54 protein-coding genes and 2 tRNA genes (2 of these 56 cut by a window edge) are annotated in these 56,180 nt (G+C 72.0%); 13 read left to right on the top strand and 43 right to left on the bottom strand.

Features of this window, described 5'->3' with window-relative positions; genetic code table 11:
• From aroB to AB0M16_RS14520, 10 genes are all read right to left on the bottom strand, one after another.
• Positions 1-887, bottom strand: the 5' portion of a protein-coding gene (gene aroB / locus AB0M16_RS14565) for a 3-dehydroquinate synthase (protein WP_365342560.1). Its footprint begins 208 nt before the window's first position; only the first 887 of its 1,095 coding nucleotides appear in the window; the start codon lies at positions 885-887; its stop codon lies beyond the left edge, outside the window.
• On the bottom strand, positions 884-1,402 hold the full coding sequence (locus AB0M16_RS14560; RefSeq protein WP_365342558.1) for a shikimate kinase: 519 nt from the start codon (positions 1,400-1,402) through the stop codon (positions 884-886). Before AB0M16_RS14560 ends, aroB begins: the two co-directional genes overlap by 4 nt.
• Complete coding sequence (aroC, locus tag AB0M16_RS14555) at positions 1,399-2,583, bottom strand: chorismate synthase (RefSeq protein WP_365342556.1); 1,185 nt, start codon at positions 2,581-2,583, stop codon at positions 1,399-1,401. The genes AB0M16_RS14560 and aroC overlap by 4 nt, the downstream gene beginning before the upstream one ends.
• A gap of 131 nt (positions 2,584-2,714) precedes the next feature.
• Complete coding sequence (locus tag AB0M16_RS14550; protein WP_365342554.1) at positions 2,715-2,945, bottom strand: hypothetical protein; 231 nt, start codon at positions 2,943-2,945, stop codon at positions 2,715-2,717.
• 28 nt (positions 2,946-2,973) lie between these two features.
• Positions 2,974-3,801 carry a shikimate dehydrogenase gene (locus tag AB0M16_RS14545; RefSeq protein ID WP_365342552.1) on the bottom strand — a complete coding sequence of 276 codons (828 nt, stop codon included), beginning with the start codon at positions 3,799-3,801 and terminating at the stop codon, positions 2,974-2,976.
• Positions 3,798-5,570 (bottom strand): endolytic transglycosylase MltG, encoded by a 1,773-nt coding sequence (gene mltG, locus AB0M16_RS14540; RefSeq protein WP_365342550.1) that lies wholly within the window; start codon positions 5,568-5,570, stop codon positions 3,798-3,800. Before mltG ends, AB0M16_RS14545 begins: the two co-directional genes overlap by 4 nt.
• A 101-nt stretch (positions 5,571-5,671) precedes the next feature.
• Positions 5,672-6,136, bottom strand: a complete 465-nt coding sequence (gene ruvX / locus AB0M16_RS14535; protein WP_365342788.1) for a Holliday junction resolvase RuvX — start codon at positions 6,134-6,136, stop codon at positions 5,672-5,674.
• A 2-nt stretch (positions 6,137-6,138) separates the two neighbouring features.
• Positions 6,139-8,808, bottom strand: a complete 2,670-nt coding sequence (alaS, locus tag AB0M16_RS14530; RefSeq protein WP_365342548.1) for an alanine--tRNA ligase — start codon at positions 8,806-8,808, stop codon at positions 6,139-6,141.
• Entirely contained in the window at positions 8,808-9,167 is a 360-nt protein-coding gene (locus tag AB0M16_RS14525; RefSeq protein ID WP_365342546.1) for a hypothetical protein, read from the bottom strand. Before AB0M16_RS14525 ends, alaS begins: the two co-directional genes overlap by 1 nt.
• A 5-nt stretch (positions 9,168-9,172) precedes the next feature.
• Positions 9,173-9,607: a DUF948 domain-containing protein gene (locus AB0M16_RS14520; RefSeq protein ID WP_365342544.1), complete on the bottom strand. Its 435-nt coding sequence runs from the start codon at positions 9,605-9,607 to the stop codon at positions 9,173-9,175.
• A gap of 177 nt (positions 9,608-9,784) precedes the next feature.
• On the opposite strand from AB0M16_RS14520, the gene AB0M16_RS14515 reads away from it, so the two are divergent.
• Positions 9,785-11,962, top strand: coding sequence for an AAA family ATPase (locus AB0M16_RS14515; protein WP_365342542.1), 2,178 nt, complete (start codon positions 9,785-9,787; stop codon positions 11,960-11,962).
• Positions 11,963-11,995: 33 nt separating this feature from the next.
• On the opposite strand, the gene rpsD is transcribed toward AB0M16_RS14515, so the two are convergent.
• Positions 11,996-12,610: a 30S ribosomal protein S4 gene (gene rpsD / locus AB0M16_RS14510; protein WP_365342540.1), complete on the bottom strand. Its 615-nt coding sequence runs from the start codon at positions 12,608-12,610 to the stop codon at positions 11,996-11,998.
• 218 nt (positions 12,611-12,828) lie between these two features.
• On the opposite strand from rpsD, the gene AB0M16_RS14505 reads away from it, so the two are divergent.
• Positions 12,829-13,524: a DUF2470 domain-containing protein gene (locus tag AB0M16_RS14505; protein ID WP_365342785.1), complete on the top strand. Its 696-nt coding sequence runs from the start codon at positions 12,829-12,831 to the stop codon at positions 13,522-13,524.
• A 118-nt stretch (positions 13,525-13,642) separates the two neighbouring features.
• Here AB0M16_RS14505 and AB0M16_RS14500 read toward each other — a convergent pair whose 3' ends face one another.
• Both AB0M16_RS14500 and AB0M16_RS14495 read right to left on the bottom strand, forming a co-directional pair.
• A complete protein-coding gene (locus AB0M16_RS14500) occupies positions 13,643-14,998 on the bottom strand; it encodes a replication-associated recombination protein A (RefSeq protein ID WP_365342783.1) in 1,356 nt (451 codons plus the stop codon).
• Between the two features lie 55 nt (positions 14,999-15,053).
• Positions 15,054-15,680, bottom strand: coding sequence for a vitamin K epoxide reductase family protein (locus AB0M16_RS14495; protein WP_365342538.1), 627 nt, complete (start codon positions 15,678-15,680; stop codon positions 15,054-15,056).
• Positions 15,681-15,853: 173 nt separating this feature from the next.
• Between AB0M16_RS14495 and AB0M16_RS14490 the strand changes: the two genes are divergently transcribed.
• On the top strand, positions 15,854-16,717 hold the full coding sequence (locus tag AB0M16_RS14490; RefSeq protein WP_365342536.1) for a DUF3592 domain-containing protein: 864 nt from the start codon (positions 15,854-15,856) through the stop codon (positions 16,715-16,717).
• Positions 16,718-16,796: 79 nt separating this feature from the next.
• Here the strand turns inward: AB0M16_RS14490 and hisS are convergent, their stop codons facing one another.
• Both hisS and AB0M16_RS14480 read right to left on the bottom strand, forming a co-directional pair.
• Complete coding sequence (gene hisS, locus AB0M16_RS14485; RefSeq protein ID WP_365342534.1) at positions 16,797-18,059, bottom strand: histidine--tRNA ligase; 1,263 nt, start codon at positions 18,057-18,059, stop codon at positions 16,797-16,799.
• Positions 18,060-18,071: 12 nt separating this feature from the next.
• Positions 18,072-18,791, bottom strand: coding sequence for an MBL fold metallo-hydrolase (locus AB0M16_RS14480; RefSeq protein ID WP_365342532.1), 720 nt, complete (start codon positions 18,789-18,791; stop codon positions 18,072-18,074).
• A 153-nt stretch (positions 18,792-18,944) separates the two neighbouring features.
• On the opposite strand from AB0M16_RS14480, the gene AB0M16_RS14475 reads away from it, so the two are divergent.
• Positions 18,945-19,730, top strand: a complete 786-nt coding sequence (locus AB0M16_RS14475) for a peptidylprolyl isomerase (protein ID WP_365342530.1) — start codon at positions 18,945-18,947, stop codon at positions 19,728-19,730.
• 221 nt (positions 19,731-19,951) lie between these two features.
• Positions 19,952-21,181, top strand: coding sequence for a DUF349 domain-containing protein (locus AB0M16_RS14470; protein ID WP_365342528.1), 1,230 nt, complete (start codon positions 19,952-19,954; stop codon positions 21,179-21,181).
• A gap of 127 nt (positions 21,182-21,308) precedes the next feature.
• On the opposite strand, the gene AB0M16_RS14465 is transcribed toward AB0M16_RS14470, so the two are convergent.
• The 16 genes from AB0M16_RS14465 to pgsA form a co-directional block, all read right to left on the bottom strand.
• Positions 21,309-23,774: a bifunctional (p)ppGpp synthetase/guanosine-3',5'-bis(diphosphate) 3'-pyrophosphohydrolase gene (locus AB0M16_RS14465; RefSeq protein ID WP_365342526.1), complete on the bottom strand. Its 2,466-nt coding sequence runs from the start codon at positions 23,772-23,774 to the stop codon at positions 21,309-21,311.
• 237 nt (positions 23,775-24,011) lie between these two features.
• Positions 24,012-24,563 (bottom strand): adenine phosphoribosyltransferase, encoded by a 552-nt coding sequence (locus tag AB0M16_RS14460; protein WP_365342524.1) that lies wholly within the window; start codon positions 24,561-24,563, stop codon positions 24,012-24,014.
• Positions 24,560-25,639, bottom strand: a complete 1,080-nt coding sequence (gene secF / locus AB0M16_RS14455; RefSeq protein WP_365342522.1) for a protein translocase subunit SecF — start codon at positions 25,637-25,639, stop codon at positions 24,560-24,562. Before secF ends, AB0M16_RS14460 begins: the two co-directional genes overlap by 4 nt.
• Before the next feature lies 1 nt (position 25,640).
• On the bottom strand, positions 25,641-27,401 hold the full coding sequence (gene secD, locus AB0M16_RS14450; protein ID WP_365342520.1) for a protein translocase subunit SecD: 1,761 nt from the start codon (positions 27,399-27,401) through the stop codon (positions 25,641-25,643).
• A gap of 145 nt (positions 27,402-27,546) precedes the next feature.
• The gene (gene yajC, locus AB0M16_RS14445) at positions 27,547-28,005 is read right to left on the bottom strand and encodes a preprotein translocase subunit YajC (RefSeq protein WP_365342517.1); all 459 of its coding nucleotides are present in this window, start codon (positions 28,003-28,005) and stop codon (positions 27,547-27,549) included.
• A gap of 187 nt (positions 28,006-28,192) precedes the next feature.
• Positions 28,193-29,269 carry a Holliday junction branch migration DNA helicase RuvB gene (gene ruvB, locus AB0M16_RS14440; protein WP_365342515.1) on the bottom strand — a complete coding sequence of 359 codons (1,077 nt, stop codon included), beginning with the start codon at positions 29,267-29,269 and terminating at the stop codon, positions 28,193-28,195.
• Between the two features lie 32 nt (positions 29,270-29,301).
• Positions 29,302-29,934: a Holliday junction branch migration protein RuvA gene (gene ruvA, locus AB0M16_RS14435; RefSeq protein WP_365342513.1), complete on the bottom strand. Its 633-nt coding sequence runs from the start codon at positions 29,932-29,934 to the stop codon at positions 29,302-29,304.
• Complete coding sequence (gene ruvC / locus AB0M16_RS14430; RefSeq protein WP_365342511.1) at positions 29,931-30,461, bottom strand: crossover junction endodeoxyribonuclease RuvC; 531 nt, start codon at positions 30,459-30,461, stop codon at positions 29,931-29,933. Before ruvC ends, ruvA begins: the two co-directional genes overlap by 4 nt.
• A 110-nt stretch (positions 30,462-30,571) precedes the next feature.
• Positions 30,572-31,324, bottom strand: a complete 753-nt coding sequence (locus tag AB0M16_RS14425; RefSeq protein ID WP_365342509.1) for a YebC/PmpR family DNA-binding transcriptional regulator — start codon at positions 31,322-31,324, stop codon at positions 30,572-30,574.
• Positions 31,325-31,386: 62 nt separating this feature from the next.
• Positions 31,387-31,974 carry a pyridoxal 5'-phosphate synthase glutaminase subunit PdxT gene (pdxT, locus tag AB0M16_RS14420; protein WP_365342507.1) on the bottom strand — a complete coding sequence of 196 codons (588 nt, stop codon included), beginning with the start codon at positions 31,972-31,974 and terminating at the stop codon, positions 31,387-31,389.
• A 6-nt stretch (positions 31,975-31,980) separates the two neighbouring features.
• Positions 31,981-32,895, bottom strand: a complete 915-nt coding sequence (gene pdxS / locus AB0M16_RS14415) for a pyridoxal 5'-phosphate synthase lyase subunit PdxS (protein WP_345282237.1) — start codon at positions 32,893-32,895, stop codon at positions 31,981-31,983.
• Between the two features lie 125 nt (positions 32,896-33,020).
• Positions 33,021-33,563, bottom strand: a complete 543-nt coding sequence (locus AB0M16_RS14410) for a hypothetical protein (RefSeq protein ID WP_365342505.1) — start codon at positions 33,561-33,563, stop codon at positions 33,021-33,023.
• 11 nt (positions 33,564-33,574) lie between these two features.
• Positions 33,575-34,210, bottom strand: coding sequence for an N-acyl homoserine lactonase family protein (locus AB0M16_RS14405; protein WP_365342503.1), 636 nt, complete (start codon positions 34,208-34,210; stop codon positions 33,575-33,577).
• Positions 34,211-34,441: 231 nt separating this feature from the next.
• The gene (locus AB0M16_RS14400) at positions 34,442-35,599 is read right to left on the bottom strand and encodes a glycosyltransferase family 4 protein (protein WP_365342501.1); all 1,158 of its coding nucleotides are present in this window, start codon (positions 35,597-35,599) and stop codon (positions 34,442-34,444) included.
• Positions 35,596-36,540 carry a phosphatidylinositol mannoside acyltransferase gene (locus AB0M16_RS14395; RefSeq protein WP_365342499.1) on the bottom strand — a complete coding sequence of 315 codons (945 nt, stop codon included), beginning with the start codon at positions 36,538-36,540 and terminating at the stop codon, positions 35,596-35,598. The genes AB0M16_RS14400 and AB0M16_RS14395 overlap by 4 nt, the downstream gene beginning before the upstream one ends.
• Entirely contained in the window at positions 36,537-37,196 is a 660-nt protein-coding gene (gene pgsA / locus AB0M16_RS14390; RefSeq protein WP_365342497.1) for a phosphatidylinositol phosphate synthase, read from the bottom strand. Before pgsA ends, AB0M16_RS14395 begins: the two co-directional genes overlap by 4 nt.
• Positions 37,197-37,701: 505 nt before the next feature.
• Between pgsA and AB0M16_RS14385 the strand changes: the two genes are divergently transcribed.
• Both AB0M16_RS14385 and AB0M16_RS14380 read left to right on the top strand, forming a co-directional pair.
• A complete protein-coding gene (locus AB0M16_RS14385; protein WP_365342495.1) occupies positions 37,702-39,903 on the top strand; it encodes an elongation factor G-like protein EF-G2 in 2,202 nt (733 codons plus the stop codon).
• Positions 39,904-40,131: 228 nt separating this feature from the next.
• Complete coding sequence (locus tag AB0M16_RS14380; protein ID WP_365342493.1) at positions 40,132-41,790, top strand: hypothetical protein; 1,659 nt, start codon at positions 40,132-40,134, stop codon at positions 41,788-41,790.
• A gap of 18 nt (positions 41,791-41,808) precedes the next feature.
• Here AB0M16_RS14380 and AB0M16_RS14375 read toward each other — a convergent pair whose 3' ends face one another.
• Complete coding sequence (locus AB0M16_RS14375; protein WP_365342491.1) at positions 41,809-42,372, bottom strand: HIT domain-containing protein; 564 nt, start codon at positions 42,370-42,372, stop codon at positions 41,809-41,811.
• A 65-nt stretch (positions 42,373-42,437) separates the two neighbouring features.
• Here AB0M16_RS14375 and AB0M16_RS14370 point away from each other — a divergent pair, with 65 nt between their 5' ends.
• Complete coding sequence (locus AB0M16_RS14370) at positions 42,438-43,097, top strand: potassium channel family protein (protein ID WP_365342489.1); 660 nt, start codon at positions 42,438-42,440, stop codon at positions 43,095-43,097.
• A 91-nt stretch (positions 43,098-43,188) separates the two neighbouring features.
• Here AB0M16_RS14370 and thrS read toward each other — a convergent pair whose 3' ends face one another.
• The 3 genes from thrS to AB0M16_RS14355 form a co-directional block, all read right to left on the bottom strand.
• Positions 43,189-45,165, bottom strand: a complete 1,977-nt coding sequence (gene thrS / locus AB0M16_RS14365) for a threonine--tRNA ligase (protein ID WP_365342487.1) — start codon at positions 45,163-45,165, stop codon at positions 43,189-43,191.
• A 113-nt stretch (positions 45,166-45,278) separates the two neighbouring features.
• The gene (locus AB0M16_RS14360) at positions 45,279-46,643 is read right to left on the bottom strand and encodes a hypothetical protein (RefSeq protein ID WP_365342484.1); all 1,365 of its coding nucleotides are present in this window, start codon (positions 46,641-46,643) and stop codon (positions 45,279-45,281) included.
• A complete protein-coding gene (locus tag AB0M16_RS14355; protein WP_365342482.1) occupies positions 46,643-47,218 on the bottom strand; it encodes a DUF4365 domain-containing protein in 576 nt (191 codons plus the stop codon). Before AB0M16_RS14355 ends, AB0M16_RS14360 begins: the two co-directional genes overlap by 1 nt.
• Before the next feature lie 120 nt (positions 47,219-47,338).
• On the opposite strand from AB0M16_RS14355, the gene AB0M16_RS14350 reads away from it, so the two are divergent.
• Positions 47,339-48,067, top strand: a complete 729-nt coding sequence (locus tag AB0M16_RS14350) for a 3'-5' exonuclease (RefSeq protein ID WP_365342480.1) — start codon at positions 47,339-47,341, stop codon at positions 48,065-48,067.
• A 70-nt stretch (positions 48,068-48,137) separates the two neighbouring features.
• On the opposite strand, the gene AB0M16_RS14345 is transcribed toward AB0M16_RS14350, so the two are convergent.
• Together AB0M16_RS14345 and AB0M16_RS14340 are read right to left on the bottom strand one after the other, a co-directional pair.
• A tRNA-Val gene (locus AB0M16_RS14345) sits at positions 48,138-48,209 on the bottom strand.
• Between the two features lie 40 nt (positions 48,210-48,249).
• On the bottom strand, positions 48,250-48,714 hold the full coding sequence (locus AB0M16_RS14340; RefSeq protein WP_365342478.1) for an SRPBCC family protein: 465 nt from the start codon (positions 48,712-48,714) through the stop codon (positions 48,250-48,252).
• Positions 48,715-48,795: 81 nt separating this feature from the next.
• Between AB0M16_RS14340 and AB0M16_RS14335 the strand changes: the two genes are divergently transcribed.
• Complete coding sequence (locus AB0M16_RS14335) at positions 48,796-51,270, top strand: hypothetical protein (RefSeq protein WP_365342476.1); 2,475 nt, start codon at positions 48,796-48,798, stop codon at positions 51,268-51,270.
• 49 nt (positions 51,271-51,319) lie between these two features.
• On the opposite strand, the gene AB0M16_RS14330 is transcribed toward AB0M16_RS14335, so the two are convergent.
• Both AB0M16_RS14330 and AB0M16_RS14325 read right to left on the bottom strand, forming a co-directional pair.
• Positions 51,320-51,394 (bottom strand) — tRNA-Val (locus AB0M16_RS14330).
• Between the two features lie 54 nt (positions 51,395-51,448).
• The gene (locus AB0M16_RS14325; protein WP_365342474.1) at positions 51,449-51,895 is read right to left on the bottom strand and encodes a TIGR02611 family protein; all 447 of its coding nucleotides are present in this window, start codon (positions 51,893-51,895) and stop codon (positions 51,449-51,451) included.
• A gap of 189 nt (positions 51,896-52,084) precedes the next feature.
• On the opposite strand from AB0M16_RS14325, the gene AB0M16_RS14320 reads away from it, so the two are divergent.
• On the top strand, positions 52,085-52,498 hold the full coding sequence (locus tag AB0M16_RS14320) for an SsgA family sporulation/cell division regulator (RefSeq protein WP_015032345.1): 414 nt from the start codon (positions 52,085-52,087) through the stop codon (positions 52,496-52,498).
• Between the two features lie 191 nt (positions 52,499-52,689).
• The gene (locus tag AB0M16_RS14315) at positions 52,690-53,247 is read left to right on the top strand and encodes a CGNR zinc finger domain-containing protein (RefSeq protein ID WP_365342472.1); all 558 of its coding nucleotides are present in this window, start codon (positions 52,690-52,692) and stop codon (positions 53,245-53,247) included.
• An 18-nt stretch (positions 53,248-53,265) separates the two neighbouring features.
• On the opposite strand, the gene AB0M16_RS14310 is transcribed toward AB0M16_RS14315, so the two are convergent.
• Together AB0M16_RS14310 and AB0M16_RS14305 are read right to left on the bottom strand one after the other, a co-directional pair.
• Entirely contained in the window at positions 53,266-53,430 is a 165-nt protein-coding gene (locus AB0M16_RS14310) for a hypothetical protein (protein ID WP_365342470.1), read from the bottom strand.
• A gap of 133 nt (positions 53,431-53,563) precedes the next feature.
• Positions 53,564-54,034 carry a hypothetical protein gene (locus AB0M16_RS14305; protein WP_365342468.1) on the bottom strand — a complete coding sequence of 157 codons (471 nt, stop codon included), beginning with the start codon at positions 54,032-54,034 and terminating at the stop codon, positions 53,564-53,566.
• A gap of 161 nt (positions 54,035-54,195) precedes the next feature.
• Between AB0M16_RS14305 and AB0M16_RS14300 the strand changes: the two genes are divergently transcribed.
• Positions 54,196-54,708, top strand: a complete 513-nt coding sequence (locus AB0M16_RS14300; protein WP_365342466.1) for a DsbA family protein — start codon at positions 54,196-54,198, stop codon at positions 54,706-54,708.
• A gap of 5 nt (positions 54,709-54,713) precedes the next feature.
• On the opposite strand, the gene AB0M16_RS14295 is transcribed toward AB0M16_RS14300, so the two are convergent.
• On the bottom strand, positions 54,714-55,553 hold the full coding sequence (locus tag AB0M16_RS14295; RefSeq protein ID WP_365342464.1) for a GNAT family N-acetyltransferase: 840 nt from the start codon (positions 55,551-55,553) through the stop codon (positions 54,714-54,716).
• Positions 55,554-55,595: 42 nt separating this feature from the next.
• Positions 55,596-56,180 carry the 3' portion of an aminodeoxychorismate lyase gene (locus AB0M16_RS14290; RefSeq protein WP_365342462.1) on the bottom strand. It continues 246 nt past the right edge of the window, so 585 of the gene's 831 nt are visible here — the last part of the coding sequence; its start codon lies beyond the right edge, outside the window; the stop codon is at positions 55,596-55,598.

Below are 56,180 nucleotides of genomic sequence, written 5' to 3'. Positions count from 1 at the left end.
CGGTCGGCGGTGGCGTCGTCGAGACGCCCGGCGAGCCGGCCGAGCTCGGCGGCGAAGACCATGCCGACCGAGACGGCTGCGCCGTGGCGCCACTTGTACCGCTCGTTCTTCTCGATGGCATGGGCGAGGGTGTGCCCGTAGTTGAGGATCTCCCGGCGGCCGGACTCCTTGAGGTCGCCGGAGACGACCTCGGCCTTGACCTCGATCGACCGCACGATGAGCTCGGCGGTGTGCGGTCCGGCGGGGGTGCGGGCGGCCTGGGGGTCGGACTCGATCAGGTCGAGGATGACCGGGTCGGCGATGAAGCCGGCCTTGATGATCTCGGCGAGTCCGCTCACGTAGTCGTTCACGGGCAGCGAGTCGAGCGCGGCCAGGTCGCACAGCACGCCGGCGGGCGGATGGAAGGCGCCGACGAGGTTCTTGCCCTCGGCGGTGTTGATGCCGGTCTTTCCGCCGACTGCGGCGTCGACCATGGCGAGGACGGTCGTGGGGACGGCGATCCAGCGCACGCCCCGCAGCCAGCTCGCGGCGACGAAGCCGGCCAGGTCGGTGGTGGCGCCGCCGCCGACGCCGACGATGACGTCGCTGCGGGTGAAGCCGGTCTGGCCGAGCGCCTTCCAGCAGTAGGCGGCGACCTCGACGGTCTTGGCCTCCTCCGCGTTGGGCACCTGGATGGCGACGGCCTCGTAGCCCTGGTCCGCGAGGTCGGCGCGCAGCGCCTCGCCGGTCTCGGCCAGCGCCTCGGGGTGGATCACGGCCACCCGCTTGGCCTGGGGGCCGATCAGGCCGGGGAGCTCACCGAGCAGCTGCCGGCCGACCAGCACCTCGTACGGATCGGTGCCCGCGGAGCCGCCGACCTGGATACGGGTCACTGCCTGGTCCGTCATACGTCCTTCAACTCCAGTGCGTCGAGGATCGCGTCGGCGACCTCTTCGGGCGTGCGGTCGTCGGTGGCGACGACGGCGCTCGCGACTTCTTCGTACAGATGGCGGCGCGCGTCCATCAGCTCGCGCCACTGGCGGCGCGGGTTGACGGCGAGCAGCGGCCGGGCGGCGCCGAGGCCGACGCGGCGCACGGCCGCCTCGACGTCCATCGAGAGGTACGCGACGGGCAGCTCGTGCAGCAGGTCGCGGGTGGCGGCGTCGAGCACGGCGCCGCCGCCGAGCGCGAGGATGCCCTCGTGCTCGGAGACGGCACGGCGCACGGCCTCGCGCTCCAGGGCGCGGAAGTGGTCCTCGCCGTCCTCGACGAAGATGTCCGCGATCTCACGTCCCTCGGCGGCGACGATGTCGGCGTCGGTGTCCCGGTAGGGCGCGCCGAGCCGTTCGGCGAGGAGCGCGCCCACCGTGGACTTGCCGGAGCCCATCGGGCCGACGAGGACGACCAGCGGGCCGCCGGTCACCGGATGTGGAGGTTGTCGAGGTAGGACCGCACGTTGCGGCGGGTCTCCGGGACGCTGTCGCCGCCGAACTTCTCCAGGACGGCGTCCGCCAGGACCAGCGCGACCATCGCCTCGGCGACGATGCCCGCGGCCGGGACGGCGCAGACGTCGGAGCGCTGGTGGTGGGCCGCGGCGACCTCGCCGGTGGCGACGTCGACGGTGGCCAGGGCACGCGGGACGGTGGCGATCGGCTTCATCGCGGCGCGGACGCGCAGCAGTTCGCCGGTGCTGAGGCCGCCCTCGGTGCCACCGGCGCGGCCGGAGCTGCGGGTGATGCCGTCCGGTCCCTTGACGATCTCGTCATGGGCCTGGGAGCCGGGCACCCGGGCGAGCTCGAAGCCGTCACCGACCTCGACGCCCTTGATGGCCTGGATGCCCATGAGCGCGGCGGCGAGCCGGGCGTCGAGGCGCCGGTCCCAGTGCACGTGGGAGCCGAGGCCGACGGGCACGCCGTACGCGAGGACCTCGACGACGCCGCCGAGCGTGTCGCCGTCCTTGTGGGCCTGGTCGATCTCGGCGACCATCGCCTTCGACGCGTCGGCGTCGAGGCAGCGCACCGGGTCGGCGTCGAGCCTCTCGACGTCGGCCGGGGTGGGGTAGACGCCGTACGGGGCCTTGGCGGAGGCCAGCTCCACGACGTGCGAGACGATCTCGATGCCCGCCGACTCCTTCAGGAAGGAGCGGGCCACGGCGCCGAGGGCGACGCGGGCGGCGGTCTCGCGGGCGCTGGCGCGCTCCAGGATCGGCCGGGCCTCGTCGAAGCCGTACTTCTGCATGCCGGCCAGGTCGGCGTGACCGGGGCGGGGGCGGGTCAGCGGCGCGTTGCGGCCGGTCTCCTTGAGCTCGGAGGGGTCGACCGGGTCGGCCGACATGACCTTCTCCCACTTGGGCCACTCGGTGTTGCCGACCATCACGGCGATCGGCGAGCCGAGGGACAGGCCGTGCCGGACGCCACCCAGGAAGGTGACCTCGTCCTGCTCGAACTTCATGCGGGCACCGCGTCCATAGCCGAGACGCCGCCGCGCGAGATGGTCCGCCACCAGCTCCGTGGTGACCGGAACGCCGGCCGGAAGTCCCTCAAGGGTTGCAACCAGCGCGGGTCCGTGGGACTCCCCCGCCGTCAGCCAACGCAACCTGCTCAACGATGCTCCTCATGCTCGCGCCTGGGCACTGCGACGGCGCGACCTGGGTGCGCGGCCCTGGTCCGCCTCCCCCGATCCTCCCACGTCCGCGGACCCGATCGATCTCCGGTCCACGGGTCGGGACACATGTCTCACGGTTCGGGTGAGGCTTCCGCCTCCTCCGGCTCGCTCCCCCGCTGCGACCACCAGTCACGACACCAGGAGCCCACCACGTACAGGACGAGCGCGGCCCCCAGTGCGATGACCGGATAGCGGATCCAGGCCGGCCCGTCCATCAGGACGAAGCGGATCATTCCCCGGACCAGCCAGAGAAGATCGACGGCGATGTCCCATTTCGACGCGAGCAGCACGTCGCCCCCCATGACCTGTCTTTCCCCCTTGATCCACGGATCAGCGCCCGGCGAGCGCCTGCTCCCCCGCCGCCCGCATCGCGGCCAGCGGCCCCGGCGCGCGGCCCGTCATCTGCTCGACCTGGAGCACCGCCTGGTGCACCAGGAGGTCGAGCCCGCCGACGATCCGGCCGCCCCGCGCCGACCAGGCGGCCGCGAGCCGGGTGGGCCACGGGTCGTACAGCACGTCGAACAGCGTGCCGGGCGCGTCGGGCACGGCCTCGGCCAGGGCGTCGGTGGTCCCGGCCGGAGTGGTGGCGATCACGAGCGGCGCCGCGAAGGCCCCGGCCGCGTCGTCCCAGGCGGCGGTGCGCACGTCGACGCCGAGCCGCGCGCCCCAGCCGCGCATCTCGTCGGCGCGGGCCTCGCTGCGTACGTACGCGGTGACCGGACCCGGGCAGATCCGGGCGAGCGCGGCGAGGGCGGAGGAGGCGGTGGCCCCCGCACCGAGGACGGCCGCGGAGTCCACCTTCTCGACGCCCCGCTCACGCAGCGCGGCGACCATGCCGGGGATGTCGGTGTTGTCGCCGACGCGACGCCCGTCCTCGGTGAGGACGACCGTGTTGACGGCCTCGACCGAGGCCGCGGTGTCGGTGATCTCGTCGAGCAGCGGGATGATCGCCCGCTTGAGCGGCATGGTCAGCGAGAGCCCCGCCCACGACGCGTCCAGCTCGCGCACGAAGCCGGGGAGCGCGGCCTCGTCGACCTCGAACCGGCCGTACGACCAGTCGTCGAGACCGAGCTCCCGGTACGCGGTCCGGTGCAGCACCGGGGAGAGCGAGTGGGCGATGGGCGAGCCGAGAACGGCCGCCCGGTGTCGTGTACTCACTGGCCCGACTTCTCCCGCTCCTTCTCGTACTCCGCGACGTTCTTGTTGTGTTCCTGGATCGTCACCGCGAAGACCGTCTTGTTCTCGTTGATCGACACGAAGTAGTACCACGGGCCGGGCGTGGGGTTCATGGCGGAATGCAGGGCGTCCAGGCCCGGGTTGCTGATCGGGCCGGGGATCATGCCCTGGACGCGGTACGTGTTGTACGGGTCCTGGATCTTGCGGAGGTCCTTGACCTGGCCGACGTCGAGCGTGCTCTCGCCCTTGAGGTAGTTGATCGTGGAGTCGAACTCCAGGCGGCCCACGGTCTCCATGTTGCCGGGCTTGAGCCGGTTGTAGACGACCCGCGAGACCTTGTCGAAGTCGTGCTTGTACTTGCCCTCGACCTGCACGAGGCTCGCGACCGTGACCAGCTCCCACGGCCCCTTCAGACCGAGTTCCCGCGCCTTCGCGTCGAGATCGAGCTTCCCGTACTCCGCGTTCGAGCGCGCGACCATCCTGCGCAGCACGTCCTCGGGCTTGGCGCCCTTGGCCACCGGGTAGCTCGCCGGGAAGAGGAAGCCCTCCAGCGGGTCCTTGACCTCGGCGTGGTTCTTCGCCCAGTCGGGCAGGCCCAGGCTGTTCGCCTGCTGGGTGGCGATGCCCTTCGTGGTGCCGGGTTTCAGGTCGAGACGCTTGTCGATCTGCTCGTACACCCAGGCGTTGCGCTTCCCCTCGGGGATGACGAAGTTGGCCTGGCTCGCCGGGTCGAGCAGCAGCGCGACCGCGCTCTCCGCCGACATCTCCTTCTTCAGGGTGTAGACGCCCGCCTGGATGGAGATGCCCTTGGGGTTCTTCTGCTGCGCGGAGACGAAGGCGTCGACGCTCTTCACGACGCCGGCCTTCTTCAGGATGTTGCCGATGTCGTAGCCACCGGCGCCGCGGGGGATCTCGACCTGTACGTCGCCCGAGCCCGTGCCCACGTAGTCCGGCGCCGCGCCGAACTGGCCCTGCCAGAACTGGTAGCCGAAGTAGCCGATTCCGCCCACGCCGCCGACGATGACGGCAGCCACCACCAGGCAGGCCATGCCGTTCTTCGCCTTGCGGCCCTTGTTGCCGCGGCGGTCCCCGCCGGAGCGGGAGCCGCGGCGATCGGCCGGCTCCTCCTCGTACGCGTCCTCGTGGTCGTCCTCGTCGGCGGCGTACTCGTCCTCGCGCTCCTCGCGGCCGCGACGGCGCCGGGTGCCCGTGGCGGGTTCCTCACCGGTGAAGAAGGGATGGTCCTCCTCCTGCGGCTCCGCGTCCCAGTCCGTCGCCGGCTGCGGCGGGACCTGCCGGCGGCCCGGGGGCTGCGGCGGCGGGTAGGCCTCGGGGGTGCCGTAGAAGTCCGGGTTCTGCCCGCCGTACGGATCGGCGGGAGGGGCGTTGTACGGCATGGCAGCCTGGCCGGTCTCCCAGTTGCCGTCGTACTGCTGTGCGGGGTACCCGGGCGTGTCGTGACCGCCCGGGTTGCCGTACTGCTGCCCGTCGTAGTGCTGCCCGCCGTACTGATGTCCGTCGTACTGGTGTCCGCCGTACTGCTGCGCGCCGTACTGCTGCTGCGCGTCATAGGCCTGCGGCTGCTGCTGGTACATGCCGTCGGCGAACGCCTGCTGCTGCCCGTACGGGTCCTGGTGGCCGTACTGCGCCTGCTGCGGGTAGTGCTGCTGACCTTCCCACCCCTGGTCCCCGTACAGGGGGTCCGTGGGGTGCCACGGTTCGGAGCCGGGGCTCCGGCCATAATCAGTCATCGTTCCCCAAACAGCCGCGAGGCTTCCGGACGTTCCGCCTCTACGTTGTGCGGCAGCTGTTCGAACACCGCCGCATCGCGCGGAACGTTACCGTATCGCGATCAGATGACCACTTCGACGCCCTCACCGGGCGGATTACCTGATACCCGTTCGGACTCAAGAGCGTTCTGAAGGATGATCACAGCGGCGGCCTGGTCGATGACCGAACGTCCCTTCTTGGACTTCACGCCCGAGGCCCGCAGCCCCTGGGTCGCCGTGACGGTCGTCATCCGCTCGTCGACGAGCCTGACCGGGATCGGCGCGATGCCCTTGGCCATCTCGCGGGCGAAGGCACGGACCTTGGTCGCGGCCGGGCCCTCCCGCCCGCTGAGCGAGCGGGGCAGACCCACGACGACCTCGATCGGCTCGTACTCCTCGACGATCTGGCGAAGCCGCCGGTGGGCGGCCGGGACGTCACGCCCCGGCACGGTCTCCACCGGCGTGGCGAGGACCCCGTCGGGGTCGCACGAGGCGACCCCGATCCGGGCGTCCCCGACGTCGACCGCGATACGGCGGCCTCGACGCATCGTCACGCGATCTCCAGCACCTGACGCTCGACGGCCTCGATGGCGGCGCCGACGGCCTCCGGGTTCTGGCCGCCGCCCTGGGCGACGTCCGGCTTGCCGCCACCGCCGCCGCCGAGGGTCTTGGCGGCCGTGCGGACCAGCTCGCCGGCCTTGAAGCCGCGCTCGCGGGCGGCCTCGTTGGTGGCGATGACCGTGAGCGGCTTGCCGTTGGCCGTGGTGAAGAGGGCCACGACGGCCGGGCGGTCCGAGGGGATGCGGCCGCGGACGTCGAGGACCAGCTTGCGCAGGTCGTCGGCGCCGGTGCCGTCCGGCACCTGGCCGGTGACCAGGGCCACCCCGCGGACGTCCTGGGCGGAGTCGACCAGACCGGCGGCGGCCTGCAGGACCTTCTCCGCGCGGAACTTCTCGATCTCCTTCTCGGCGTCCTTCAGCTTGCCGAGCATCGAGGAGATCTTCTCCGCCAGCTCCTCCGGGCGGCCCTTGACCAGCTCCTGGAGCTGGGCGACGACCGTGTGCTCACGGGCGAGGAAGTTGTACGCGTCGACGCCGACCAGGGCCTCGATGCGGCGCACGCCGGAGCCGATGGAGGACTCGCCGAGCAGCTTCACCAGACCGAGCTGGGCGGTGTTGTGCACGTGCGTGCCGCCGCACAGCTCCTTGGAGAAGTCGCCGATGGTGACGACGCGGACCTGCTCGCCGTACTTCTCGCCGAACTCGGCGATGGCGCCCTGGCGCTTGGCCTCGTCGATCGGCATGACCTCGGCGTGGACCTCCAGCTCGCGCGCGAGGACCTCGTTGATCTTCTGCTCGACGTCCATGAGGACGGTGCCCGGGACGGCGTTCGGCGAGCCGAAGTCGAAGCGGAAGCGGCCGGGCTGGTTCTCCGAACCGGCCTGGGCGGCGGTCGGACCGAGGGCGTCGCGCAGCGCCTGGTGGGTCAGGTGGGTGGCGCTGTGGGCGCGGGCGATGGCCCGGCGGCGGCGCACGTCGATGGCGGCGTAGGCGGTGGAGCCCACGGTGACCTCGCCGACCTGCACCGAGCCCTTGTGCACGGAGACGCCGGGGACCGGCTGCTGCACGTCGCGGACCTCGATGACGGCGCCGGAGTGCAGCTTGATGCGGCCCTGGTCGGCGATCTGGCCGCCGCCCTCGGCGTAGAACGGGGTGCGGTCGAGGACGACCTCGACCTCGTCGCCCTCGGAGGCGGCGGGCGACGGGAGGCCGTTGACCAGCAGGCCGACGACGGTGGTCTCGCCCTCGGTGTTGGTGTAGCCGGTGAACTGGGTGGCGCCGGCGGCGTCGGCGATCTCCCGGTACGAGGTGACGTCGGCGTGGCCGGTCTTCTTGGCCTGGGCGTCGGCCTTGGCGCGCTCCCGCTGTTCCTTCATCAGACGGCGGAAGCCGTCCTCGTCCACGGAGAGGCCCTGCTCGGCGGCCATCTCCAGGGTGAGGTCGATCGGGAAGCCCCAGGTGTCGTGGAGCAGGAACGCCTTGTCGCCGGCGAGGACCGTGCCGCCGGCGGCCTTGGTCTCGGTGACGGCGGTGTCGAGAATGTTCGTGCCGCCCTTGAGGGCCTTGAGGAACGCGGCCTCCTCGGCGAGGGCGACCGTCTCGATGCGCTTGCGGTCGGTCTCCAGCTCCGGGTACTGCTCGCCCATCGTCCTGATGACCGTGTCGACGAGTTCGCCGACGACCGGGCCGGTGGCGCCGAGCAGGCGCATGTTGCGGACGGCGCGGCGCATGATGCGGCGCAGCACGTAGCCGCGGCCCTCGTTGCCGGGGGTGACGCCGTCGCCGATGAGCATGACGCTGGTGCGCATGTGGTCGGCGACCACGCGCAGCGAGACGTCCGAGTCGTGGGCCTTGCCGTAGGCGACGCCGGTGAGCTCGGTGGCCTTGTCGATGACGACCTTGAGGGTGTCGGTCTCGTACATGTTCTGCACGCCCTGGAGGATCATCGCCAGGCGCTCGAGACCGAGGCCGGTGTCGATGTTCTTGGACGGCAGGTCGCCGAGGATCTCGAAGTCCTCCTTGCCGATGCCCCGACCCCGCTCGTACTGCATGAAGACGAGGTTCCAGATCTCGACGTACCGCTCGTCGTTGACGGCGGGGCCGCCCTCGACGCCGAACTCGGGGCCGCGGTCGTAGTTGATCTCGGAGCAGGGGCCGCAGGGGCCGGGGACGCCCATGGACCAGAAGTTGTCCTTCTTGCCCAGGCGCTGGATGCGCTCGGCGGGCACGCCCACGACGTCGCGCCAGATGGCCTCGGCCTCGTCGTCGTCCTGGTAGACGGTGATCCAGAGCTTCTCCGGCTCCAGCCCGTAGCCGCCGTGCTCCACCGAGGTGGTCAGCAGCTCCCAGGCGAGCTTGATGGCGCCTTCCTTGAAGTAGTCGCCGAAGGAGAAGTTGCCGCACATCTGGAAGAACGTGCCGTGGCGGGTGGTCTTGCCGACCTCTTCGATATCGGGCGTGCGCACGCACTTCTGCACGCTGGAGGCGCGCGTGAAGGGCGGCTTGACCTCACCCAGGAAGTAGGGCTTGAAGGGCACCATGCCGGCCGGGACGAGGAGCAGAGTCGGGTCGTCCGCGATGAGCGACGCCGAAGGGACGACGGTGTGCCCGCGCTCCTCGAAGAAGCTCAGCCAGCGGCGGCGGATTTCAGCCGACTCCATCAGTGGTCCTCATTCCGGTTGTACGAGAGCGAATACGTGGTGGTGGTGGGGGTGGTGTGCGGCCCGAGCGCGGCCCTGCGGCGCGGTGCCGGCAGCGCGCGGTCGTGCTCCGGGTCGACCGGGGCGTCCAGGCCCAGGGCCTCGCCGAGCTCGGCCTCCCGCTGGAGCATGTTCGCCCGCACGTCGAGGGCGAATCCCACGGCGCGGTCCTTCAGCTTGTGGCCTGCCTCGACGGCCTTGTCGGCCGCCTGGGCCGCAAGGCTCTCCGGGGTCAGCTGCCTGATCTTGCGGTTGACCTTGGTGGTGGCCCACACGCCGGCGGCCGCGCCCGCGGTGAACCAGAACGTACGGCGGAACATCGTGCTCAGCCCTTCTGCTTCCGGCGCCTCGCGGACGGCACGGTGCGACCGACGATCACAGTACGCCGCTCGGCGGCGGGCGGCGCGTCCTGCCGCCCGCGGCCGCCGAGGGCCTTGCGCACGCCGTATCCGAAGGCCGCGACCTTGACCAGCGGGCCGCCGAAGGTGGACGCGACGGTGGTGGACAGCGCGGAGGCGTTGGAGGTGACCTCCTGGACGTCCGAGGCGATGGCGTCGACCCGGTCGAGCTGGGTCTGCGCGGAGCGCACGGTCGCCGACGCGTCGGCGAGCAGCGGGACGGCCTGGTCGGTCACGTCCGCCACGAGCTTGGTGGTCGCCTTGAGCGTCTGTGCCAGCCTCACCAGCACCACGGCCAGGAAGGAGACGAGGATCGCCCAGAACACGGCCACCAGGATCCCGGCAACCTCACCACCGGTCACTCCGCACCGCTCTCTGCTGTCGTCGGGCCTCGGACGGTCGTCGGACCCGTGCTGCTAAACGTCCTCCGACCCTATCGCGCCGGAGGTCTCCCGCCGTACCGCATTACCGCTTGTGGGAGGGGAGTTGCGCGGGACCGATTGTACGGAGCGCGCCCGGGTGAGTACGCTCCGTGTCCCATGCGACGGAGCAATCTCCCTGCGGAGCTGAACCGGTTCGTGGGACGGGCCGCGGAACAGGACGAACTGGCCCGGATGCTCGACGAGTTCCGGCTGGTCACGGTCGTCGGGGTGGGTGGTGTCGGCAAGACCCGGCTCGCGCTGCGGACCGCGGCGGCGCTGCAGAAACGCTACGTCGACGGGGTGCGGCTCGCCGAGCTGTCCTCGCTGCGCGACCCGGATCTGGTCGCGCACGCCCTGGTCGAGGCGCTCGGTCTGACCGACCACACGCTGCGCCGGCCGCGCGAGGTGCTCGTGGAGCATCTCGCGGAACTCCGGCTGCTGCTGGTCCTGGACGGCTTCGAGCATCTGGTGGAGGAGTGCGCGGGGCTGCTGCGGCAGCTGCTGTCGCGCTGCCCCGGGCTCACGGTGCTGGCGGCGGGTCGCCGGCCGCTGCGGGTGGACGGCGAGGCGGTGCTGACGCTCGCGCCGATGGACGACGCGGACGCCATGGACCTGCTCTCGGGGCGTGCCGTGGAGGCGGGGGCGGCCGTAGCGCCCGGCGGTCCGGGGAGTCTGCGGGAGCTGTGCCGGCGCCTGGACGGGATTCCGCTGGCGCTGGAGCTGGCGGCGGCGCGGCTGCCGCTGCTCACGGTGGAGGAGATGCTGCGGCGGCTCGACGACCGCTTCCGGCTGCTCGACCGGGGGCGGCGGGGCGCGCTGCCCCGGCACCGGACGCTGCGGACGGCGATCGGCTGGAGCCACGAGCTGTGCACGCCGGAGGAACGGCTGCTGTGGGCGCGGCTGTCGGTGTTCGCCGGTCCCTTCGACCTGGAGGCCGTGGAGTACGTGTGCGGAGGCCCCGGACTGCCCGCGGACCGGGTGCTCGACGTGCTCGGGGAGCTGCTGGCGCAGGCGCTCGTGGCGCGCGAGGACACGGCGGCGGGCCCGCGCTACCGGATGCTCGACACGGTCGGCGCGTACGGGGCGGAGTGGCTGGCGGCGCTGGGCGACACGGAGCGGATGCGGCGTCGTCACCGGGACTGGTACATGGGTCTTGCCACCTGGTGCGAGCTGGAGTGGTTCAGCCCCCGGCAGGCGGAGGTGGCGGCCTGCACGGACGTGGCGCTGCCGAATCTGCGGGCGGCGCTCGAGGTGTGCCTGGAGGTGGCGGAGGACGCGTCCCTGGCCCAGCACCTGGCCGGCACGCTGTGGTTCTACTGGGCGGGCTGCGGACGGCTCTCCGAGGGGCGGCACTGGCTGGACCGGGCGCTCGGCGCGGTCGCGTCCCCGGCGGACTCGGCGCACGAGGACGCCCGGCTGAAGGCGCTGTGGGTGCTCGGCTACGTGGCGATCCTGCAGGGCGACGACACGGCGGCGGTTGCGGCGCTGCACGAGTGCGGGGAGCGGGCCCGGGCCGCGGGGAACGCGGTGGCGGAGGCGTACGCGACGCACCGGATGGGCTGCCTGGCCCTGCTCTCGGACGACATGCCGCGGGCCGAGGAGCTGATCGGGCGGGCGCTCGCCGCGTACCGGGAGCTGGGCGAGCTGAACAGCAACGTGCTGATGGGCCAGGTGGAGCTGGCGATGGCGCGTGCCTTCCAGGGGGATGTGGAGGGGGCGGTGGCGCTGTGCGCGGAGGTGCGGGAGGTCTGCGAGGAGCGGGGCGAGCGCTGGACCCGGGCGTACGCGCTCTACGTACTGGGCTACGCGGCGTTGACCGGCGGCGATCACGCGGCGGCGCGGGAGTTGCTCGCCGAGTGCCTCACGATCAACCACACCTTCCGCGACCTGGTGGGTCTGGTGCTCGCGATCGAGCTGCTGGCGCTGGTGGCGGTGACCGAGGGCGACGCGGCGGAGGCGGCGGTGCTGCAGGGCGCGGCGATGCCGGTGTGGGATGCCGTGGGTCTGCCGTTGTTCGGCTCGGCGCACTTCAACGGCGCGCGGGCCCTGTGCGCGGGGCGGGCGGGCGAGCTGCTCGGCGCCCGGGGCTACGGGGACCGGTACCGCGAGGGCGAGGGGCTCTCGCTGGACGCGGCGGTGGACCGGGCGCTGGCCGAGCGCCGGGATCCGGCCATGATCGGGGGCGGTTCCGGGGTGCGGGCGCAGCGCCCGTTCCGCAGCGGCCGGGCGCCGGTCCCGGGAACGCGGAAGCCCGCCGGCTCCCCCTCCCGAAAGGGCGGGGAAGCGGCGGGCTGAACACCGCGGGGGTGTACTACGTCCGTGGAAGGATCAACGGGCGTAGTACTCGACGACCAGCTGCTCGTCGCAGATGACCGGGATCTCCTTGCGGTTCGGGTCGCGGTCGAGGCGGAAGGCCAGGGCCTTCAGGTTGACCTGCAGGTAGCGCGGGGTCTCACCGTCGGCGGCGAAGCCACCCTCGCGGGCGACCTGGAAGAGGGTCTTCGCGCGGGACTTCTCGCGGACCATCACGACGTCGTCGGGACGGACGCGGAAGGACGGCTTGTCGACCTTCTGGCCGTTGACCTGGATGTGGCCGTGGACGACCATCTGACGGGCCTGGTAGATGGTGCGGGCGATGCCCGAACGCAGGACCAGGGCGTCGAGGCGACGCTCGAGCTCGACGACCAGCGCCTCGCCCGTCTTGCCCTCGGCCTTCTTGGCACGGTCGTAGGCGCGGGCCATCTGGCGCTCGCTGATGTCGTACTGGGCGCGCAGACGCTGCTTCTCGAGCAGACGGACCTTGTAGTCCGAGTTCTGCTTGCGGCCACGGCCGTGCTCGCCCGGCGGGTAGGGGCGGGCCTCGAAGTACTTGACGGCCTTCGGCGTCAGCGCGATACCGAGCGCACGGGACTTCTTGACCTTGGGACGCGACTGGTTAGGCACGTTCTCCAGACCTCCGTTGTAGGTTAGGTTAGGCTCACCTTACTTAAGGAGATCGCATGTCTCGCCCGGGGAACACCACGCGCATCACGGACGGCAACACAAAAAACGATGCTTCTTCGCCCGCGCATCCCGAAGGGGATGCCACGAGCGGCATCGATGTGACGGAGGTCCGATCAGCTCATGGTCAGCCGCGTCCGAACGGGCTTGAAATCGCACGGATGCCGTCAGCAGCCGAGCGCACACGAACTCTCGTACAGAGTACATGCTCCGCGGTGCTGCTGATTCCCGGGGTCGAGGGACACCGGCCCGAGCAGCTCTCCCCCGAGGCCCGCGCGGTCGGCCCCGACGGCGAGATCCTCCTGCTCTACCCGGCCGACGCGCCGCCGGTGCGCGCGGCCACGCACGCCCAGGACGACGAACTGCCGGTCGTGCTCGAACTCACGGACGTCGCCCCCGTCTCGGTCCCCCACCGTATCCGCGGCCGCGCCTGGATCCACGGCTGGCTCACCTGCCTGCCGGGGATCGCCGAACCCGGCCGGATGATGCTGCGCCTGGAGATCGGCGCGGCCGACGTCGACGACCTGTGGGGCAGCGGCACGGTGGACCCGGAGGACTTCGCGGAGGCCGCGCCCGACCCGGTGCACCTCCACGAGACCGAGGTCCTCCAGCACCTGCACGCCGCCCACGGCGACCGGATGCGCGAGCTGACCGCGCTGCTCGGCAGCCACGCCGCCGCGATCGTGCCCACCCGCGACGTCGCCCCCCTGGCCCTCGACCGCTTCGGACTGCGCGTCCGCTTCAGCTCCGGCCCCGACCACTGCTTCGACGCGCGCTTCGACTTCCCCCGGCCGGTGCGCGACGTCACCGGGCTGCGCCGTGAGATGCACCGCCTCTTCGAGGCCGCGCGCGCCTGAGCGCTCACCGGCGGGCGGCGGAACCGGCGCCGGAGCGCAGGGCACCCGCGGTGAGCACGGCGCGGGCGCCGGCGCCCCCGAGCCCCCTGTACGGATCACGAGCAGAGCACGGGACGGCTCAGCCGTCCTCGCCCTTCAGGCGCGCACGGACCTTCTCCACCACGTCCGCGTAGCGGGCCTCCGCCCCGTAGCGGGTCGGCTCGTAGTAGCGCTTGCCGTGGACGGTGTCCGGGGCGTACTGCTGGGGCGCGATGGCACCCGGGACGTCGTGGGGGTACACGTATCCCTGGGCGTGACCCAGCTTGGCGGCGCCCTTGTAGTGGCCGTCGCGCAGGTGGGGCGGGACCGGGCCCGCCAGGCCGTTGCGGACGTCGGCCTGCGCGGCGAAGATCGCGTTCGTCGCCGCGTTGGACTTCGGGGCCAGGGCCAGGGCGATCGTGGCGTGGCTCAGGGTCAGCGCCGCCTCGGGGAAGCCGATCATCGCGACGGCCTGGGCGGCGGCCACCGCGAGCGGCAGGGCGCCCGGGTCGGCGAGGCCGATGTCCTCACTCGCGGAGATCATCAGACGGCGGGCGATGAACCGCGGATCCTCCCCCGCCTCGATCATCCGCGCCAGATAGTGCAGGGCCGCGTCCACGTCCGAGCCGCGGATCGACTTGATGAGGGCGCTCGCCACGTCGTAGTGCTGGTCGCCGTCCCGGTCGTACTTCACCGCCGCCCGGTCGACGGTCTCCTCGACCGTCTCCAGGCTGATCTCCGGCTCGCCCTTGGCGATCGCGGCGCCCGCGGCCGCCTCCAGGGCGGTCAGGGCGCGCCGCGCGTCGCCGCCGGCGATCCGCAGCAGATGGGCCTCGGCGTCCTCGGGCAGGGTCACCGCTCCGCCGAGCCCGCGCTCCTCGTCGAGCGCCCGGCGCAGCAGTGCGCGCAGGTCGTCGTCGGTGAGCGGCTCCAGGGTGAGCAGCAGCGAGCGGGAGAGCAGCGGGGAGATCACCGAGAAGTACGGGTTCTCGGTGGTGGCGGCGATCAGCGTCACCCAGCGGTTCTCCACGGCCGGGAGCAGCGAGTCCTGCTGGGCCTTGGAGAAGCGGTGGATCTCGTCGAGGAAGAGGACGGTCTCCTTGCCGTAGCCGCCGACGGCCCGCCGGGCCCCGTCGATGACGGCGCGGACCTCCTTGACGCCCGCGGTGATCGCGGAGAGCTCGACGAAGCGCTTGTTGGTGGCCTTCGAGACCACGTACGCGAGGGTGGTCTTGCCGATGCCGGGCGGACCCCACAGGATCACGGAGGAGGCACCCGCCGGTCCCCCGTCACCGTCCCCGACGAGCCGGCGCAGCGGTGATCCGGGCTTGAGCAGATGGCTCTGGCCCACCACCTCGTCGAGGGTGCGCGGACGCATCCGGACGGCCAGCGGGCTGCCGGCCGGGTCCTTCTCCTGGCGTTCTTCTGCGGCTGCGGTAAAGAGGTCGGGCTCCACGGTCATGAAGCCTAAGCGAGAGCACTGACAGTCCGGTCCAGGAGCGGTGCCGGGCTCAGCTGGTCCAGAAGTCCCACCAGCGGGTCAGGATCAGCATGCCGATGATGCCGACGTGCAGCACCGGCAGGACCCAGGTGAACTCGTCGAAGAAGGTGCGCAGGCCGGAGGGGGCGGGGATGACGCCGCGTCGGACGTTGTGCGAGGTCGTGTACCAGAACATGACGATGGTGGCGACCCAGGCGAGGCAGCACCACAGGCACAGGGCGTTGATCTCGTACAGCGACTGGGTCATCAGCCAGGTGCAGAAGCCGACGCCGAAGAGGGTGCCCGCGTTGAGGCCGAGCCAGTACCAGCGCCGGTAGCGGGCCCCGGCGAGGAGGCCGACGCCGATGGCGATCACCACGGCGTAGGTGACGAGGCCGAGCATCGGGTTCGGGAAGCCGAACGCCGAGGCCTGCTCGCTCTTCATGACGCTGCCGCACGACACGATCGGGTTCAGGCTGCACCCGGGCGTGAAGTTCGGGTCCTCCAGGAGCTTGAACTTGTCGAGCGTGATCACCCAGGAGGCGAGCAGCCCGGCCGCCCCGGTGATCACCAGGAGCCAGGCGAAGGCACGGCCGGCCCCGATGGTGCGGGAGTCCTCCCGCACGGCGGTCTCGTTCGCGGCCGCTGCTTTCGTCATGTCGGTCTACTCGCTCTTCTCGCTCTGGGCTCGTCCCGCTGACCGAGCACGGTCATTGTGCCGCACAGGGTGGCACGGGTGGCGTGTGCGGGGAGTAAGGCCCTCGACTGCGGGGCGGGGGCGTGCGAGCATCTGGCGCGCTGTTGCGATCTTCGTACCGACCGGGAGTGTCCTTGACCACCGCATCCGCTCCGCTCACCGTCGTCGCACCCGCCGGCATCCGTGAGCGGGCCACGTTCCACGGCGAGGCCGTCGAGATCGTCCGGGGCCGGCACGTGACCCGGATCCCGGTGACGGCGATCCACGACGTCGAGGTGCACGCGTACGGCCTGGTGGTGCAGCTGACCGGGCGCTCCGACGACGACGTCGACCACGCCGCCGCCCAGCGCATGGGGCACTCCTCGGTCGCCGCGGCCCGCACCTTCGCCACGGCGGTGCGCGCGGCCGCCGAGGCGGCGGGACGACGCCCGAACGGGCTGTCCCAGGTGACGTCGACGACCCGCGCGGGCAACCCCTTCGGCTCGTGGTGGTTCCGGATCCTGTTCGTGGAGGCGCTGCTCGGCCTCGTGCTGCTCGTCACGTACCCGTACGACGAGAACACCGCGTCGGCGGCAGGCATGACGATCCTGCTGTCGGCCCTTCTCGGCCCCTGCGCCTGGCTGGTCTGCCGGTTCGCCTGGGACCACATGCTGCGCGACCCGTGGATCCTGCTGCGGCGCGGTGTGATGGTGAACGGCGAGGTCCTCCAGCACCGCCGCAAGGGCGGCGACAACGCGCTGTACTACCCGATGCTGCGCTTCACCACCGAGGAGGGCGAGCAGCACGAGGTGCTGTCCTGCGTGGGCCGCGCCGGCCAGGGCGGATCCGGCCGGATCGCGCTGCGGTACGACCCCCAGGACCCCGGCACCCGGGCCGGGCGAACCCTGACCTTCTCGCACTTCTTCTGGTCGCTCGTGCTGAGCGGCCTCGCCCTGGGCCTGGTCGTTGCCTCGGCCGGCCCGCCGATCGCGCTGCTCGTGCTGACCTTCGGCGGCTGACCGCCCCACGACACGGAAGGGGCCCGGTCCGCGTCCTCCGCGGTCCGGGCCCCTTCCCGTACGTCCGTACGGACTCGGCTCAGGCGAGCTTCGCCTTCACCGTCTCCACCAGCGCGTCCAGGGCGACCGGCTGCTGTTCGCCGGACTCCATGTCCTTGAGCTGCACCACGCCCTCGGCGAGGTCGCGCTCGCCGGCCACGACGGTGAAGCGGGCGCCGGAGCGGTTGGCGTCCTTCATCGAACCCTTGAGGCCCTTGCCGCCGAAGGAGAAGTCCGCGGCGACGCCCTCCCTGCGGAGCTCGGTGACCTTGCCGAAGAGCAGACGGCGCGCCTCCTCGCCGAGCGCGACGGCGAAGACGCTGGTCGTCGCCGGGAGGTCCAGCTCGATGCCCTCGGCCTCCAGGGCCAGGACCGTGCGGTCCACACCGAGCGCCCAGCCCACCGACGGGAGCGCCGGGCCGCCGATCATCTCGGACAGGCCGTCGTAGCGGCCACCGCCGCCGACCGCCGACTGCGAGCCCAGACCGTCGTGGACGAACTCGAAGGTGGTCCGGGTGTAGTAGTCCAGACCGCGCACCAGCTTGGCGTCGTCCTCGAAGACCACGCCCGCAGCGGTGATCAGCGCGCGCACCTCCTCGTGGTACGCCTTGCACGCGTCGCACAGGTAGTCGCGCAGCAGCGGGGCGTCGGCCAGCTGCTTCTGCACCGACTCGCGCTTGTCGTCGAGCACGCGCAGCGGGTTGATCTCGGCGCGGCGCAGGGTCTCCTCGTCCAGGTCGAGCCCGCGCAGGAAGGTCTGCAGGGCCTCGCGGTAGACGGGGCGGCACTCCTTGTCGCCGAGGGAGTTCAGCAGGATGCGGAAGTTCCGCAGGCCGAGCGAGCGGTAGGCCTGGTCGGCCAGAATGATCAGCTCGGCGTCGAGCGCCGGGTCCTCCGCGCCGATGGCCTCGGCACCGACCTGCGAGAAGTGGCGGTAGCGGCCCTTCTGCGGGCGCTCGTAGCGGTAGTACGAGCCGGAGTACCAGAGCTTGACCGGGAGGTTGCCCTGCTTGTGCAGGCTGGCCTCCAGGGCCGCGCGCAGCACGGAGGCGGTGCCCTCGGGGCGCAGGGCGAGCTTGTCGCCGCCCTTGGTCTCGAAGGCGTACATCTCCTTGGTGACGATGTCGGTGGACTCGCCGACACCGCGGGCGAACAGGTTGACGTCCTCGAAGCCGGGGGTCTCGACGTAGCCGTAGCCGGCCGTGCGCAGCGGGCCGGAGATGGCCTCGCGGACCGCCAGGTACTTCGCCGAGAAGGGCGGGATCAGGTCGTACGTGCCCTTGGGGGCCTTGAAGGTGCTCACGGAAGTCTCTCGTCACATTCCTCGTCGGGGAGCCCGGAAATCACTGCTGCTCCCTTGCCGGACCGCCGCCACCTGCCGCAGATAGGGGTTGGTGGCGCGTTCCTGGCCGATGGTCGTCTGGGGACCGTGCCCCGACAGCACCACGGTCGAGTTGTCGAGCGGCAGGCACACGCGGGCCAGCGACTCCAGCATCTCGTCCATGTCACCGCCGGGCAGGTCGGTGCGTCCGATGGAGCCGGCGAACAGCAGGTCTCCGGAGAAGAACACGGAGGGGATCTCCGTGGTCTCCGGGGTCCTGAAGGTCACCGACCCCTTGGTATGACCGGGCGCATGCGCGACGGAGAACTCCATACCGGCGAGCCGCAGCTCGGCGCCGTCGGTGAGCTCGTGCACGTCGTCGGGCTCGCCCACGGTCAGCTCGCCCATGAGGGGCATCCCGATGGAGCGGCCGAGGGCCTTCTCCGGGTCGCTCATCATGTACCGGTCGGCGGGATGGATCCACGCGGGTACGTCATGGGCGCCGCAGACCGGGACGACGGAGGCGACGTGGTCGATGTGGCCATGGGTGAGGACCACCGCGACGGGCTTGAGCCGATGCTTCTTCAGCGTCTCCTCGACTCCCTGGGCGGCCTGGTGGCCCGGGTCGATGATGACGCACTCCTCGCCTGCGGCGGGGGCGACCACGTAGCAGTTGGTGCCCCAGGCCCCGGCGGGGAACCCGGCAATCAGCACGATCTTCCTCTTGTCTCGTCCGGCAGTTGGCTGCGGCGATGCGGAATGCAGCAGATCAGAGCCTACCGGCGGTGCGTATTCCACAGCCAACCCGTATACGGTACGGGCACACCCGGCCAGGACAGAACAGACGATCGACAAGGAGCGGACCCGGTGGTCAGCAGCGATCAGCGGCGGCGGCAGCTCGCCAGGGACAAGTACCAGCGGCAGCAGCAGCGGCGTGAGGAGGCACGGCGCAGGTCGCGGCGGAACACCGTCATCGCCTCCTCGCTCGCCGTGGTGCTCGCCGCGGGCGGCGCCGTGTGGGCGTCGGTGGCCCTGACCGACGACGACTCGAAGGGCTCGGACAACGTCGCGGCCGAGCCGTCGAACACGCCGAGCACCGAGCCGACGAAGGCGCAGCCCGAGCCGGCGATGTCGGTCGACAAGAAGGCCACGTACACGATGGCCCTCACGACGAACGTCGGCGCGATCACGGTCACGATGGACGCGGCGAAGGCCCCGCACACCGTGAACTCCTTCAAGCACCTCGCCGACAAGAAGTACTTCGACGGGACGAAGTGCCACCGCCTGACCACCTCGGGCATCTACGTGCTGCAGTGCGGCGACCCCAAGGGCGACGGCACCGGCGGCCCCGGCTACTCGATCCCGGACGAGAACCTGAACGGGCTCGGCAAGGCGGGCGCGGACGGCACCGTGACCTTCCCGAAGGGCACCGTGGCCATGGCGAACGCCGGCCCGGGCACCGGCGGCAGCCAGTTCTTCCTCGTCTACAAGGACACCAAGCTCCCGCCGAACTACACCCCCTTCGGCACCTTCGACGCTGCCGGCATCAAGGTCGTCGAGGAGGTCGCCAAGGCCGGTGTCGCGGGTGGCTCGGGCGACGGCGCGCCGCAGAAGGCCGTGACGATCGAGAAGGCGACCGTCGGCAAGAAGTGAGCCGACGAGGGCGGCAGCGGCGGCCCGGGGACCACACCTGCGCGTGACCGTTGAATTTCGGTCGTGCTGAGTGCGGACAGCCGGGCCGCCGTTCGCCTAGATTGGCGTTGTGCAGCGCAGGCCGTCGGCCGTGCTGTGGAGGGCGGGCGAGGCCCGCCGGGAAACCGTGGACGATGCCAGGGGGCGGGGCCCCCGCGACGGCATCATGGTGAGGAGGCGCTGTGAGCAGCGACCCGTGGGGCCGCGTCGACGAGACGGGCACCGTGTACGTGCGTACGGCCGAGGGCGAGCAGGTCGTCGGATCGTGGCAGGCCGGCACCCCCGAGGAGGCGCTGGCCTACTTCGAGCGCAAGTACGAGGGCCTGGTGGTCGAGATCGGCCTCCTCGAGAAGCGGGTGAGGACCACCGACCTCTCCGCCAAGGACGCCACGACGGCCATCGAGCACATCCGTCAGCAGGTCGCGGAGCACCACGCGGTGGGCGACCTGGCCGCGCTGGCGACCCGACTCGACAAGCTGACCGAGACGGTGGAGTCCCGCCGCGAGGAGCGCAAGGTCCAGAAGGCGAAGCAGGCCGACGAGGCCCGCTCGGCCAAGGAGGCCCTGGTCACCGAGGCCGAGGAGCTGGCTCAGAGCGAGCAGTGGCGTTCCGCGGGCGAGCGGCTCCGGGCGCTCGTGGACACGTGGAAGGGCCTTCCGCGGCTCGACCGCAAGTCCGACGACGAGCTGTGGCACCGCTTCTCACACGCCCGCTCGGCGTTCTCCAAGCGTCGCAAGGCCCACTTCGCCGCGCTCGACTCGCAGCGCGAGGAGGCCCGCAAGACCAAGGAGAGGCTGGTCGCCGAGGCCGAGGCGCTGTCCGGCTCCACCGACTGGGGGGCGACGGCCGCCCGCTACCGCGAGCTGATGGCGGACTGGAAGGCGGCGGGCCGCGCCCAGCGCGAGCACGAGGACGACCTGTGGAACCGCTTCCGCGGCGCCCAGGACGTCTTCTTCGCGGCCCGTGGCGAGGTCTTCGCGGAGCGCGACGCCGAGCAGGGCGAGAACCTCAAGCTGAAGGAGGAGCTCGCCACCGAGGCCGAGAAGCTGCTGCCGGTGACGGACCTGAAGGCGGCCCGCGCGGCCTTCCGCTCCGTCAACGAGCGCTGGGAGGCCATCGGCCACGTGCCGCGCGACGCCCGCCCGAAGGTCGAGGGCCGGATGCACGCGGTGGAGCGGGCGATCCAGGAGGCCGAGGAGGCCGAGTGGCGCCGCACCAACCCGGAGGCCCGGGCGCGCGCCGCGGGTCTCACGGGCCAGCTCCAGGACGCCGTCGACAAGCTGCGCAAGCAGATCGACGCCGCCCGCGCCGCCGGCAACGACGCCAAGGCCGACAAGCTCGCCAAGGAGCTCGAGGGCCGTCAGGCGCTGCTCGACCAGGCCCTGAAGGGCCTGCAGGAGTTCGGCGGCTGATGCCGTTCGGCGGCTGATGCCCTGACGCACGACGAGAAGGGCCCCCGGCGCGCTGCCGGGGGCCCTCCTCGTACGCCGTCGTCGCTTCCTCGCCGTCGGCGGCCTGCCGCGCCGCCGTGGCTTCCCGCTACGGCCTGCGCGCGCTCGTGACGCGGTAGACGTCGTACACGCCCTCCACGCCCCGGACCGCCTTCAGGACGTGGCCGAGGTGCTTCGGGTCGCCCATCTCGAAGGTGAAGCGGGAGGTGGCCACCCGGTCGCGGGAGGTCTGGACGGCCGCCGACAGGATGTTGACGTGCTGGTCCGACAGGACGCGGGTGACGTCCGAGAGGAGCCGGGAGCGGTCCAACGCCTCGACCTGGATGGCGACCAGGAAGACCGACGACTGGGTGGGCGCCCACTCGACCTCCAGGATCCGCTCGGGCTCCCGGGACAGCGACTCGACGTTGACGCAGTCGCTGCGGTGCACGGACACGCCGCTGCCGCGGGTGACGAAGCCGATGATGGGGTCGCCGGGCACCGGGGTGCAGCAGCGGGCCAGCTTCACCCACACGTCGTCGACGCCCTTGACGACCACGCCCGGATCGGCGCTGGAGCGGCGCTTGGTGCGGCCGCGGGTCGGCGGGGCGGTCTCGGCGATGTCCTCGGTGGCGGCCTCTTCGCCGCCGAGGGCCTGGACCAGCTTCTGGACGATGGACTGGGCCGTGACATGGCCCTCGCCGATCGCCGCGTACAGCGAGGAGATGTCGCTGTAGCGCATCTCGTGGGCGAGGGTGACCAGCGAGTCGCCGGTGAGGATCCGCTGGATCGGCAGGTTCTGCTTGCGCATGGCGCGCGCGATGGCGTCCTTGCCCTGCTCGATGGCCTCGTCGCGGCGCTCCTTGGAGAACCAGGCCCGGATCTTGTTGCGGGCGCGCGGCGACTTGACGAAGCCCAGCCAGTCCCGGGAGGGTCCGGCGCCGGCGGCCTTGGAGGTGAAGACCTCCACGAGGTCGCCGTTGTCGAGGGTGGACTCCAGTGGCACCAGGCGTCCGTTGACGCGGGCGCCTATCGTCCGGTGGCCGACCTCGGTGTGCACGGCGTACGCGAAGTCGACGGGGGTGGCGCCGGCGGGCAGCGCTATGACGTCACCCTTCGGCGTGAAGACGAAGACCTCGTTGCGCGAGAGGTCGAAGCGCAGCGACTCCAGGAACTCCGAGGGGTCCTCGGTCTCCTTCTGCCAGTCCAGCAACTGGCGCAGCCACGCCATGTCGTTGACGTGGTCGTCCTTGCCGGCCTTCTTCGGCACGTCGGTGCGCACCTTGGAGGCGCCGGCGACGGCCTCCTGCTTGTACTTCCAGTGCGCGGCGATGCCGTACTCGGCGCGGCGGTGCATGTCGAAGGTGCGGATCTGCAGCTCGACGGGCTTGCCGTTGGGTCCGATGACCGTCGTGTGCAGCGACTGGTACATGTTGAACTTCGGCATCGCGATGTAGTCCTTGAACCGGCCGGGGACCGGGTTCCATCGCGCGTGGACGGTGCCGAGCGCCGCGTAGCAGTCGCGGACGGTGTCCACGAGGACGCGGATGCCGACCAGGTCGTAGATCTCCGCGAAGTCACGGCCGCGGACGATCATCTTCTGGTAGACGCTGTAGTAGTGCTTGGGCCGGCCGGTGACGGTGGCCTTGATGCGGGCGGCCCGGAGGTCGGTCTGGACCTCGTCGGTCACTATGGCGAGGTACTCGTCGCGCTTGGGGGCGCGCTCGGCGACGAGCCGGACGATCTCGTCGTACATCTTGGGGTAGAGGATCGCGAAGGCGAGGTCCTCCAGCTCCCACTTGATGGTGTTCATGCCCAGCCGGTGCGCCAGCGGGGCGTAGATCTCCAGGGTCTCGCGGGCCTTCTTCTCCTGCTTCTCCCGCTTGAGGTAGCGCATCGTGCGCATGTTGTGCAGGCGGTCGGCGAGCTTGATGACCAGGACCCGGGGGTCCTTGGCCATGGCGACGACCATCTTGCGGACGGTCTCGGCCTGCGCGGCCTCGCCGAACTTGACCTTGTCGAGCTTGGTGACGCCGTCGACGAGCAGGGCGACCTGGTCGCCGAAGTCGCGGCGCAGGTCCTCCAGGCCGTACTCGGTGTCCTCGACGGTGTCGTGGAGCAGCCCGGCCATCAGCGTCGCGGGGTCCATGCCGAGCTCGGCGAGGATCGTGGTGACGGCGAGCGGGTGCGTGATGTACGGGTCGCCGCTCTTGCGCTTCTGGCCGCGGTGCCAGCGCTCGGCGACCTGGTAGGCGCGCTCGATCTGGCGCAGGGTCGCCGTCTCGATCTTCGGGTCGTTGGAGCGGACGATCCGCAGCAGCGGTTCGAGGACCGGGTTGTACGGGGAGGAGCGCTGGACACCGAGGCGGGCGAGCCGGGCACGGACGCGGCTGGAGGAGCCGCCCGAGCGGGCGGGCGGGGGCGGCGTGGGCCGGGCGGACGGGGCCGGTGCGGGTGCCGCGGGCCGGGGCCTGGTCTCCGCGGGCGGGTTCTGGGGCGCGTCGGCCTGCTGCGCGGCCTTGTCGGCCCGCTGCTCGGGCTGCGCGGCGGAGAGTGGCTGGGCCTCGTCTGGCAAGAGCGCTCCTCTGGCGGTACCCCCGGACGGAGTCTGGGGGAGTTCCCGGGTCCCCCGGTCAGGCCCGGAAAGGCCATCGTATCGACCTGGAAGCGCCTGTGCTCACGTGCCTGGGGGCTGAGACGCCCCGAGGACGCCCGTGGTGCTTCGCCGGAACCCGTTCCGGGCTGTGTCCGGAAAACGACGGGGGCGGCCCGGGGAATTCCCCGGGCCGCCCCTTTCGCAGGACGACTGCCGTCAGACGGTGATCAGCGCGGTGAGCGGTGCGCCGTCCAGGACGGGCTCCAGGCGGGTCCGGCCGGGCAGGAAGCCCAGCTCCATGAGGACCGCGACGCCGGCGACCTCGGCCCCGGCACGCCGGATGAGCTCGATGGAGGCCTCGGCGGTGCCGCCGGTGGCGAGGACGTCGTCGATGACCATGACGCGGTCGCCCGCGGCCAGGTCCTCGGCGTGCACCTCGATCTCGGCGGTGCCGTACTCCAGCTCGTACGCCTGCCGGAGGGTGGCCCCGGGCAGCTTCCCGGCCTTGCGGACCGGGATGAAGCCGAGTCCCGCGCGGACGGCGACCGGCGCGGCCAGGATGAAGCCGCGGGCCTCCAGGCCGACGATCTTCGTGGCGCCCTGCGCCGCGCAGAGCGCGGCGAGGGCGTCGGTGAGCGCCGTGAACGCCTCCGGGTCCGCGAGCAGCGGGGTGATGTCCTTGAACAGCACCCCCGGCTTCGGGTAGTCGGCGACGTCCCTGATCCGGCTGAGGAGCAGGTCGGTGGTGCTCTGCGCCTCGGCGGTCATCCGCGGCGCTCCGTGCGGCCGCGGCGGCCGCGCTGGCCGACGACGGCCGGCTCGGCGCCGAGGTCCGCCGCGTCGTCCGCGAGATCGTCCAGGGACTCGCCCTTGGCGGCCGCGGCGGCCCGCTTGGCCATGACGCGCTTCCTCAGGGCCTGCATCGCCGGCTCGCGCTCCTTGAGGTCGGCGACGAGCGGCGTGGCGATGAAGATCGAGGAGTACGCGCCGGCGGCGAGACCCACGAAGAGCGACAGCGAGATGTCGTTCAGCATGCCGGCGCCGAGGAACCCGCCGCCGATGAAGAGCAGACCGGCGACCGGGAGCAGGGCCACGACCGTGGTGTTGATCGAGCGGACCAGGGTGCTGTTGATCGAGCGGTTGGCGACGTCGCTGTAGGTCCAGCGGGTCTGCTTGGTGATGCCCTTCGTCTGCTCCTTGAGCGAGTCGAAGACGACGACCGTGTCGTAGAGCGAGTAACCGAGGATCGTCAGCAGACCGATGACCGTACCGACCGTGACCTCGAAGCCGACCAGCGAGTAGATGCCGACGGTGATGGTGAGGTCGTGGATCAGCGCGATGAGGGCCGCGACCGCCATGCGCCATTCGAAGGCGATGGCGAGGTAGATCACCACGAGGATCATGAAGACCGCGAGGCCTGTCCAGGCCTTGGTGGCGATCTGGTCACCCCAGCTGGGGCCGACGATCTCCGCCGCGATCTTCGTCTCGGGGACGTTCAGGTCCTTGGCGAGCTCCGCGCGGACCTGGTCGGACTTCTCGGTGTCGAGACCGCCGACCTGGATGCGCAGGGAGCCGCTGCCGAGCTGCTGCACCAGCGCGTCGTGGCCGGAGGCCATTTCCGCGTAGTGCTGCGCCTGGGAGACCGAGACGTCCGTCTTCGGGGTGGTGAAGACGGCGCCGCCCTGGAACTCGATGCCCATGTTCAGGCCGCGCACCGCGAGCGCCACGATCGCCGTGATGGTGATCAGGATCGAGATGCCGTACCAGATCCTGCGGTTGCCGATGAAGTCGTAGCCGACCTCACCTCGGTGGAGCCGGGCGCCGAGATCTCCGAGCTTCGACATCTCACGCCTCCTTCGGGTCGACGGGGGCGGACTGACGGCGGGAGCGGCGCAGCGGCGGCTTGGCACCGAGACGCTTCGGGTCCAGACCGGACCACTTGTGACCGTTGCCGAAGAACTTCGTACGGGCGAGCAGCGTCATCACCGGCTTGGTGAAGAGGAACACCACCACGATGTCGAGCAGCGTGGTCAGGCCGAGTGTGAACGCGAAGCCCTTGACCTTGCCGACGGTGACGATGAAGAGCACCGCGGCGGCGAGGAACGACACGAAGTCGGAGACCAGGATGGTGCGCCGGGCCCGCGGCCAGGCGCGCTCGACGGCCGGACGCAGGGTGCGGCCCTCGCGGATCTCGTCGCGGATGCGCTCGAAGTACACGATGAACGAGTCCGCGGTGATACCGATGGCCACGATGGCGCCGCAGACGGCCGGCAGGTTCAGCGCGAAGCCGATGGCCGGGCCGAGCAGGGCCATGATCACGTAGGTGAGCAGGGCCGAGACGCCGAGGCTGAGGATCGCGATGAACGACAGGCCGCGGTAGTAGACCACCAGGTAGAGGATGACCAGGCCGAGGCCGATGGCGCCGGCGATCATGCCCGCCTGGAGCTGCTCGCCGCCGAGGGCGGCGGTGACGGTGTCGACGCTCTGGGTGTCGAAGGAGAGCGGCAGGGCACCGTAGGACAGGATGTTGCCGAGGTCCTGGGCCGACTGCTGGTTGAAGCTGCCGGAGATCTCGGCGCTGGCGCTCAGCGTCTGACGCACGGACGGGGCCGAGACGACCTCGCCGTCGAGGACGATCGCGAACTGGTTCTGCGGCTCGGTCTGCTGCGACAGCTTGCCGGTGATCTTCTGGAACTTCTTCGAGCCTTCGCCCGTGAAGTCCATGGTGACGATCCACATGCCGCGCTGCTGGTCGAAGACGCCCTTGGCGTCGTCGACGTCCTTACCGTCGACCTCGGCCGGGCCGAGCAGGTACTTCTCCCACTGGCCGAGCGAGTTCTTGCCACAGGCGACGACCGGGTCGGCCGGCTTGGTGCCCTGGCCGGCGGCGGAGCGCTGCTTGGGGTCGAGGCAGTTCAGCGCCGCGAACTTCTGCTGCAGGGCGTTGGCGGCGGCGTCACCCGACTGCGTCGGCTTCGGCGTCGAGGACGGCTTCGTCGACGAGGAGGAGCTCGCGGTGGGCGTCGGGCTCGGCGCCTTGAGGGCCTCGGAGACCGCGCGGCCCTGGGTGGAGGCGCTCGACGACGGGGTGGCGGTCGTGCCGCCCTTGCCCTTGTCCGCGGTGGAGCCGGAGGCCTTCGGCTTCGGCGAGGCGGAGGAGCTCGGCGTGGCGCTCGGGTTCGGCGCGGGCTGCTCGGCCGAGGCGACGGCCAGGACCGGCCGGAAGTACAGCTGGGCGGTCGTACCGACCTGCTCGCGGGCCTGCTTCTCGTTCGTCCCCTTGGGGATGTTGACGATGATGTTCTCGCGGCCCTGCGTCTGGACCTCGGCCTCGGAGACACCCAGACCGTTGACGCGGCGCTCGATGATGCCGACCGCCGTGTTCATGTTGGTCTCGTTGAGGGCGGACTCCTGACCCGGCTCCGGCTTCGCCTTGAGCGTGATCGACGTGCCGCCGGCGAGGTCGATGCCCAGGCGCGGGGTGGTGTGCCCCGACCAGAACATGCCGCCGGTGAGCGCGACCATGGCGATCAGAATGAGTGCCAGGGCGCGGCCCGGCCGGCTCTGGCCCCCCGCCGGCCTTCGGCCCTTCTTCGGTGCTGCCACCTTGTCGTTTCTCCCTGTCCAAACCGTCCCCCGCCGGGTGGGCGAGAGACGGCCACGAAGTATGTGTGGGGACCTGCCCCCGCAGACGTCGAACCGGTCCGGGGCGGCGGACGCCGGTGGGCGCCCGCGCCTGCCCCGGGGACGATTACTTCGCCTCGGTCTCCCCGTCGGCCTTGCCGTCCTTCTCGACCTTGGAGTCGGCCGCCTCGGCGGCGTCCTTCTTGGTCAGGTCGGCCTTGGCCGCCCCCTCCTGGCCCTCGGCGGCGTCGGCGGCCTCGGTGAGCGAGGACGCGTCGTCCGGGACGACGGTGTCGGTGTCGTCGTCGCCGTGGACGATGCGGTTGTACTCGGAGTCCTCAAGCACCGCGCCGATGGCGTTCTTGGCGTAGACGGCGTGCACGCCGGGCGCGACCTCGAGGAGGACGGTCTCGTCGCCGATCTCCTTGACGGTGGCGTACATCCCCCCGATGGTGCGCACGCCGGTGCCGGGCTGCATCTCGTTGCGCATCTGCGCCGCCTGCGCCTGCTTCTTCTTGGCGGAGCGGGTCATCAGGAACATGGCCCCGATGAGGACGATGAAGGGGAGGAGGGTCACGATGTTCACGGGACGGGTTTCCTTCGCACGGTCGCGGAGGAACCGCGGCCTGATCTTCGGGGGTGGGTACGCCGACCAGAAAGGGCGGCACCGGCGGAGTCTAGGCGAGTCCGCATCATTGGAACAACGCCCAGCATCGCACCGTGGTTCCTGGTGAGGCGAGTATCCGCGCCGTCGGTCACCTCACACGAGGGGGTCACGCCCCGAAGAGCCCCTGTTGTCCCGTTCCCGCCGTTCCCGGGCCCGCTGCCTGCGGCGGAACCAGTCCGAGGTGGGTCCAGGCCGCCGGGGTGGCGACCCGGCCACGGGGCGTGCGGGCCAGCAGTCCCTCGCGTACGAGGAAGGGCTCGGCGACCTCCTCGACCGTCTCGCGCTCCTCCCCCACGGCGACCGCGAGGGTGGACAGACCGACCGGTCCGCCGCCGAAGAGCTTGAGCAGGGCCTGCAGGACGGCGCGGTCGAGGCGGTCGAGGCCGCGGCTGTCGACCTCGTACACGCCGAGGGCGGCGGCGGCGATCTCCCGTGTGATCACTCCGTCGGCCTTGACCTGGGCGTAGTCCCGCACGCGGCGCAGCAGCCGGTTGGCGATGCGGGGCGTGCCGCGGGAGCGGCCGGCGATCTCGGCGGCCCCGTCCGGGTCGATCTCGACGTCGAGGAGTCCGGCGGAGCGGCGCACGACCCGCTCCAGCTCGTGCGGTTCGTAGAACTCCATGTGGCCGGTGAAGCCGAAGCGGTCGCGCAGCGGCGGCGGCAGGAGGCCGGCCCGGGTGGTGGCGCCGACCAGCGTGAAGGGCGGCAGCTCCAGGGGGATGGCGGTGGCGCCGGGGCCCTTGCCGACGATGACGTCGACGCGGAAGTCCTCCATCGCCATGTAGAGCATCTCCTCGGCGGGCCGGGACATCCGGTGGATCTCGTCGAGGAAGAGGATCTCGCCCTCCTGCAGGGAGGACAGGATGGCGGCGAGGTCGCCGGCGTGCTGGATGGCGGGGCCGCTGGTGATCCTGATCGGCGCGTTCATCTCCGCCGCGATGATCATCGACAGCGTGGTCTTGCCGAGGCCGGGCGCGCCGGAGAGCAGGACGTGGTCGGCGGTGGCGCCGCGCTGCCGGGCCGCCTTCAGGACCAGGTCGAGCTGCTGGCGGACCTTCTCCTGGCCGACGAACTCGCTCAGGTCCTTGGGGCGCAGCGCGGCCTCGACGGCCTGGTCGTCGCCCTCGGCGGAGGCGCCGACGAGGCGCTCCTCTGCCGGTGCCGTTTCGTCGTCCCAGTTCACGGTGGTGGTTGCCTTCTCGTTCGTACGGCCGGTCAGCGGGCGCGGTTGAGGGTCTGCAGGGCTGCGCGCAGCAGCTGCGGGACGGGCGCGGAGCCGGTCTCGGCGAGCGCGGCCTCGGCCTGCGGCGTCACGGCGGCGACGGCCTCCTCCGCCTCGCGGCTCGCGTATCCGAGGCCGATGAGCGCGGCCGAGAGCTGCTCGGTCCACGGCGCAGGCCCGGCGGCGACCGCGCGCTGCTGCCCGACGAGGCCACTGCTGCCGAGCGGGGCGCCGAGCTTGTCCTTCAGTTCGAGGAGGAGCTTCTGGGCACCCTTCTTGCCGATGCCCGGCACCGCCGTCAGCGCCTTCTCGTCCCCGGTCGAGACGGCGAGCCGCAGCGCGTCGGGGCTGTGCACGCCGAGCATCGCCTGGGCGAGCCGCGGCCCGACCCCGCTGGCGGTCTGGAGCAGCTCGAAGACCTGACGCTCGTCGTCGTCCGCGAAGCCGTACAGGGTCAGCGAGTCCTCCCGTACGACGAGGGAGGTGGCGAGCCGCGCGTGCTCGCCGAGGCGCAGTCCGGCGATCGTGCCGGGGGTGCACTGGACGGCCATGCCCACGCCCCCGACCTCGACGACGGCGGTCGTGGGGGCGAGGGCGGCCACCGGGCCGCTGACGAAGGCGATCATGACGGGCGGCCTTTCGAGGCGTGCAGGGCGACGGCCTGCTGGAGGCGGTTCTGGGCGGGGGCGCGCCAGATGTGGCAGATGGCCAGGGCGAGGGCGTCGGCGGCGTCGGCGGGCTTGGGCGGCGCGGAGAGCCGGAGCAGCCGGGTGACCATGGCGCCGACCTGGGCCTTGTCGGCGCGGCCGCTGCCGGTGACGGCGGCCTTGACCTCGCTGGGGGTGTGCAGGGCGACGGGCAGTCCGCGCCGGGCGGCGCACAGCATGGCGACGGCGCTGGCCTGGGCGGTGCCCATCACCGTGCGCACGTTGTGCTGGCTGAACACCCGCTCCACGGCGACGAGTTCGGGCTGGAAGCGGTCGATCCACTCCTCGATGCCCCGCTCGATGTCGACCAGCCGGAGGCCGATGTCGGCGTCTGCGGGCGTTCGCACCACGCCGACGCCGAGCATGGTCAGCGGGCGTCCCGCGACCCCCTCGACCACGCCCACGCCGCACCGGGTGAGCCCCGGGTCCACCCCGAGTACGCGCACTCCGCCCCCTCCTGGTCGCAAGTCTGTTTGTGCAGGCTATCGGCTGCCACTGACAACGCAGCGGGCCGACGGGGTGTGTCCCGTCGGCCCGCTGCTGAGAAAGCCCGCAATCAGGCGTCGACCTTCTCCATGACCTCGTCGCTGACGTCGAAGTTGGCGAAGACGTTCTGCACGTCGTCGCTGTCCTCCAGGGCGTCGATCAGCTTGAACATCTTGCGCGCGCCCTCCTCGTCGAGCTCGACCTGCATGGTCGGGACGAAGCTGGACTCGGCCGAGTCGTAGTCGATGCCGGCCTCCTGGAGCGCGGAACGGACCGCGACCAGGTCGGTGGCCTCGCTGATGACCTCGAAGCTCTCGCCGAGGTCGTTGACCTCCTCGGCGCCCGCGTCGAGCACGACCTCCAGGACGTCGTCCTCGGACCGCTCGCCCTTGGGCAGCACGACGACGCCCTTGCGGTTGAACAGGTACGACACCGAGCCCGGGTCGGCCATGGAGCCGCCGTTGCGGGTCATGGCGACGCGCACGTCGGAGGCGGCGCGGTTGCGGTTGTCGGTGAGGCACTCGATGAGCACCGCGACACCGTTCGGGCCGTAGCCCTCGTACATGATCGTCGCGTAGTCGACGCCGCCGGCCTCGAGGCCGCCGCCGCGCTTGACCGCGGAGTCGATGTTCTTGTTCGGAACGGACGACTTCTTGGCCTTCTGGATGGCGTCGTAGAGCGTCGGGTTGCCGTCCGGGTCGGCCCCGCCGGTGCGGGCCGCGACCTCGATGTTCTTGATCAGCTTCGCGAAGAGCTTGCCGCGCTTGGCGTCGATCACGGCCTTCTTGTGCTTCGTCGTAGCCCATTTAGAGTGGCCGGACATCTGCCTGTCTCCTTCGCGTAACCCATTTCTGAACGAACCCCAGAGATCCTACAAGGATCGGGTCACCCCTCGGCGCGCACCATGTCCACGAACAGCTCGTGGATCCGGTGATCGCCGGTGAGCTCGGGGTGGAACGAGGTGGCGAGCAGCCGCCCCTGCCGCACGGCGACGATGTGGCCGTCGTGCTCGGCGAGCACCTCGACCTCGGCGCCGACGGACTCGACCCACGGGGCGCGGATGAAGACGCCCTCGACGGGAGAGTCGATCCCCGCCACGGTCACGCCCGCCTCGAAGGACTCGTTCTGTCGCCCGAAGGCGTTGCGGCGCACGATCATGTCGATGCCGCCGAAGGTCTCCTGGCCCGAGCGCGGGTCGAGGATCTTGTCGGCGAGCATGATGAGACCGGCGCAGGTGCCGTACACCGGCATGCCCGCGGCGATCCGCTCACGCAGCGGCTCCATGAGGCCGAACAGCACGGCGAGCTTGGAGATGGTGGTGGACTCGCCACCGGGGACGACCAGACCGTCGATCTCGGCGAGCTCCTCGGGGCGCCTGACGGGCCTGGCCACGGCGTCGGCCGCGGCCAGGGCGATCAGGTGCTCCCGTACGTCGCCCTGGAGGGCCAGGACACCAATGACGGGAGTGCTCATGGGTGCTTACCAGCCCCGGTTCGCGTAGCGCTCGGCCTCGGGCAGGGTGTCGCAGTTGATGCCGACCATGGCCTCGCCCAGGTTGCGGGAGGCGTCCGCGATGACCTTCGGGTCGTCGTAGAAGGTGGTGGCCTTCACGATGGCGGCGGCGCGCTTGGCCGGGTCGCCCGACTTGAAGATGCCGGAGCCGACGAAGACGCCCTCGGCACCGAGCTGACGCATCAGCGCGGCGTCGGCCGGGGTGGCCACACCACCGGCGGAGAACAGCACGACCGGCAGCTTGCCGAGCTCGGCGACCTCCTTGACGAGCTCGTACGGGGCGCGCAGCTCCTTGGCTGCGGCGAACAGCTCGTTGTTGTCGAAGCCGCGCAGCTTGGCGATCTCGTTCTTGATCTGGCGCAGGTGGCGGACGGCCTCGACGACGTTGCCGGTGCCGGCCTCGCCCTTGGAGCGGATCATGGCCGCGCCCTCGGCGATGCGGCGGAGGGCCTCGCCCAGGTTGGTGGCGCCACACACGAAGGGGGTGGTGAAGGCCCACTTGTCGGAGTGGTTGACCTCGTCGGCCGGGGTGAGGACCTCGGACTCGTCGATGTAGTCCACGCCCAGCGACTGCAGGACCTGGGCCTCGACGAAGTGACCGATGCGGGACTTCGCCATGACCGGGATGGAGACCGCGCCGATGATCTCCTCGATCATGTTCGGGTCGGACATCCGCGCGACGCCGCCGTCCTTGCGGATGTCGGCGGGAACCCGCTCCAGGGCCATGACGGCCACGGCGCCGGCGTCCTCGGCGATCTTCGCCTGCTCGGCGTTGACGACGTCCATGATCACGCCGCCCTTGAGCTGCTCGGCCATGCCGCGCTTGACACGGGCGGTGCCGGTCTCGGGGGACTGCGGGGTGGTGGAAGGCGTGGTGGACACGGGGTACCTCACTCGTGACAACGGGGTTGACGACTAGAGCGAGGAAACAGTCCACGACCGGTCCACATCAAGGGCCAATGTGGAGCCGGTGGATCGTTTTCACGGATTACGAAGGCTGAAGACGATCAGACGGGGCGATCCGCAAGTGCCGCGGGCGGTTCATCATCCATTTCGAAGGCCATGGGGAACGGCGCGTGTCCTGCCAGCCGGAACCAGCGCACCTTACGGTGCCGTCGCAGCGCCCGGGCCGCCCGCACGGCGTCGTTGTGGAACCGCCGCGCCATCGGCACCCGGCGCACCGCCGCCGCGAGCTCCCCGGCCGCCTCCTCGCCGCCGGGCGCCGCCCGCACCACCTCGACCTGCTCCGGCTCGCCGAACACCGCCCGCAGCGCCTGGCTCAGCTCGCTCTCGGCGACCTCGCGGTGATCCTCCTCGGCCTGCCGGGCCGCGTGGGCCGCCTCGTACAGCACGATCGACGCGGCGGGATCGAGCACCCCCGACGTGGCGAGCTCCTGGGTGACCGAGGCCCGCCGCAACAGCTGCGCGTCGAGCGCGGCGCGCGCGGCGTCGATCCGCGTGTGCAGCCGGTCGAGGCGGCCGGCGGTCCAGCTCAGATAGATGCCGACGAGAATCAGCGCGACGGCGGTCCAGATCAGGGTTTCGGTCACGGGCGCACAGGCTACCCGGGCGCTGGCAGCGTCCCTTCCCGAACCTCCCGGTCATGGGCGAACAGGACGCGCACGGCACGCCCGCCCGCCAGCTCCCCGATCCGCGCGATCCACGGCCGGTACGGCGTCCCGAACTCGCGCGCGAAGTCGTAGGCCTGCCCGGCGAGCACGGTCACCCGCTCCCCCTCGTCGAGCACCACCGACTGGTGCCCGTCGGTGTGCCCGGGCGTCGGCAGCACGAGCACCCCCTCCGCGATCTCGTGCTCCCCGTCGATCTCCTGGTACCGCACGCCGGGGAGCAGCGAATCGATCGTGTGGCCGCCGGCCCGGGCCGTGGCCAGCTCCGTGCGCTGCACGATGACGGGGGTGTCCGGGAAGCGCTGGTTGCCGCCGATGTGGTCGAAGTGCAGATGCGAGTTGACCACGAGATCGACGTCCCCCCGCTCGACCCCCAACGGCCTGCGGACCGGCCGGTAGTGCGCGTCGGTCTCCGGGGACCCGGTCCCCATCCCGGTGTCGAACAGCAGACTCCCGCCCTCGTACCGCACGAGGTACGCGAGGACCGGCTCCTCACGATCGTGGGGGCCGCCCCACTCCGCGGCGGGCCGGATGAAGTGTCCGAGATCGAGGCACTCGACGGAGATCATGCGGGCAGCCTGCCCCGCCCGGCGTCCCGCGGTGCGCGGCTCCGCCGAGAGCGGACAAGGGCGGGGGCGTCCGGCGCCGAGGCGGCGGACCCCGGCGGTCCCGCGCGTCTTTCGACGCGGCGCCCCGGCGGGCGAGCGTCAGGGCGCCGAGAACCGGGGCCCGGCAAGGGCCCGCGTCCCGTGTGCCCACCCGTCCCGCCCTGCGGGAAGAACGGGCACACGGAGGCCCGGCTACAACCCCAGTCGCGCCCGCAGGCCGCCGCCCGTGCGTTCGTCCGTCGCCACCGACGCCGCGCCGTCCGTCACCGTCTCGTAGACCGCGAGGATGTCCGCGCCGACCGTCGACCAGTCGAATCGGCGGACGTGCGCGGAGCCACGGGCGCGGAGTTCGTCGCGGCGGGGCTCGTCGCCGAGGAGGCGGATGGCCCGGTCGGCGAGGTCGTCGGCGTTCTCGTTGGCGAAGAGCTCGCCGGCCGCGCCCTGGTCGAGGACCTGTGCGAAGGCGTCGAGGTCGGCGGCGAGCACCGGCGCGCCGGCCGACAGGGCCTCGACGAGGATGATGCCGAAGCTCTCGCCGCCCGTGTTGGGCGCCACGTACACGTCGACGCTGCGCAGCAGCCGCGCCTTGTCCTCGTCGCTGACCATGCCGAGGAACTCGACCCGCGACCGCATCTCGCGCGGCAGCGAGGCGACGGCTTCCTCCTCGTCGCCGCGCCCGGCCACGAGCAGCCTGGTGTCGGGGCGCTCGGTGAGGATCTTCGGGAGCGCCTTCATGAGGACCGGCAGGCCCTTCCTGGGCTCGTCGATCCGCCCGATGAAGCCGAGCGTGCCGCCCTGCCACTCCTTCTTCGGCTCGGCCCGCGCGAAGAAGTCGACGTCGACGCCGTTGGGGATGACGACCGCGTCGCCGCCGAGGTGCTCGACGAGCGTGCGGCGCGCGTACTCGCTCACGGCGATCCGGGCGCTGATCTTCTCCAGGGCGGGCTGGAGGATCGGGTACGCGGCGATCATCGCGCGCGAGCGCGGGTTGGACGTGTGGAAGGTGGCCACGATCGGCCCCTGCGCCGCCCAGCAGGTGAGCAGCCCGAGCGACGGCGAGGTCGGCTCGTGGATGTGCACGACGTCGAAGGTGCCCTCGTGCAGCCAGCGCCGGACCCGCGCGGCGGAGAGGAAGCCGAAGTTGAGGCGCGCGACGGAGCCGTTGTACGGGACGGGCACGGCGCGGCCGGCCGACACGACGTACGGCGGGAGCGGGGTCTCGTCGTCGGCGGGCGCGAGGACGGAGACCTCGTGGCCGAGCCGGATGAGGTGCTCGGCGAGGTCGCGGATGTGGAACTGGACGCCGCCCGGCACGTCCCAGGAGTACGGGCAGACGATGCCGATCCTCACGCCGTCCCTTCCTCCTGCCGCGGCTCGAGATCCGCCAGCCACAGTCGCTGCAGCATGTGCCAGTCCTCCGGGTGGTCCGCGATGCCCCCGGCGAAGACGTCGGCGAGGGCCTGTGTCATGACGGACGCCTTCTCGGCGCGGGTGCCTGACTCGGGCACGTCGATCGGCGCGTGCACCTGGCCCCGCATGACGTCGGTGTCGTCGTACCAGAGCGTCACGGGCAGCAGCAGCGCCCCGGTCTGCTGGGCGAGTATCGCCGGCCCGGCGGGCATCCGGGCCGGCTCGCCGAAGAAGGAGACCTCGACGCCGGAGGCGGACAGGTCGCGGTCGGCGACGAGGCAGACCAGGCCGCCGGCCCGCAGCCGCCGCGCCAGGGTGCCGAAGGCGGCGCCGCCGGTGTGCGGCAGGACCTCCATGCCGAGGGACTCGCGGTAGGCCACGAACCGGTCGAACAGCGACTCGGGCTTGAGCCGCTCGGCGACGGTCGTGAACGGCAGGCCGAGTCCTCGCGTCACCCAGATCCCGGCGAGGTCCCAGTTGGCCATGTGGGGCAGGGCGAGGACGACGCCGCGCCCGGAGGCGAGCCCGTCCGTGAGGTGGTGGACGTCCTTGGGGTCGAAGCTGTCGGCCGCCCGTTCCTGGCTCCAGGTGGGCAGCCGGAAGGACTCCATCCAGTAGCGCATGTAGGAGCGCATGCCGGCCTTGGACAGCTCGGCGAGGCGCTGCGGGGAGGCGTCGGGGACGACCCGCGCGAGGTTGGACTCCAGCCGCAGGACACTCTTTCCGCGCCGCTTCCACGCCGTGTCGGCGATGCGCCGGCCGAGGCTCTTCGCGACCGGCTCGGGCAGCTTCTTGACCGTGGCCCAGCCGAGCCCGTACAGCCCGTCGGTCACGCTGTCCCTGATGCCGCCGAACCCGCCGAACCGTCCGAATCCGCTCATGACGTCGCCTCGCTCCCCCGGGCGGCGGCGTCCGCCTCCGCCGACTCCCTGCGTACGGTCACGACCCGCTGGCCCAGGGTCACGGCGGAGCCGACCGCGACGATCCACAGGGCGATGGGCAGCAGCACCTGGATGCCGGGCACGCCGAAGGTGTGCAGTCCGGCGAGGCCGGCGGCGACCAGGGAGATCACGAGCCGTTCGGCCCGCTCGACGAGGCCGTTGACGGCGACGGGGAGACCAATCGATTCGCCTCGGGCCTTGGTGTAGGACACCACCTGGCCGCTGGCCAGGCAGAAGATCGCGACGGCGCACAGGACGTTGTCGTCGCCCTTGCCCGCGTACCAGAGGGCGAAGCCGCCGAAGATGGCGCCGTCGGCGACCCGGTCGAGGGTCGAGTCGAGGAAGGCGCCCCAGCGGCTGGAGATCCCGGCCTGCCGCGCCATGTTGCCGTCGACGAGGTCCGAGAAGACGAACAGCGTGATGACGATCGTGCCCCAGAAGAATTCCCCGCGGGGGAAGAAGACCAGCGCGCCGGCCACGACCCCCGCGGTACCGACGAGTGTGACGGCGTCGGGGCTCACCCCCCGGCGGAGCAGGAACGCGGCGAACGGTGTGAGGACACGCGTGAAGAACGCACGCGCGTACTTGTTCAGCATGGCCTGTTGGCCTTCCCGAGGTTCGGTGGGCCGCGCGGCCCCTACGACCACCGGCTCACCCATCGTAGCCACGCGGGCCCCCGCGGGAGCGGCGGCACCCGCCAGCCGCGTCGCCCGCCCGGGGAACGCCCCGAAATCGCCCCGGAATCACCCCGGAATCACCCTGGGGGAACGCCCTGGAATCGCCCCGGGTTCGCCCGGGAATCGCCCTGGGGACCGCCCCGGAACGGCACCTCGCCCGCACCGCGGCCGGAACCCGCCCGCCCTCCGCGTACCCCCCTGCCGTACGCCGGCGCGCCCCGCGCGCGGACACCCCCCTGCCGTAACACCGGCGCCCCGCGCGCGTACGACGTATGGACGCACCGTGACGTCGGTGCAAAGCTCGAAGGACAACCGCGGGCGTCGCCGGAGTCGCACGCGACAGGCGGCCGTGTGCCGCCGGGTGCCACCACTCCCCCGCGCCCGCGCCCCACCTCACCGTACGAGCAGTCGGGAGGAAGACATCATGGGCGACAAGGCGAACATCTCCGGGGCCGCCGGCAGGGCTCCAACGGCCGACCGGCCCTCGGCCGTACGGAACGTGGTGCTGGTCGGCCACAGCGGATCGGGCAAGACGACCCTCGTCGAGGCCCTGGCGCAGACCGCGGGGGCGGTCAACCGTGCGGGGCGCGTCGAGGACGGCGGGACGGTCTCGGACTACGACGAGATCGAGCACCGCCAGCAGCGTTCCGTACAGCTCTCGCTCGTCCCGGTCGAATGGGACGGATACAAGATCAACCTCCTGGACACACCCGGATACGCCGACTTCGTCGGGGAACTGAGGGCCGGTCTGCGCGCGGCGGACGCGGCCCTCTTCGTCGTCTCGGCGGCACAGGAGGCCGACGCGGTGGTCGGCTCGACCCGTGCGGTGTGGGAGGAGTGCGCCGCGGTCGGCATGCCGCGGGCGATCGTCGTCACCCACCTGGACACCGCCCGCACCGACTACACGCGCCTGACCGAGGTCCTCGCCTCGCTGTTCGGCGGCGACGACCCCGATGCCGTGCTCCCGCTGTACCTGCCCGTGCGCGGCGCCGAGGGCGCCGACGGGCACGCGCCCGCCACCGGCCTGGTCGGCCTGCTCACGGAGCGGATCTTCGACTACTCGACCGGGGCGAGGCGGGAGGACCCGCCGGACGAGACGCAGCGGCCGCTGCTCGCGGAGGCCCGGGCCCGGCTGATCGAGGGGATCATCGCCGAGAGCGAGGACGAGACCCTCATGGACCGCTACCTCGGCGGCGAGGACATCGACCTCAAGACGCTGGTCGACGACCTGGAGAAGGCGGTCGCGCGCGGCACCTTCCATCCGGTGCTGGCGGCGGCGCCGGCGTCGGACGGCGGGAAGCAGGGACTCGGCACGGTCGAGCTCCTGGAACTCATCACGGGCGGCTTCCCGACCCCGTTGGAGCGGGAGGCACCGGCCGTCACGACCCCGGCGGGCGAGCCGCGCCCGGCGCTGTCGTGCGATCCCGACGGGCCGCTGGTCGCCGAGGTCGTGAAGACCTCCTCGGACCCCTACGTGGGGCGGATCTCGCTGGTCCGGGTCTTCTCGGGCACCCTGCGTCCCGACGAGACGGTGCACGTGTCGGGGCACGGCCTGGCCGACCGCGGGCACGAGGACCACGACGTCGACGAGCGGGTGGGCGCGCTGACCTCCCCGTTCGGCAAGCAGCAGCGCACGCTCGCGCACTGCGTGGCGGGCGACCTCGCGTGCGTGGGCAAACTGGCCCGGGCGGAGACGGGCGACACCCTGTCCGCCAAGGACGCCCCGCTCCTGATGGAACCCTGGTCGATGCCGGAGCCGCTGCTGCCGCTGGCGATCGAGGCGCACAGCAAGGCCGACGAGGACCGTCTGTCCCAGGGGCTCGCCCGGCTGGTGGCCGAGGACCCGACGATGCGCCTGGAGCAGAACCAGGACACGCATCAGGTCGTGCTGTGGTGCCTGGGCGAGGCACACGCGGACGTGGCCCTGGAGCGGCTGCGCGGCCGCTACGGCGTGCAGGTCGACACCGTGCCGCACCGGGTGTCGCTGCGGGAGACCTTCGGCGAGGCGGCGGCCGGGCGGGGCCGGCACGTGAAGCAGTCGGGCGGGCACGGCCAGTACGCGATCTGCGAGATCGACGTGGAGCCGCTGCCCCCGGGCAGTGGCATCGAGTTCGTCGACAAGGTGGTCGGCGGAGCCGTTCCCCGTCAGTTCATCCCGTCCGTGGAGAAGGGCATCCGGGCGCAGGCGGCCCGCGGGGTCGCGGCCGGCTATCCGCTGGTCGACATCCGGGTGACCCTGCGCGACGGCAAGGCGCACTCGGTGGACTCCTCCGACGCGGCCTTCCAGACGGCGGGCGCCCTGGCCCTGCGGGAGGCGGCGGCCGATGCGTCGATCCGTCTCCTGGAGCCGGTCGCGGAGGTGACCGTCATGGTCCCGGACGACTACGTGGGCCCGGTCATGAGCGATCTGTCGGGCCGGCGCGGCCGGGTGGTCGGCACCGAGCAGGCCGGGCCGGGGCGGACCCTGGTGCGCGCGGAGGTGCCGGAGATCGAGATCGGGCGGTACGCGGTGGATTTGCGGTCCGTCTCGCACGGGACGGGCAGTTTCGACCGTGTGTACGCACGGCACGAGGCGATGCCCCCGCACCTGGCGGACAAGGTCCGTGAACAGGTGACGAAGGGCTAGCCGCTGACGGGCCGTCGCCCTCGGCGACACGGCCCGTCGGCCCCATGGCACCGGTGCCGCCCACCCAACTCCCCTCCGGCGGGCGGCATTCGGCCGCCCCCTCGTGCATTCGGCCGCCTCCCCCGCTCCGGTGACGCATCCGGCGCCACCCGGTTACGCTGTGGTGCCCAGCTCAGAAGGTGTGCGGGGCGCGGCAGTCGGGAAGAGCCCGCACAGGGAACAGTGGCGATGGGGGCGGCAGTGACGATCGGCAGTTTCGGACCCGGGGCACAGATTCCCCTCCAGGGCTCGGACGCACAGACGGCGGCGACCCATGCCCTCGCCTCCGCCGCGTACCGCGACAGCCCGGTCGAGGCGATCCTGGACGCGAACAACGACTGGCACAAGTCGACGGTCAAGGAAGGGAAGTGGAACAAGCTCTTCCGACCCGACCTCGGCGAGGCCTTCTCCCGGGCCGTCCAGGTCCGGATGCTCGGCGGCGCCCGCAAGCCCCTCATCCAGTCCTTCGGCGCGGACCCCCAGCCCGTGGTCGAGCACTGCCTGGCCGCCAGCGGCATCCGCAAGCAGCGCGACATCAAGCTGACCCTGGTCACCTTCGTCTTCGGCGTGCTCTTCCTGCCGGGGCTGCTGCTCTGGCTCGGCGTGATCCAACTGCGCCGGATCGCCGCCGGCTCCGAGAACAAGCGCAACAGCGCCGTCGGCACGGCCCTGCTGGTGGCCGCCGGCATCTTCGCCCTGCTGGTGCTGCTCCGGCTGCCCTTCGACGGCGTCCTGCCCAACTACCTGCGCGCGATGGTCGTCGCCCCGGTCGTCGGCTGGTTCCTGGCCCGCCGGATCTGCGAGAACACCGCCGTCGACCTGCGTGAGCGCTGGACCGCCCTGCTCAGCGGCGGCGGCATCGGGGCGGCGGTCCCCGAGGCCGTGCCGAAGGACCCCACCGAGAAGACCGCCGAGGAGCTCCGCCTCAACCTGGAGAAGCTGACCGCCGAGCAGCAGTCCAACGTGATCTTCTACGCGGGCCCCAAGGGAATACTGGGCATGGGCACCCGCTGGGGCAGCTGGACCCTCGCCGAGGAGCTCGTCCCGCAGAGCGGCAAGGAGATCCACGACTTCCGCGCCTGGGACGTCGTCCGCCAGATCCACACCGAGCTGACGCTCCTCGAACGCGGCTCCCTGAAGACCGGCTTCCCCAAGCCGACCGTCAAGCACTGGATCGTCTCGCCCGTCGGCGAGGGCGCCGACGAGGTCGGCCGCCCCGAGGGCGACAACATCGTGCACTTCCAGGTGAAGCCACACGAGATACAGCGCATCTGCAACGACCAGCAGTTCGGCAGTGGGAACCGGCACTACCTGGGCGTCCAGTTCACCCTCTGGGACGGCCAGCTGGTCCTCACCATGATGGTGACGGTCACCTCGCTCCACCACACCCTGCGCGTCGAGGTCACCGGCCACGCCCTGGGACCGGTGCACGGCCTGTTCACCACCAAGCCGAAGGCGAAGACCAAGGAGGTCTCCAAGACCGTCAGGTTCTGGGAGACCCGCGAGATCAAGCTGCCGCTGACCGACACGGACGACGTGGTGCGCCAGGCGGTCCGCGCCCCGCTCACCTGGTTCCCGCCGGTCCTGGACTTCCTCGGCGGCAAGCTGGTCCTGCCCGAGCCCTTCGGCCTGCGCCACGCCTGGGCCGGCCAGCCCTGGCGGCACCGCTTCATGGCCGACGACGCCATCCGCGCCGCCACCCCGGTGCTGCGCGCGGTGCACGCCGCGACCATCCGGGTGCTCGACGATCACAACGTGGACACCGAGCGCTTCACGAACCGCTCGCTGTTCCTCAGCGCCGGGATCCAGGACCCCGGCCCGAAGAAGGCCGACCTCTACGACGCGTAGCGGACCGGCCCGTGCGGATCAGATGCCGGCCGGCCAGGCGTCGGCCAGCATCTTCCGGGTGTCGGCGAGCAGCTGCGGCAGCACCTTGGTGTGCCCGACCACCGGCATGAAGTTGGTGTCCCCGCCCCAGCGCGGCACGACGTGCTGGTGCAGGTGGGCGGCGATCCCGGCACCCGCGACCGTGCCCTGGTTCATGCCGATGTTGAAGCCGTGCGCCCCGGAGGCCGCGCGCAGCGCGACCATCGCGCGCTTGGTGAAGTCGGCGAGCTCCGCCGTTTCGGGCTCGTCGAGGTCGGTGTAGTCGGCGACGTGGCGGTACGGGACGACCATCAGGTGGCCGCCGTTGTACGGGTAGAGGTTGAGCACCGCGTACACGCTCGTGCCCCGCGCGATCACCAGTCCGTCCTCGTCCGACTTCGACGGGATGGTGCAGAAGGGGCAGCCGTCCTCGGCGCCCGGCCCGGTCGGCTTGTTCTCGCCCTGGATGTAGGCCATCCGGTGGGGCGTCCACAGACGCTGGAACGCGTCCTGCGTCCCCACTCCGATCTGCTGCTCCGGCTCAGTCGTCATGCTGTGCAGCATATTGCTTCGCCCGTTCGGAACGTGTCGCCGGGGCGGAAGATCCATGCAGGGGCCATGCTGATCGGATGAAGGACAGGCCGCCGAACCCGCCGAAGCTGGAGCGCTGGGACCGTCGGACGGCGGTCCCTCTGATGGTGACCTCGCTCGTCTACCTCGGCAGCTACGCGATGCGGATCCTCGGTCGCGACCTGCCTCCCGGCTGGCGGGACTTCTGCCTCGCCCTCACCTTCGCCTCCTGGGCCGTGTTCATCGTCGACTACGCGGTACGCCTCAGGCTCAGCGGCCTCGGACCGCTGCGCTTCCTGCGCCGGCACTTCCTGGACACGGTGGTGCTGGTCCTGCCGCTGCTGCGTCCGCTGCGGGTGGTGACCGCGTACGACCGGGCCCAGCGCCGGCAGCAGGAGCCGCGGCTCACCCTCTACGCCCGTGTCATGGCGTACGCGGGGCTCTCCGCGACGCTGCTCGGCTTCGCGGGCGCGCTCACCGTCTACGACGTCGAGTACGGCGCCCCGGGGGCGTCCATCGTCACCTTCGGCGACTCCGTGTGGTGGGCCTGCGCGACGCTGGCGACCGTGGGCTATGGGGACGTGGTGCCGGTGACGTCGGTCGGCCGGCTGGTCGCGGTGGGCATGATGGCCTGCGGCCTCGCCCTGCTCGGCGCGGTGACGGGTTCGTTCTCGTCCTGGCTGATCCAGGTCTTCCGCCGGGAGGGCGAGGACGGCTGAGGGCGACGACGGCTGAGGGCGCGGCGGACGGACATGCGGGGAGGCCCCCGGGGTGCTAACCCGGGGGCCTCCTGACCGCGAGGTGCGTGCGTCAGACCTGGACGCGGTCCTCGACGATCTTGGCGATCTTGGCGATGGCCTCGTCGACCGGGACGCCGTTCTCCTGCGAGCCGTCGCGGTAGCGGAAGGAGACGGCACCGTTGGCCATGTCCTCGTCACCCGCGATGATCATGAAGGGGACCTTCTGCTTCTGCGCGTTCCGGATCTTCTTCTGCATCCGGTCCGAGGAGGCGTCGACCTCCACCCGCAGGCCCTGCTTCTTCGCCTTGGCGGCGAACTCCTGCAGGTAGTCGACGTGCGCGTCGCCGATCGGGATGCCGGTCGCCTGCACCGGGGCCAGCCAGGCCGGGAACGCACCCGCGTAGTGCTCCAGGAGCACCGCGAAGAAGCGCTCGATCGAGCCGAACAGCGCGCGGTGGATCATGACCGGGCGCTGCTTGGTGCCGTCCGGGGCGGTGTACTCGAGGTCGAAGCGCTCCGGCAGGTTGAAGTCCAGCTGCACGGTCGACATCTGCCAGGTGCGGCCGATGGCGTCGCGCGCCTGCACGGAGATCTTCGGGCCGTAGAACGCGGCGCCGCCCGGGTCGGGGGTCAGCGGGAGGCCCTGCTTCTCGGCGACCTGCTGGAGGACCGCGGTGGCCTCCTCCCACACCTCGTCGGAGCCGACGTACTTCTCGGGGTCCTTGGTGGACAGCTCCAGGTAGAAGTCGGTCAGACCGTAGTCGCGCAGCAGGTTGAGGACGAAGGTGAGCGTCTTGTCGAGCTCGTCCGCCATCTGCTCGCGGGTGCAGTAGATGTGCGCGTCGTCCTGCGTGAAGCCGCGGGCCCGGGTCAGGCCGTGCACGACGCCCGACTTCTCGTACCGGTACACGGTGCCGAACTCGAACAGGCGCAGCGGCAGTTCACGGTAGGAGCGCCCGCGCGCGTCGAAGATCAGGTTGTGCATCGGGCAGTTCATGGGCTTGAGGTAGTAGTCCACGCCCTCGTCGAGCTGCATGGGCGGGTACATGCCCTCGGCGTACCAGTCGAGGTGACCGGACTTCTCGAAGAGCTTGCCCTTGGTCGCGTGCGGCGAGTAGACGAACTCGTAGCCCTCCTCCTCGTGCCGGCGGCGCGAGTAGTCCTCCATGACCCGGCGGATGATGCCGCCCTTGGGGTGGAAGACGGCGAGACCCGAGCCGATCTCGTCCGGGATGGAGAACAGGTCGAGCTCGTTGCCGAGCTTGCGGTGGTCGCGCTTCTCGGCCTCGGCGAGGAAGTCGAGGTGGGCCTTCAGCTCCTCCTTCGACGGCCAGGCGGTGCCGTAGATGCGCTGGAGCATCGGGTTCTTCTCGCTGCCCCGCCAGTAGGCGGCGGCGTTGCGCATGAGCTTGAACGCCGGGATGTTCCGGGTGGTGGGCAGGTGGGGACCGCGGCAGAGGTCCTTCCAGCACAGGTCACCGGTCTTGGCGTCCAGGTTGTCGTAGATGGTCAGCTCGCCGCCGCCCACCTCGACGTTCGCCCCGTCGTCGGTCGACGCGGCGCCCTTGATGCCGATGAGCTCCAGCTTGTAGGGCTCGGCCGCGAGCTCCTCGCGGGCCTCCTCGTCGCTGACCACACGGCGGGAGAAGCGCTGGCCGCGCTTCTGGATCTCCTGCATCTTCTTCTCGATGGCCTTGAGATCCTCGGGCGTGAACGGCTTCTCGACGTCGAAGTCGTAATAGAAGCCGTCCCGGACCGGCGGGCCGATGCCCAGCTTGGCCTCGGGGAAGAGCTCCTGCACGGCCTGGGCCATGACGTGCGCGGTGGAGTGGCGCAGGATGTTCAGACCGTCCTCGGAGGAGATCTCCACCCCCTCGACGACATCGCCCTCGGCGAGCGCGTACGCCAGGTCCTTCAGCTCACCGCCGACGCGGGCGGCGATGACGGTGCGGTCGTCGGCAAACAGGGCGCCGGCCGTGGTGCCCGCGCTCACCGTCCTCTCCTCTGCTCCCGAGGCGGACTGGACGGTCACACGGACTTCAGACACGAGTGCTCCATACATAGGGGCGCAGACAGACACGAGGTGCCGGCGCCGGCGACGCGCGGCAGAGACGAGGTGCCGCGCAGCCTTGATCCTACCGGGGCGTCCGTGCCGGCTCCTCAGTCCTCGCCCGGCCCGTACGCCTCCTCGAAGAAGGCCGCGTCCTCGGCCGTGCCCTGCAGCGACTTCATCAGCCGGTCCCGTTCCGCCTCGTCCACCTGCACCGGGGCGACCCCGGTCGCGTCGGTCAGCCGCCGGAAGCCACCCCGGCTCTCCAGGCGCCCGACGACGCGGATCGGCAGGCCGACGAGGTGGGCGTGGCCCGCGGTGCGGTAGCCCTCCTCGTCGAGGGTGACCCGGACGTGTCCGACCTCGGCGCCGGCGAGGACGCGCAGCCGTACGGTGCCCTCGCCGCGCGGTCCCGGGCGGCGCATGCGGACCACGGCCCCGGTGATGCGGACCGGCACGGAGGGCTCGTCGGTCAGATAGCGGGCGCCGGCCTCGCGCAGGGCGGGCAGGTCGCCGGGCGAGAACTCGACGGGCTCGGGCCGGGACGCGCAGCCCTCGGGGGTGCCGGCGGCCGGGGACCACGCCAGCGCGACGCTCGCGCCCTCGGTGCCGCGGACGAGCGCGACGAGGGCCTCGGTGAGCTCGCGGCTCACCCCGGCCTCGACGGCCGTGTCGAAGGCTTCCGTGCCGCCGGTCGCCCGCTGGTAGTCGATGGCCTCCCGGGCCGCGTACAACGCGTGGTAGAGCCGTACGGAGACGGCGCGGCCGGGGTCGACGGGCAGGAAGGCGGTCAACGCCCGGCCGCCCGGGGCCGCGCCGACGACGACGCTCTCCAGGGACGTCCGGGCCTGCCGCCGGTGCCGGGCGCCGTGGTAGCCGTTCCGGCCGCGGACGGCGAGGGCGCCGGCGAGCAGCAGGCCGCGGGCGGCGGACCTGAGCTGTTCCTGCACGGTCCAGGGCACGGTGCCGGCCGGGCCGGGGGGCACGTCGCGCCACCACCGGATCTCGTCGCTGGGGACGGTAAGCCCGGTGAGGACCTCGCGCGCGGACGGCGCGGCGCTGCGGGCGAGGGCGGTGAGCGCCTCGCCGAGCAGGTCCTCGCAGTCGGGGAAGGCACGGCTCTCGGGCACGAGCAGGCTGGTGCCGCGCCCGAGCCCCTCGGGCCCGGGCGGGGTCCAGCGGCTGTAGCGGCCCGCCGCGCCGCCGCGCCGCCGCCAGCCGTGCCGGGCGAGCAGCGCGCCGAGGACCCGCGGGTCGACCCGGCCGGGGTCGGGGGTCTCCCCCGCGTCCGCCCAGGGGCCGAGGGGCGGGGCGGGGATGCCGGTCCAGGGGCCGGGCAGCTCGCCGGGTGCGGGGTGGCTGCGGGCGCGGAAGGGCGGGGTCACCGGGTGCGGGGTGGGCGGGAGCGCCGGTGGGGACGACGGGTCGGGGCGGTGCCCGGCCCCGTTCTCGGGTTCGTCGATCGGCCGGTGCATCAAGGTCTCCCTCCCACGCCGACCCGCGCCATGATCTCGCAGAGCGCCCGGTCGTCGAAGATCCGTGCCGTCGGGATGCGCACGGTGGTCCTGTGGCGTCCCGTGACCGGATGGCCGGCCAGGTTGATCCAGTAGCAGCAGTGCCGCAGGTCGAGCCGGTCGTGCCCGGCCCTCAGCCAGTCCTCCCGGTCCCGGGGCACGAGCATCACGACCAGGATCTTGTGGACCGCCACGGGGGTCCGCGCCAGCTTCACCAGGTGCTCGTTGTCGAGGCTGAACGAGAACGTGTCGGCGCCGGCCCCGGGCAGGCGTGGTGGTATCTGGTAGGTGCACTTGAGCTGCACCTTGATGGTCACTTCGTCGTCGACGGTGTGGCCGGGAGCGCTGTGGCTCACGTGCCAGTCGATGCCGTTGTCCGGGAACGGCTGCGCCAGCGAACAGCCCGCCGCCGCCGCGACCGCGTGGAGATACCCCACCTGGAGGGTCTCCATGCAGGCGGTGGTGGCGAGTGAGCCGCGCAGCGGGTCTGCCCGCTGGGGCGGCAGCCCTCCCGATTCGGGCTGGGCGAGCGCCATGTCAATTCCCTTCCCCGTCATCTGTGTTGTGACCGGTCCGCGTACGGCGCAAACAGCCCGGGTATCAACGATTCGGGCAGGGGGATGGCCATCTGCCGCGCACGTGCGAGGAGTTCGGGCATGACGACGCACTGGTACGAGGGGCCCCTGGCCGCTTTCGACACGGAGACCACAGGAGTCGACGTCGAGGAGGACCGGATCGTGTCCGCCGCCCTCGTCGTCCAGGACGCGGCGGGCATGCGGCCGCGGGTGAGCCGTTGGCTGGTGAACCCGGGCGTCCCGGTGCCCGCCGAAGCCACCGCCGTCCACGGCCTGACGGACGATCATCTCCAGCGCAACGGACGGTGGCCGTCGCCGGTGGTGGAGGAGCTGGGCCGCGCGATAGCCGAACAGAGCGCGATGGGGCGCCCGTTGGTGGTGATGAACGCGCCCTTCGACCTCACGATCCTCGACCGCGAGCTGCGCCGCCATCGCGCGTCCTCGCTGGGCCGCTACCTGGAGCACGTGCCGCTGTGCGTGCTCGATCCGCGGGTCCTGGACAAGCACCTGGACCGCTACCGCAAGGGGCGGCGCACGCTCACGGACCTGTGCGGGCAGTACGGGGTGGTCCTCGACGGCGCACACGACGCCGCGGCGGACGCGCAGGCGGCGATGGAGGTCGTACGGGCGGTGGGGCGGCGGTTCGCGTCCCGGCTCGAGCGGCTGACCCCGGCCGAGCTGCACACGCTGCAGGCGGTGTGGCACGCGGCGCAGGCGCGGGGCCTGCAGGCCTGGTTCGCACGGCAGGGCACTCCGGAGGCCGTGGACCCGGCGTGGCCGCTGCGGCCGGAGCTGCGGACGGCGGCGTGATCCCCCGTCGGAAACGGCTGCGGGAAACGACTGAAGCCGGTCCGTCTTTCGACGGACCGGCCTCTCCCGGTGGGCGATACTGGGATCGAACCAGTGACCCCTTCGGTGTGAACGAAGTGCTCTCCCGCTGAGCTAATCGCCCGGGCAACGCGTTGAACCATACAGGCCCGACGGGGCTTCGTTCAAACCGGCGGCGGCTGGGCGCGCAGGTGGGCGGCGAGGCCCCGGCGCCCGCCGCGCATCATCAGGGCGTGGTTGGCGCGGAACAGCGGCCGTCCGGGGACGGCGAGCGCGCGCATCAACGGGCTGCGGACCTCGACCTCCTGCTCGTAGAGGGCGTGGGTGCCCGCGCCGTCGCGCAGGGAGGTGAGGGTCCAGCGGGCCCAGCCGTCGAGGTCGCCGCGCATCACGACCTCCAGGACTCCGGCGGCGGGGTCGCGGCGCCGGGCCTCGGCGGTGACGACCAGCTCGTACGGGAGGAGCGAGCGGAAGCGGGCGGTGCCGGTGCGCTCGTCGCGGGGCACGACCTCGCGGACCTGGGGCCACCAGCGGGGGTACTCCTCGGCGCGTTCCAGGACGGCGTAGACCGCCTCGGGCGCGGCGTCGAGGCGCCAGATGCTGCGGAAGCGGTAGCGGCACCAGTCCATGGGCCCAGTGTGGCTACTCAGACGTGGATCTGAGTATCCGCGCGCATCCCCCTTCGGTGTGTCCGGCGCCACACTCCGCCTATGGACTCCTCCCTGCCTCCCGCGGAAGAGCTGGTGCTCGTCGACCGCGAGCTGGCCCGACTCGACGCCCGGCGTTCCCAGTTGCTGGCCCGTCGGGACTGGTTGCTGCGGGTGCTGTACCCGGCGGTCCCGGCGTCGGCGGCGACACCGTGGTCGGCTCCGGGGAACCCGGTCGCGCCCGGGCCCGTGCCGACGGCGGCGGCGCTGCCGCGACCGGAGGCGACACCGCGCAGCACGCAGAACGTCCTGCTCACCCTGGGCGGTGTGCTGCTCACCGTGGCCGCGCTCGTCTTCACCCTGGTGAGCTGGGGCGCCATGGGCATCGGCGGGCGGGCGTCCGTCCTGGCGGTGGTGACCTCGGCGGTGCTCCTCCCCCCGGTGGCGTTGCTGCGCCGCGGCCTGGGCTCGACGGCGGAGTCGGTGGCCGCGCTCGGCCTGGTGCTGACCCTGCTCGACGCCTACGCCCTGCACCGGGTGGCACTGCCGGACGCGGACGGCCCGACGTACGCGGCGGTCGCCTCGGGTGTGCTCGCGGCGGCCTGGACGGCGTACGGCTCCGCCCTGACCCGGCTGCGGATCCCGCGGCCGGCGGCCGTGGTCGCGGCCCAACTCCCGCTGCCCCTCGGGGTGCTCGCCGGCGGGGGCGGCGCCCTGCCCTTCGCCTGGGCGGCCCTCGCGACGGCCGTGGCCGACCTCGCGCTGGTGCTGCGCGCGAGGCCGCTTCCGGTGCGCGTGACGGCGGGCGTCGGCGCGGGCGGGCTGGGCGGCTGGGCCCTGCTGACCGGCCTGCTCCTGTCCTTCACGGCTCCGGGGCGCGGGGCTCCGCTGCTGGCGGGCTGCGCCGCGGTGCTCCTGTACCTCGCGGGTCGGCACGTTCCGACGGCTCTCGCGAGCGCCACGGTGGCGGGGGTCGCGCTGGTCGCCGGGGGCGGGGGGCTGCTGCGGGGCGCGGTGCCGGATGCCTGGGCCGTGCCGGGGTACGCGCTCTGCGCGGTGGCCCTGGCGGCGGGGGCGTGGTGGGCCCTCCGGCCGACGCCGGGAGCGGGCTCGGCCGTGCGGGACGGGCTCGCCCTCGCCGGGGGCGGCGTGCTCGCGCTCGCTGTCGCGTGGGCGCTGCCGCCGGTGGCGGCGGGGCTCCTGGGGCCGATGGCGCGGGGGACGGCGGTGTGGTCGGGCGAGCACGCCGATCGCCTCCTGACCGGGTATCCGGCGACCGCGCCGCTCGTGCTGCTGCTCGCGGGCCTGGCACTCGGCGCGGTGCCGCGCCTGTGGGCCCGGTGCGCGGCCCTGGCTCTGGGCTGGGCACTGCTGACGGCGCTCCCGGTGTCCCTGCACCTGTCGTACGGGGTGGCGCTCGCGCTCCAGCTGGTCGTCACGTCGATGGCGCTGGGGGTCGCCGTACGGCCCGGAGCACTGCTGCGCGGGCTCGTGGCGGCTGCCCCGAGCCGCACCGCGCCCGCCTGGCCCGGGTGGGCGCCGCGGGTCGCGGAGACGCGGGAGGTGGCGCCCGGGACGGTGGTGGGGTGGCTCGCGTATGCCGGCGGGCTGGCGTCCGCGGTCGGGGCCGTGGCCCTCGGGCTGGACTCGCGGGGGGCGACGTTCGGGGTGCTGGGGGTGCTCACGGTCCTGTTCGGCGGGGTCGCGGTGCTCGCGGACGGGGCTCGCCGGCTGGTCGGTGCCGGTGGGGCCGTGCTCGCGGTGGGCGGTCTCGTCGCGGCGGGCGCGGCCGCCGCGCACGCGGGTCCTGCGGTCACCGGGGCGGCCCTCATGGCCGTGCCGGCCGGGACCGCGGCGGTGGGGGCGCGGCTGGGGCGGCACCCGGTGGCCGTGGCGGTGGAGGTCACGGGCGCCGGCGTGGGGCTGTGCGCGGCGGCGCTCGCCGCGGAGCGGCCCGCGCTGCTCGCGCTCGTGCTGGCGCTCGGTGGCGTGGTCGCGGCGGCGACGGCGGTACGGCCGGAGCGGCGCCGGGTCGCCTCGTGGGTCGCGGCCGGGCTGTTCCTGCTCGCCACCTGGGTGCGGCTCGCGGTGTGGGAGGTCACGACGCCGGAGGCGTACACGCTGCCGGTGACCGTCCCGGCCCTGGTGGTGGGCCTGCTGCGGCGGCGCCGCGATCCGCAGGCCTCGTCCTGGACGGCGTACGGTCCGGGCCTGGCGGCGACGCTGGTGCCGAGCCTCTTCGCCGCCTGGACCGATCCGCACTGGGCGCGCCCGCTGCTGCTGGGGCTCGCGGCGCTCGTGGTGACGCTGCTCGGCGCCCGGTTCCGGCTGCAGGCCCTGCTGCTGCTCGGCGGGGCGGTGCTCGCCCTGGACGGGCTGCACGAGCTGGCGCCCTACGTGGTGCAGGTGGTGGGCGCGCTGCCGCGCTGGCTGCCGCCGGCGCTCGCCGGTCTGTTGCTGCTCGCGGTGGGGGCCACGTACGAGCAGCGGCTGCGCGACGCCCGGCGGCTGCGGGAGCGGATCGGCCGGATGCGGTGAGACGCCGAAGGCCCGGAGACGTCATCCGTCTCCGGGCCTTCGGTCCGGGTGGTGGGCGATACTGGGTTCGAACCAGTGACCTCTTCGGTGTGAACGAAGCGCTCTCCCACTGAGCTAATCGCCCGGGCGCACCGCAAACATTACCCCATGTCAGCGGGGCTCCCGCACCACCTTCGGGTCACTGGTCGATCTTCCACGGCATCACGAAGCCGAACTTCCAGAGGTAGACGCCGAGCAGCACGGCGATGATCACGAGGCCGATCGACGTCAGGATGATGTTCCGGCGCCGGACCCTGGGGTCGAGGGCGCGCTGGGCGGCCTCGGTGACCTTGCGCTTGGTCCAGCGCAGCACCAGCTGCGCCCAGACGAACTCGGTGGCCCAGATCGCCATGCCGGCGAAGATGACCAGCCAGCCGGGGCCGGGCAGGGGCAGCATCACGATGCCCGCGCCGACGACGGCGAGTCCGACGATGAAGACGCCGACCTGCCAGCTCAGGTGCAGGGTCCGGCGCGCCTTGATGAACTCGGGCGCCCGCGATCCGAGCGGGGCCTCCTCGTCCTTCTCGTGGCCGTCCCCGCGGTGCGCCGCGGACTCCCCGCTGCGCTCGTCACTCTCCGCACTCATGGCCCCAACGTACCGGACAGGTGCGTCTTGCCGGAACGGTGGTATTACCCAAAGTTACACGCACCCAAACGAGCTACCTGAACGATCACAAAACAGACAGAGGGGTTTACAACGGCACCGTAGGTGGCATGTCGATTTCGCCGACGTGCGAATCCCCGAGCGCACACTGAGCGAAAGGCCCTGGCGCTTATGAACACCACGGTCAGCTGCGAGCTGCACCTGCGCCTCGTTGTGTCGAGCGAGTCATCACTGCCTGTACCCGCGGGCCTGCGGTATGACACGGCCGATCCGTATGCCGTGCACGCCACCTTCCACACCGGAGCCGAGGAGACGGTCGAGTGGGTCTTCGCCCGCGACCTTCTCGCCGAGGGGCTGCACCGGCCCACCGGCACGGGCGACGTCCGGGTCTGGCCGTCCCGCAGCCACGGCCAGGGAGTCGTCTGCATCGCGCTGAGCTCCCCCGAGGGCGAAGCCCTGCTCGAGGCCCCGGCGAGGGCCCTGGAGTCGTTCCTGAAGCGGACCGACGCCGCCGTGCCACCGGGCACCGAGCACCGTCACTTCGACCTCGATACGGAGCTCTCCCACATCCTGGCCGACAGCTGAGCCAGGCCAAGAGCCGCACGGCGCCGTCCGACTCGGGGAGACGGCGCCGCGCGGAAAGCCGCACACGCCTCACCTCGGCGCCCCCCACCGCGCAGCCGGCGCGGTGCGGGGCGCCGATGCGCGTTTCCGGGTCGCGCTAAAGTCAGCGCCATTCCGCGGGCGCCCGCCCGCAGCCGGCCAGGGAGCGAATCGTGCTGATCCCCCACGACACCCGGATCGCCCTCGACACCGTCGTCGATCTGGTGAACACCGCCTCGCAGGGCGACCGCGACGACGAGCTCGGGGACCTCCACGCGCTGCAGTCCTTCGTGCACGCCCACAAGATCAGTGACGTGGGCGAGCTCGGCGCGGAGGACCTGCGGGCCGTCCAGGGCGTGCGCGAGCGCTTCACGGCCGTGTTCTCCGCCCCGGACTCCCGTATCGCCGCCGCGCTGATCAACCAGCTGGTCACCGCCGCGGGCACCACGCCGCAGCTCACGGACCACGACGGCTACCCGTGGCACGTGCACTACTTCGCGCCGGGCGCCTCGGTCGCCGACCACCTGGCCGCCGACTGCGGCATGGCGCTCGCCTTCATCGTCGTCGCCGGAGAGCAGGAGCGGCTGCGCCGCTGCGAGGCCCCCGACTGCGGCCGCGCCTTCGTCGACCTGTCCCGCAACCGCTCCCGGCGCTACTGCGACAGCCGCACCTGCGGCAACCGCCTGCACGTCGCCGCCTACCGGGCCCGCCGCAAGGAGGCAGCGGGCTGAGCCCGCCCGGCGCCCGTCTCACAGCAGGAACAGATCATGGACGGCGGCCATCAGCAGCAGACCGCCGATCACCGCGAGGAAGATCATCAGCGGCGGCTGGGAGAGCGCGAACAGGCAGCCGCGCGGCTCCTCCGTGGGCGCCGCGGTGGGGGTGGGGACGGGGTCCCGCGAGGTATCCAGCATCTCGGGGGGATGATGGGGCACACCGCGCCGCCAAGATCCCGCAACACACCCCATGGCTCGCCCCGTTCACCCCATCCCGTGGATGCAGGAAACGAGAGGCGTCAGAACCGGTCGAATCGCGGTGCGATCCCGGTCATATTCCGTGCTTCTTCAGAATCGCCTCGATGTCGCTGAAGTCGTCCTCGGCCGCCTTTCCGGCCTTGGCCTGCGACTGCGGCTGCGGCTGCGGCTGCGGCTGCGGCTGCGGCTGCGGGGTCGCCCCGCGTCGAGCGGCGCCGAGCGACGGCGCCGAGGCGGCGGGTGCCACCGGCGCCCGGTCCTCGCCGCCGGTGGCCGCCCGCTTGCCCGCCCTGCGCCGCTCGATCGCCCGCGTGGACGAGAAGAGCAGCCAGGCCGCGCCGAGCACACCGAAGCCGATCCAGGCGGTCAGGCTGAAGGCCGAGGTCGCCAGCCAGTCGATCGCGCCCGTCATCACCAGGCCGAGCGGCACCAGCGCGTAGGCGGCGATCCGCGCCGCGGCCAGATACCGCTTGCGGTAGGCCGTGATCGCGGCGATGCCCAGGCCGGCCGCGGACACCGCGGAGCAAAGGGTCTCGGCGAGCATGCGATCCTCCTGGTCCCGGGTGGTACGTCCCTTCCATCCTGCACCGCCCCGCCCCGCCCCGGCCATGCCCCGAGCCGCGGATCAGGGAGATCTCCGGGTCGTCCCCCAGGGAGCGCGGAGGGGGCGCCCGAGCACGGCCGACGCGGTGGGAGACTCTTTCCATGAGTGAGTCCACCGCCCCCGCCTCCCCCGCCGTCCTGGAAGCCTGGTTCGACCTGCAGTGCCCCGACTGCTTCAAGGCCCTCGACGACGTACGCGCCCTGCGCGAGAAGTACGGCGAGCGCCTCGACGTCCAGCTGCGCCACTTCCCGCTGGCCAAGCACAAGCACGCCTACGCGGCCGCCCAGGCCGCCGAGGAGGCCTTCGCCCAGGGCAAGGGCTGGCCGTACACGGAGACGCTGCTCGCCAGGACCGAGGAGCTCGGCGAGCGCGGCGAGCCGGTGCTGCTCGAGGTGGCGGGCGAACTGGGCCTGGACAGCGAGGAGTTCGACACCGCCCTGATCGACGGTCGGCACCTCCTGACGGTCGACGCCGACGAGGCCGAGGGCAAGGCGATCAAGGTGACCGGCACCCCGACGTACGTCATCGGCGGCGAGCGGCTCGACGGCGGTAAGAGCCAGGACGGCCTGCGCGCGCGCATCGAGGAGATCGCCGACCGTCTCCTGCGGGGCTGACGGCCCTACAGCAGGGGCTTGGCGCTGTTGACGTACGTCGTGCGGTATCCCAACGACTCGTACAGCCGGATCGCCGGGGTGTTGCCCGTGAAGACGTGCAGTCCGAGCAGGTGCTCCCCGGCCGCCAGCGCCTCGTGCTCGGCCAGCAGCATCAGCCCCCGGCCGTAGCCCCTGCCGCGCTGCTCCGCGTCGACCTCGACCTCGAACACGAAGGCCTGCCGCTCCCCCGGCTCCGCCTCCAGGGCGCCGGTCCACAGGTGGCCGACCACCCGCCCGTCGCGCACGGCGACGTCCACCGCGACGCCCGGGGTCGCCAGTCCCTGCGGGAGGAACCTGCGGCGGCTGTCCTCGGCCTTCGCCAGCGCCCGGTCCTCAGGGACCCCTCGGTCGATCCAGCTCTGCGCGAAGGCCGCCTTGGACCGCGCCGACCAGGCCGTGAACTCCGCCTCCGTGGCCGGCCGGTACGTGAAACCCTCCGGCAGCGCCGGCGGCCGGGCCGGCAGCTCCTTGACCATGTTCCGGCTGCGCTCCGTGTAGCCGAGCGAGCGGACCATCCGCAGCGCGGCATCGGCGTCGGCGGGCACCGAGACCAGCACCTCACGGCAGCCCCAGCCGCGCAGCACCTCCTCCGAGGCGAGCGCCGCCACCGTGCCCCGGCCACGGCCACGATCCGGTTCGTCGACCCGTAGCCGTGCGATCAGGCCGGAGGCGGGACCGAAGGCCGGGTCGGTGGCGACGTGCACGGAGCCGACCCGGCGGCTGTTCACGCAGATGTCGTACGTGCGGGAACGGCCGCCGTCGGCGGACTGCTGGAGCGGCTCGGACGGCCGCAGGGTGGTGGTCATCACCGGTGTTCTACCCACCCCGCCCGGGTCCGTCATCCGACTTCAGGGATGCCGCGGATCGCCGTCCCGGGCGGCCCGCTCGTCGAAGATCCGCATGGCCTTGGCCGTGACCGGCCCCGGCGTCGCGGCGAGCTCCCGGTCGTCCACCCGGTGGACCGCCTGGATGTCCCGCAGGGTGGAGGTCAGGAAGATCTCGTCGGCGCTCTCCAGGACCTCCAGCGGGAGGTCGGTCTCCTCGGCGCCGGTCCACTCCACGGCCAGGGCACGGGTGATCCCCGCGAGGCAGCCGGAGGAGACGGGCGGGGTGTGGATGCGCCCGTCGAGCACCACGAAGACGTTGGAGCCGGTGCCCTCGCAGAGCTGCCCGACGGTGTTGCCGAACAGCGCCTCGGAGGCGCCCCGCTCGCGCGCCCGCGCGAGGGCGACCACGTTCTCGGCGTACGAGGTGGTCTTCAGGCCCGTGAGCGCACCGCGCTCGTTGCGGGTCCAGGGAACGGTGATCACGGCGGTGGAGTCCGGGCGCCGGCTCGTCCCGCCGAGGGCCACGACGAGGCTGGTGCCCGCGTCTCCGCGCTCAGAGCCGAGCGGCGAGAGGCCGCCGGTGTACGTGATGCGGAGCCGGCCGAG

The sequence above is a fragment of the Streptomyces sp. NPDC051921 genome, assembly GCF_040680975.1.
Taxonomy (GTDB): domain Bacteria; phylum Actinomycetota; class Actinomycetes; order Streptomycetales; family Streptomycetaceae; genus Streptomyces.
Note: the sequence above shows the minus strand (reverse complement) of the source record. Positions and strands in the feature narration are given on the sequence as shown.

Bases quoted from the DNA above. Each gene is read 5' to 3' on its own strand.
- AB0M16_RS14550 (WP_365342554.1), bottom strand. From the start codon at position 2,945: ATGGGGGGCGACGTGCTGCTCGCGTCGAAATGGGACATCGCCGTCGAT.
- mltG (WP_365342550.1), bottom strand. From the start codon at position 5,570: ATGACTGATTATGGCCGGAGCCCCGGCTCCGAACCGTGGCACCCCACG.
- ruvX (WP_365342788.1), bottom strand. From the start codon at position 6,136: ATGCGTCGAGGCCGCCGTATCGCGGTCGACGTCGGGGACGCCCGGATC.
- alaS (WP_365342548.1), bottom strand. From the start codon at position 8,808: ATGGAGTCGGCTGAAATCCGCCGCCGCTGGCTGAGCTTCTTCGAGGAG.
- AB0M16_RS14525 (WP_365342546.1), bottom strand. From the start codon at position 9,167: ATGTTCCGCCGTACGTTCTGGTTCACCGCGGGCGCGGCCGCCGGCGTG.
- AB0M16_RS14515 (WP_365342542.1), top strand. From the start codon at position 9,785: ATGCGACGGAGCAATCTCCCTGCGGAGCTGAACCGGTTCGTGGGACGG.
- AB0M16_RS14505 (WP_365342785.1), top strand. From the start codon at position 12,829: ATGCCGTCAGCAGCCGAGCGCACACGAACTCTCGTACAGAGTACATGC.
- AB0M16_RS14495 (WP_365342538.1), bottom strand. From the start codon at position 15,680: ATGACGAAAGCAGCGGCCGCGAACGAGACCGCCGTGCGGGAGGACTCC.
- AB0M16_RS14460 (WP_365342524.1), bottom strand. From the start codon at position 24,563: ATGACCGCCGAGGCGCAGAGCACCACCGACCTGCTCCTCAGCCGGATC.
- secF (WP_365342522.1), bottom strand. From the start codon at position 25,639: ATGTCGAAGCTCGGAGATCTCGGCGCCCGGCTCCACCGAGGTGAGGTC.
- ruvA (WP_365342513.1), bottom strand. From the start codon at position 29,934: ATGATCGCCTTCGTCAGCGGCCCGGTGGCCGCCCTCGCCCCCACGACC.
- AB0M16_RS14425 (WP_365342509.1), bottom strand. From the start codon at position 31,324: ATGTCCGGCCACTCTAAATGGGCTACGACGAAGCACAAGAAGGCCGTG.
- pdxT (WP_365342507.1), bottom strand. From the start codon at position 31,974: ATGAGCACTCCCGTCATTGGTGTCCTGGCCCTCCAGGGCGACGTACGG.
- AB0M16_RS14405 (WP_365342503.1), bottom strand. From the start codon at position 34,210: ATGATCTCCGTCGAGTGCCTCGATCTCGGACACTTCATCCGGCCCGCC.
- AB0M16_RS14395 (WP_365342499.1), bottom strand. From the start codon at position 36,540: ATGAGCGGATTCGGACGGTTCGGCGGGTTCGGCGGCATCAGGGACAGC.
- pgsA (WP_365342497.1), bottom strand. From the start codon at position 37,196: ATGCTGAACAAGTACGCGCGTGCGTTCTTCACGCGTGTCCTCACACCG.
- AB0M16_RS14385 (WP_365342495.1), top strand. From the start codon at position 37,702: ATGGGCGACAAGGCGAACATCTCCGGGGCCGCCGGCAGGGCTCCAACG.
- AB0M16_RS14380 (WP_365342493.1), top strand. From the start codon at position 40,132: ATGGGGGCGGCAGTGACGATCGGCAGTTTCGGACCCGGGGCACAGATT.
- AB0M16_RS14375 (WP_365342491.1), bottom strand. From the start codon at position 42,372: ATGCTGCACAGCATGACGACTGAGCCGGAGCAGCAGATCGGAGTGGGG.
- AB0M16_RS14370 (WP_365342489.1), top strand. From the start codon at position 42,438: ATGAAGGACAGGCCGCCGAACCCGCCGAAGCTGGAGCGCTGGGACCGT.
- AB0M16_RS14360 (WP_365342484.1), bottom strand. From the start codon at position 46,643: ATGCACCGGCCGATCGACGAACCCGAGAACGGGGCCGGGCACCGCCCC.
- AB0M16_RS14355 (WP_365342482.1), bottom strand. From the start codon at position 47,218: ATGGCGCTCGCCCAGCCCGAATCGGGAGGGCTGCCGCCCCAGCGGGCA.
- AB0M16_RS14350 (WP_365342480.1), top strand. From the start codon at position 47,339: ATGACGACGCACTGGTACGAGGGGCCCCTGGCCGCTTTCGACACGGAG.
- AB0M16_RS14340 (WP_365342478.1), bottom strand. From the start codon at position 48,714: ATGGACTGGTGCCGCTACCGCTTCCGCAGCATCTGGCGCCTCGACGCC.
- AB0M16_RS14335 (WP_365342476.1), top strand. From the start codon at position 48,796: ATGGACTCCTCCCTGCCTCCCGCGGAAGAGCTGGTGCTCGTCGACCGC.
- AB0M16_RS14325 (WP_365342474.1), bottom strand. From the start codon at position 51,895: ATGAGTGCGGAGAGTGACGAGCGCAGCGGGGAGTCCGCGGCGCACCGC.
- AB0M16_RS14320 (WP_015032345.1), top strand. From the start codon at position 52,085: ATGAACACCACGGTCAGCTGCGAGCTGCACCTGCGCCTCGTTGTGTCG.
- AB0M16_RS14310 (WP_365342470.1), bottom strand. From the start codon at position 53,430: ATGCTGGATACCTCGCGGGACCCCGTCCCCACCCCCACCGCGGCGCCC.
- AB0M16_RS14305 (WP_365342468.1), bottom strand. From the start codon at position 54,034: ATGCTCGCCGAGACCCTTTGCTCCGCGGTGTCCGCGGCCGGCCTGGGC.
- AB0M16_RS14300 (WP_365342466.1), top strand. From the start codon at position 54,196: ATGAGTGAGTCCACCGCCCCCGCCTCCCCCGCCGTCCTGGAAGCCTGG.
- AB0M16_RS14295 (WP_365342464.1), bottom strand. From the start codon at position 55,553: ATGACCACCACCCTGCGGCCGTCCGAGCCGCTCCAGCAGTCCGCCGAC.